Source organism: Hymenobacter cellulosilyticus (genome assembly GCF_022919215.1).
GTDB classification, from domain to species: domain Bacteria; phylum Bacteroidota; class Bacteroidia; order Cytophagales; family Hymenobacteraceae; genus Hymenobacter; species Hymenobacter cellulosilyticus.
This window is the reverse complement of the sequence record NZ_CP095046.1, coordinates 4,558,744-4,614,103: the sequence shown is the minus strand read 5'-3', so window position 1 is coordinate 4,614,103 and position 55,360 is coordinate 4,558,744. Positions and strand designations below refer to the sequence as shown.

The following is a 55,360-nucleotide window of genomic DNA, read 5'->3' as shown; positions in this document are numbered from 1 at the left end:
AAGGTGGCGGAGCCCGTGAAGTAAGTGGCGACATACAGGTTGCCATTGGCATCCACTACGCCTTGTCGTACCCGGTCATCGTTGGGGCCGCCAATCTGCTGCACCCATTCGAAAGCGCCCTGGGCGTTATACTTGGCCACCAGCACGTCGTTGCTGCCGCGGCTAGTGAGGGTAGTAGAGCCCACGATGGGGCCCAGGGTAAACATATTCAACAGGTAGGCCTCGCCCGTAGCGCTTACTTCCACGCGGGGTTGGAATAGTTAATAGAGCCCGTGGTGGGGTAGTAAAAGCCCGGCACCAGCGACTGTACTGCGCCAGTGGCCGCCGAGAAACGGGCCAGGTAGGTGCCGTAGCCCGATACGCTGCCCGGCGTCGTAATCGTATTTGCTCCGTAGGTGACGCTTCCCGCGAAAAAGCCGGTGGCATACAAGTTACCAGCCGCGTCTAAATCCAGCCCGCTGGCCGTGACTTGCGGGGAAGAGGAAGGGCTGGACTGCTGAGCCCACAGGGGCACTCCCGCCGAGGAGTAGCGCACGATAAAGCCTTTCTGGTTTTGGGTGGGGCCGGTGCTGCCTTGCAGGGTGATAGTGCTGCTCAGCGTAATGGGGCCGTCGAAGGTGCCCGAAATGTACACATCACCGGCGGCATCCACGGCCACGTCCATGACCTGGTCGAGGCCGGGGGAACCAAGGTGGCGCACCCAGGCCAGCGTGCCGCTGGGGGTGTACTTGGCCAGATACGCATCGATGAAGCCGGCGCTGGTCAGGGTGGTGCCACCTACTACGGCCGCGTCCATGAAGTTGCTGACCTCATAGGTATTGCCGCTGGCATCCACGGCAAAGCCCCGGTTGTCGTTGGTGAAGTTGCCCACTTCGTGGGCGCTGGTCCAGGCCGGAGCCGTTTGGGCCTGGGCTCCCAGGGCTAAGCCGGCGCAGGCCAGCACCGTCGCTGCCCGGCGACCTGGTAGAAAAGCAGTAAATGACATACTCGGTAAGTAAAAGTTACTAGTGGATTGCATGCTGATGGATGGCAGAAAAAGTTGATAAACTCAGAAGGAAAAAGCAGGGTAGTAGGCCAGTAGATAAGATACTGGTTGCCCGGAAGGCGTTTCATTTACTTCCGCCCGGAGCCGGTAAAGTGCTGCGTGCCGCTGCCGATAACCGTGGTCTTAACCTGGACAGCAGCCGGAGTTAGAAGTACAAAGAGGCGGATGTTTACGACTAGGGCCGCTAGTTACAACTGAATCCGGCTATAGCCATGCACAAGGGTTGGCAAAGAACTGCGCGGCCTTTCAGGTTGGGGAGCTCTACCTAGGCTGCTGCCAACCCGGGGGCACACTTCGCGACGGTGGCCGATACACTACTGAGACAAGCTATTCGGGCTAAAGGATAATAGTAGGATGTAAAGGAATCTGCCCCACAACGCTATGGCCCAGCTTTGTTATATGGATAATCGTATATTTTTATTTGATCTACCAGCGCTTCGCAGGCCGCCGGCGCTCAGCGGCGCGGCTCTTAGCACCAGGGCAGGCTCAGCGGGCGGAGTACCTGCTGCGTACGGTGCGCACCGGGAAAGCAGCTGCACAGCCCATTCAGATAAAGCATCGACCCGGCTTCACCCAGCACAAAAAAGGTCCTGCCAGCCGGCAGGACCTGTGGTATTAACGGTTCTAAGGCTACTGACGCGCTTATACCGCTACGCTGTCGATGCCCTTTTGCAGGGCGGTAGCCTGGAACTCGGGCAGCTTGACGCCTTCGGCCCGGGCTACGGTGATGTCGGTCAGGCCCAGGAAGCTCAGCATCCAGCGCAGGTAGGGCACGGCAAAATCGTAGGGCTGCTGCGGGCCCTCGGAGTAAATACCGCCACTGGCTACGGCCAGGTATACTTTCTTGCCGGTTATCAGCCCCTCGGGGCCGGTGGCGGTGTAGCGAAACGTGATGCCCGCCCGGGTGAGGTGGTCGAGCCAAGCCTTGAGCGAGGAAGCAATGGTGAAGTTGTAGAACGGCACCCCAATGACGAGCACATCGGCTGCCATGACTTGGGCAATGGCTTCGTCGGAATGCCGCACGGCCTGCTGCTGCTCGGGTGAGCGGCCTTCGGCGGGCGTGAAGTAAGCTTGCAGGTGGGCTTCCTCGAGGTGGGGAAACGGCTGGGTAGCCACGTTGCGCACCACAACGGTGCTGCCTGGCTGGGCCGCCAGCAGCTTGTCGATAATGCCCTGGCCGAGGCGGGTGCTGAAGGACTCTGCGCCGCGGGCGCTGGAAATGATGTGCAGAATCTGCATAAAAGGAAGGGGTAAAGGAGGTGATACACTGCGGGTAGTCATGCCGGACCCCTGGCCCGGAAGCTGCCCGCCCACGCAAGTAGCCAAGTCGGTCGTTTGGCACTCTGGTTACCTCAAGTAATCAGCTGGTTCTTTGTTTGTACCTTGCCGCCACTTCAGATTACGCTGTGGTAGCCTGATTACCAGCAGGTAATCAGGCTGATTTGCTCCCCAATTGCCTTCCCTTTGTTGCCATGACGAACCACGAACTTGCCCAATGCGCCCAAACGATGCAGGGCCTGCGCCATGCCCTGCTGGTGCTCAGTGGGAAGTGGAAGCTCCAGATTATTGTGGCCTTGCAGACCGGCACCCGCCACTTTCGCGGGTTGGAGCGCAGCGTACCGGGCATTTCCACCAAGGTGCTGGCCAAGGAGCTGAAGGACCTGGAAGCCCATCACTTCATTGCCCGCACGGTTCACCCTGGCCCGCCCGTACTCGTGGAATACCACGTGCTGCCCTATGCCCGCACCCTCGACCCCGTGATTGAGGTCTTAAAAGCGTGGGGCATTCAGCATCAGCAGCGCCTCGAAGCCGGAGAGGCGGTGCTGGTGCCCGCAAAACTGTCATCTGAGGCGCAGTAGCCCGGGCGGGAGACCCTGCGCTTAGCTGGCACAGAGGCCATTCCAGGCTCAGTGTCTCACCTTCAGCCCGCTAGCCGAAACGCTGCTTGCCTGTCTTCAGGCGGGGCTGGTCGTGGGTACCAATCCAGTAGTATATAGCGCTTATTCTATTAGCTTTGAAAGCTGCCCGCTGCGTCGGGCGGCTGCTTATCCCACTACCAGCTTTCATGATTATTTACGGAACGAACGGGTCGCACGTGCGCACCGAGCCCCGGCCCGGTCTGGCTTGTCCGGCCTGCACCACCCCCGATGCGCTGCACCTGAGTGTGTTTAGCCGCTATGCCCACATATACTGGATTCCGGTGGTACCTTATACCAAGCCCGCCGTGGCCCAGTGCCTGCACTGCCAAAGCGCCTGGGCGCTGGCCGAGTTGCCCGCCGAGGCCGGAGAAGTGAAACAGGCTCTACGCACGTTCAGGAAAGAAACCCGGGCCCCGTGGTGGCAGTGGTCGGGGCTGGCCGCGCTGGTCGTGCTGGCCGTCTGGGGCTTCATTATGAGCCAGCAGAACACGCGCGACAACGCCGCCTATATTGCCGCCCCGCGGGTGGGCGACATCTACACCGTGCGAGCCAACGACAGCACCGGCAAGGCCCAGTATTCGCTGCTGAAAGTGGTCAGTGCCCAGGGCAACACGGTGGAACTGGTCGGTAACGACTACGTCAGCGACAACGCCGAGCCGCTCGGGCTGCTCAACGACCCGGAGAAATACAGCAAGCAGACGTTTCCCCTGACTTTCCTGGATCTGCAGGTGATGATGAACAAGGGCGAAATAACCGACGTGGACCGGCTGGAGGAATAAGCAAGGGCCGCCCCGGATTCCGAAGCGGCCCTTGCTTATAAGAACAAGTAGGGGACAAGCCGTTACTCCACCACCACTTTACCCGTCAACTGCTGGCCTTTCGCATCGGTAGCGCGCAGGGTGTAGAGGCCAGGGGTAAGGCCCTGCACCGAAACCTGAGCCGCCGCCGATACGCTGGTAGCCCGGGCGACTCGGCCCAGCCCGTCGATGAGCTGCACGCGCGTGCCGGCCGGTAGGGCGGGCAGGTGCAGCTGGTCGGTAGCCGGGTTGGGGTAGAAGCCCAAGGCCCGGGAGCGGGCTGCCGAGGTAGCCAGCGGGGCATTGCCCAGACGGGCCAGGAAGGTTTCGGAAGGCGGGCTGGCGGCAGTGGTCAGGGACAGAGCTCCGAAGGCTGCGGTGCCGGAGAAAATCCCGTTAACGTACACGTTGCCCTGACCATCCAGGGCGAGGTGGCGGGCCGAATCCGTGCTGGGCCCGCCTGCCTGCTGCACCCAGCGTACCTGCCCGGTGGGCGAATACGCCACCACGGCAATGTCGAGGTTGCCCGCGCTGGTCAGGGTAGCCGAGCCAAACCGGGCGGTACCGGCAAAATTGCCCGCCACGTATGGGTTGCCGGCCGCGTCTAGGCCCAGGCCGTTCCACTGGTCGAAGCCCGTGCCGCCGCCGGTCTGTACCCACTGCAGGGCGCCCAGCGACGAGTATTTAGCCAGGTAGCCGTCCCAGTTGCCGGCCCCGGTTACAGTGGTAGCGTCCCCGAACGTGGCCGAGCCTTCCAGGTAGCCCGTCACGTACAGATTCCCGGCCGCGTCGACGGCGGCATCGTGGGTGCGGTCTTCGCCGGTGCCCCCGATTTGCTGCGCCCACGCAAACGCACCGTCCGGGCCGTATTTGGTAATAAGAGCGTCGGTGCTGCCCCGGCTGGTAAGGGTGGTCGAATTGGCCAGTACCACGCCCTGGTTAAAGAAATTGAGCAGATAAGCCTCTCCGCCGGCCCCTACCGCAACCTGCGGACTGTAAGCCCCCGAGGTATTGTTGGCCGCGTAGAAAAACACCGGCGTCAGGGACTGTACCGCGCCGGTGGCGCCGGCGAAGCGGGCCAGAAACGTACCCAGCTCCCGAGTCGAAGCTGGTGGCGTGATGGAAAGAGTACCAATGGCTACCGACAGATTCAGTACGCCAGCCACGTGCACGGTGCCCTGCGCGTCGATGCCGATGCTGGTGCCGCTGGAGTAAATACCGTTGGAAAACGTGCTCATGGTCACGACTTTGGCCTGCTGGGTCCACTCCGGAGTGCCCTGGGGCGAGTAGCGCACCACAAACAGTCGGTCTTGAGCCGGAGTACCGGCCGGTGCCCCGCTAAGGCTCAGGTTGTTGCCCAGAGTAATGGAGTTGCCGAAGTAACCGGTTACGTAGGCGTTGCCGGCCGCATCGACGGCCACTGCAGCCGCCTGCTCGCGGCCCGTGGAGCCAATCTGCCGCACCCAGGCCAGGGTGCCGTTGGGCAGGTACTTGGCCAGGTAGCCGTCGGTTTCGCCCGTGCTGGTAAGCTGGGTCGTGCCGATGGTCAGCGAGTTGGTGAAGCTGCCCACCTCGTAGGTGTTGCCGGCCGCGTCGACGGCTATGGAGTTCTGGGCCTCGGGCCCCGGCCCAGAGCGGTAGCGTTAGTCCACGCGGGGGCGTTTGGGCCTGAGCGCACAGGCTGCCGGTGATACAGGCCGCCGACAGGAATAGTAAGCGGGTTAAGCGGGTAGAAACAGGCATAGATGTAGAATGTGGGGAAACGGACAGAGCGTAAGAAGTTAAATGCCGGATAGGCCCGCAGTAGCCTTCGTGAAGGCCGCTGGCAGCTTCACTGTGCAGTAGAGCTGCCGCGCTAGCCGCGGGGGCAGGACTCGCACAGCTATTACCCGGTTGGCAATTTGCTGACTGTGCACTTCGGTGGCCGACTGGATGGAACTGGCTGCCAGCGAGCTTTCTATTGGGCGTTGGAAGATACAGGAATTCCTATTTATACAGTTCGGTTTCTGACAGCCGCCGTTCGGCGGCTTTATCTTCTATTTCCTTATCAAGAGGGCCAGGCCCGCAGCTGGCGGCCTGCGCAACTACTACAGGAGTTAGGCCGCATAGTCGAACCCTCGGTAGTTCTTGGCTTCGGTAAGCATTCGGTCAGGAATCCATATTCCTGACCCGATATCCTGCGTAAGGGTTGCATGGCGGCCGACGGTGGAAAAATCAATTGCCCTTACCTTCGCCGCCCCAACCCACTTTTCCTGATGAAGAAAGTTCTCTGCACCCTCGCAATCCTGTGGGGCCTGAGCTCCCCCTCAGCCCGCGCCCAGACGCCCGGTACCTGGGGCAACTGGTTTATCGGCACGGTGGTGATGCCCGGCAGCGTGGAAAAGAAATGGGGCGGCTACCTGGAAGTACAGGCCCGCACCAACCGCCTGTTCAACCAGTACTTCTACAACGAGCTGAAGGGCGGGCTGAGCTACGACCTGGACAAGAACTTCACCATGCTGCTGGGTGCCGGCCGCTACAGCACCTTCGACGACCCAGGCCCGGTGAGCCTGGAGCGCCGCCTGTGGCAGCAGCTGGTGCTCAACCAGTTTATGGACCGCCTCAAGCTGGAGCACCGCTACCGCGTGGAGCAGCGCTGGATAACCTACCGGGCCGAAGACAGCACCGCGTTTCGCCAGCGCCTGCGCTACCGCCTCAACGCCTTTCTGCCCCTAAATCATCATACCATTACCGACAAAACGGTGTTCCTGTCGGTGTACGACGAGATATTCCTCAATCCTCGAGGGCCCGTGCTGGAGCGCAACCGCGTCTATGGCGGGCTGGGCTACCAGTTCAATGCTCACGTGAGCATGCAGCTGGGCTGGCTTCGGCAGGCCAACTACAGCCAGCCCCGCCTGCAGCAGGGCCAGCTGCTACCCCTGAGCGTATCGCCCAAAAACAACGTGGTATTCAGCGTCATATACCGCCTGGCCCACCGCGCTACCACGCCCCGGTCCGAGTCGGTACCCTCGCAGCCCGACTAAGCCCCCGGGCATGGGCAGAGTGACGCCAAAGCGTGGCTGGGAAGTCGAGAGTAGGTCAACTTGCCGCTTCCGCCTATCTTGTAGCTCGGCTGTGGACCTGGTTCGCCGCTGGTGCTCGTTTCTCCACTTTTGCCCCACCCCGCTATGTTACCCCTGCTCTCTGCTCAGGAACTTCGCCAACGCCTTGCCACCGAATCGCTCGTGCTGCTCGATGCCCGCTCGGGGCCCGAGGCCCGGGCCCGGTACCAGGCGGCGCATTTGCCCGGAGCCCTGTTCGTAGACCTGGAGCACGACCTGGCTCGGCCCACCGACAACGCCGCCCAGGGTGGGCGTCACCCGCTGCCGCCGGTCCGGGATTTTGCGCATTTGCTGGGTTGTCTGGGTATTAGTCCCGAAACGCCGGTGGTGGTGTACGACGATAAAAACGGGGCCAATGCCGCGGCCCGGGTGTGGTGGATGCTGCGCAGCGCGGGCCACGCGGCCGTGCAGGTGCTCGACGGCGGCCTCGACGCGGCCCTGGCCGCCGGCCTGACTACCACCGATGCCGTGGAGCAGGCCCACCCCGTGGCGCCCTATTCCCTGACCGGCTGGCAGCTGCCGTTGGCTTCTACCGACAAAGTGCGGGAGGCCTCCGAAACCGGCTCGGCCCTGATTATCGACGTGCGGGAAGCCCCGCGCTACCGAGGCGAAACCGAGCCCATCGACCTGGTGGCCGGGCATATTCCCGGGGCCCGTAACGTGCCCTTTGCCGGCAACCTGACCGCCGCGGGGCAGTATTTGCCGGCCCCGAGCTGCGCCAGAAATATGAAGCCGTGCTGGATGGCCGCCCCGCCGAGCAGGTTATCGTGCACTGCGGCTCGGGCGTCACGGCCTGCCACACGCTGCTGGCTTTCGAGCAGGCCGGGCTGGGCTTGCCCCGCCTCTACGTGGGCTCCTGGAGTGAATGGTCGCGCAATGACTTTCCCCAAGCAACGGGCGAAGAGTAAAGCTGAGCGGCCGCGGTAGCGCCAAGCAGGAGGCTTTTATTTTCTTAGGCCGTTGAGCAGCAGCGTCAGCGTGTAGGTTATTTTTTCCTGTACCGGGGCGTAGTCTACCTCGTGGGCAAAGCGGGTGCGGGAGCGTTGCACGGCCTCGTGCTTGATGCCGTCGGCCACGGTCAGCAGGGCGTCGGCGGCCCGCTCGGGCTGCAGCTTTAGAAACTCCCGGTCCGTGACGCCCTCCTGCAGCAGCTGACTCAGAAACGCCAGCTCCTGCTCCCGCACGGCCTGGTATACGTCGTCGAACATGGGTTCCAGGCGCTGCAGGCTTTCCACGCTCAGCTGGTGCAGGTTCAGCACCAGGCGGTAGTAGTCGAGGCGGCCGGTGAGGTAGGCCAGGATTTTATCGGTGGCCCGGGTCAGGGGCAGCACCTGTTCCTGCAGGGCGCTGAGGTAGCGCTCGGCCTCGCGCAGCACCACCTGAATGAAGAGGTCTTCCTTGTTTTTGTAGTAGTAGTACAGCGAAGCCTTATTAAGCCGGGCCGCGTCGCCGATGTCCTGCAGCGTGGTCTTGTCGTAGCCAAAGCGGCTGAAGCACTGGGCTGCGGCCTCTAGAATACTTGCCCGCCGGTCGTCTCGTTTGCCTGCCATAAAGCCACAACGCTAAGCTGACTATTTATGTTTTCGAACAAAAAAGAAGATTGTTTGAAAATTCGAATTAAGGTTAGCGCTTCATTGACTCATGGTTGTTACCCGAGGATCAATGTGCTTATAATCAGTTGTTTATTCCGGGGCTGCCTGCGCTTCGGCGGGCAGCAGCCGTACGGCGTCGCCCACGCGCAGCAGGCCGCCCTGAATGATGCGGGCCGTCAGGCCCCCGTGCCCGCGCATGGCGTTGTAGCCGCCGGGCCCCAGTTCTTCTTCCATGCGGGAGCAGGGGTGGCACTCCCCGGTAACCTCCAGAATCACTTCTTCGCCCAGCTGCACGCGGCGGTTTTTGAGTGCCAGCAGGTTCAGGCCGCTGACCACTAGGTTGCGCCGCAGCCGGCCGGGGTCTACGGGTTCTTCCCGGCCCAGAAAGCCAGCCACGGCCTGCAGGTGCTCGTGCTGAATGAGCGTCACTTGCCGCTTGCCGCCGGCTTTTACGCGGGCATGGTCGCCGTGCAGGCGGGCATCGGTGAGGACTTCCACTTCGGGCAGACTCACCAGCGGCTCGCGCCGCACCGGCCGGATGCCAATCCACTCCACGCGGCCCTGCTGGGGCAGGGTAGCCAGCATCTGCGCTATTTTCGATTTGTCGTCGCCGAAGAAGGGGAAAGCCATGGGAGGGAAGCTAAGAAAAAGACTACTGCCGGTACGGATTCGGCCCGGTCCAGGTGCCGCCTAGCAGCGTATGAGCCGGGCTATTGCGGGAGTTTTGAATAAAATACAGCAGCTATATTAAAGCCAATGAGCTTTTGCTTAACTATGTAGCGTTTGTTTTACTTCCTCACTCTTACGGCAAGATACATGACGAAACCTTTACTTATCATGCGGGGCCTGCTGGTGCTGCTCGGCTTATTGGCCGCGTCCGGCGCCCAGGCTTCGCACATTCAGGCCAGCGAAATTTCCTACGTCTCGTTAGGCAACAACCGCTACAAGGTGTCCTTTCGGGTATACCGGGACTGCGGCGGGGCTCTCTTCAACTCAATCAACCCGGACCTGAAGTATCGGACAACCGCGTGCAGCGTGCTTTCGACCCCGGGAGTGCCCATGACCCTGGTCAGCGGCTCCTATCATATTGGGAAAGACTATTGCGCCACAGTAGGGGAGCCCTGCGGTTCGGGCTTGCCCACCAACTACGAAACCGGCCTGTTTGAAGCCACGGTGACGCTGCCCGCCGGGCAGTGGACCCTAAGCGTAACGCTCAATGCCCGTCCTACGCTCGGCAACGTGAATATTGGCAGTGGGGACCTGTATACCGAAGCAACCCTCGATAATACCAATGGGGTTGTCAATTCCTCGCCGGTGTTTAGCACCACGGCTCAGGTCGTGTCTTTCGTGGGCTGGAACCTGCCTACGACCTTTAGTGAGCAAGCCGTGGACCCCGATGGCGACTCCCTGACGTATGAGCTGGTAGCCCCGCTGATGAGCTGCTCCGAGCCGCTGACCTACAAGTCGTATGGCTCCTCATCGACGCCGGACCCGGTGGACCCCACCTGCATTACGAGCCTACCCGCCGCGACATATTCCCCAACTTTTCCCCTGCCGTCCTTTAATCTGACGGGCACCTGCCCGCAGCGGCAATTGCAGCCGTACTTTGAGTTCGACCGTCAGAACGGCTCAATTTCTATGCGCCCCACACTGTATAATGCGGCCGTAAACAGTTCCGACAACAAGCACGTGGTGGCAGTAAAGGTGTCGGAATATCGGCGTAGCATCAATTCGCAGGGGCGGCGGGTGGCTACGTTGGTGGGCACCGTGCGGCGGGACATGATGTTTACCGTCGTCGACTGCGGCGACAACCGAAACCCGGTTCTGGCTCCTATAACGGTTAACAACAGCCCCGTTACCCAGCCCGTAACGGAGGTGATTCCTGTGGTGGCCGGACGGCTGGTTACCGTGCGGCTGCGGGCCACGGACGTCAATGCCGGGCAGGTGCTGACCATGACCAGCAACGTGGAGCAGGTGCTGCCCAACTCCGAATTTACGGCCGCCCCGCCCAGCGTGAGCCCCACGGTCCAGATTGACTGGATTCCACCGGTCAACCTGAGCCCTGGCCTCTATTACTGCACCGTTACCACCACCGACAGCAACTGTCCCTACAAAGGCATCCAAACCCAGACGTTGACTTTCCGCGTGAGCAGCCCCGCCCTGGCGACGCAAGCCGCTAAGTCCACTACCACCCTGACGGCCGTACCCACGCCCTTCCAGACCCAGGTGAGCTTTACCCTGGCCCGGCCCGGGGTGCAGCAGGTGCTGGTATTCGACCAGTTGGGCCGGCAAGTCACTACGCTGCTGAGCCTGCCCTCGGGCCAGGTGCAGTGGAGCCCCGCGGCCAGCGTTCCGGCCGGCCTGTATCTGGCCCGCACCGCCGACGGCCGCCAGGTAGCCCGCCTGCTCCGCACCGACGCTGAGTAATACGCACTCCCGCACTAAAAAAGCCGGGCCCCACAAAGGCCCGGCTTTTTTGGTTACACTACCGGCTTACTCACTGATGAGCCGGGCCACAAAGAAGGCGGCTCCGGCGGCCAGGGCCCCGATGCCGGCCATTTTCAGGGCACCTGCCACGGGTGGCTGCCCGGTGAGCCGGCTTTTCAGGTAGCCAAAGATGAGCAGGCAGACCAGGGTAATAAGGGCCGACCACAGCAGGCCCTGGGAGGGCGTGGCCGTGAAAAAGTAGGCGCTCAGCGGAATCAGGCCGCCCGCGGCGTAGGCCAGGCTAATCGTGGCGGCGCTCTTGGGAGCCTGGCGCGGGTCGGGCTTTTCCAGGCCTAGCTCGTACTTCATCATAAACTTGACCCACTGCTCCGGGTCGGCGGTAAGCTCCTGCACAGCCAGCTCCCGGGTAGCTTCCGACAAGCCGATTTCGGCTAGCAGGTCGCGCACTTCGGCCCGCTCCACATCGGGCACTTCCCGCACCTCGCGGTACTCACGGGCCAGCTCGGCCTCGTAGTGCTCTACCTCGGTGCGCCCGGCCAGGTAGCCACCCAGCCCCATGGCAATGGAGCCGGCCACAATTTCGGCCAGGCCCGCCGTAATGACCAGCGCCGACGACTGCACCGCCCCGCTCAGGCCGGCAGCCAGGGCAAACGGCACCGTCAGGCCGTCGGAAAGGCCAATGACAATGTCCTGCAGCATAGCCGAGCTGGTCAGGTGGTCTTCCGGATGCGGGTGCGGATGGGGCAGCGCCATAGAAACAAAAAGCTAGAACAGAAAGATGTCGGGCCTGAAGGTAAGCCTGGAACCGGGTCCAGACCTACGGTTGAGCCTGCTGGTCGCGCTAAAACCCCGAACCTAGCGCCGTATCCCGCGTAAAGCTTTCCAGTGGCGGCTCCGGCTGTCTATCCTTTTTTCGCTACTCTCTACCAATGGCTACCAAAGACATCACCACCAAAAAGCCTGCTGCCAAAGCCGCAGCTTCTCCCAAAGCTTCTCCGACTGCCTCAACGGGTGCTGCCGCCAGCAATGGCCAGTCGGTACCTAGTGTACAGCCCGTACTCAATCAGCAGTTTAACGCCCCGGCTCCGCTCCAGAAGTATGGTACCGTGTCGCAACGCCTGCCCATCGGTCTCGATGAGAAGACCCGCCAGGAAAGCGTGAACAACCTCAACCAGATGCTGGCCGACACCATTACGCTGCGCGACCTCTACAAAAAGCACCACTGGCAGGTAGTAGGCCCGACCTTCTACCAGCTGCACCTGCTCTACGACAAGCACTATGAGGAGCAAAGCGTGCTGGTCGATACCATTGCCGAGCGCATTCAGATTCTGGGGGGCGTGGCCGTAGCCATGGCCCACGACGTGGCCGAGCTGGCCAGCATCCCACGCCCGCCCCGCGACCGGGAAGAGGCCCCTATTCAGGTATCGCGCCTGCTGGAAGCCCACCAGATCATCCTCAAGAACTGCCACGATTTTGCCAAGCAAGCCGATGATAGCGGCGATGATGGCACCAACGACCTGCTGGTAAGCGAAGTACTGCGCGCCAACGAAATGCAGGTATGGTTTATCTCCGAGCACGTAGTTGACACGCCTCTGGCCCGTGCCGAGTAAGCAGCAACTGCTCCTATGAAAAGGGCGGCACCTCTCCGGTGCCGCCCTTTTTGCTGCTGGTTCAGGCAAGTAGTATGCTACGCCCAGCAGGCCTTCCTTTCCCCAAGTTTTTAGGCCGCTTTCAGATTGGTTTTGCCGGCGCATTGTTCTACGTATTGGCTGAGCCAGCCTGCCAGAGTAGGTCAAAATACGGATTTGGCGGATGTTGCCGAGTCTGAATGAGCGAAAGAGACGAAAAAAAATCAGCAGCTTTATGCTTGATTATAAGCGGATCAGCCACACAGGTCGGGCGTTAAACCGTCTTTTTTGCAGAAAAAACGCCTTCTAGCTTGCACCGTTTGGCCCAACCACCTACTTTTGTCCCCACTTCGCCGCCTCAGCGAAGTCAGTGGCCCGGGTCTGCTGGAAGTGAGTACCGCTTTTTTCCTCTGCGCACGTGGTGAAACTGGTAGACACGCCATCTTGAGGGGGTGGTGCCTTCGGGTGTGGGAGTTCGAATCTCCCGCGCGCACACAACGCCAACCGGCCGGTTCCTTTCTCAGGAGCCGGCCGGTTTTGCATTTACGGTTTGTCTGGTTAGCCTGCTCGCTCAAACGGGTTGGCGGGCACTACCAGCACCACCCGTTCCCGCTCCACTACCACCTGGCCGGCCACGGCGCCCTTACGCTTGCGCACAAATTTTTTGGGCGTCACGGTCACAGGGCAGAGCGAGTCGTTTTTGCGGCGGGAATACCAGGCTGCCAGCTGGGCGGCCCGCTCCACTACCGGCTCGGGTATCGTCTGCCCGGCTTTCTGCTTGATAACCACGTGGGAGCCGGTCACGTCCTTGGCGTGCAGCCAGAGGTCGTCTTTGTGAGCATAGCGCTGGGTGAGCAGGTCGTTGTTCTGAGCATTGCGGCCCACCAGAATGGTATAGCCACCATCGGTAAACACTTTGAAGGGCAGCTCCGCGGCTTCTTTGGCCTTGGTTTCGGGCAGTAAATCATGGGTTTTGCGCCAGGTACGCAGGGCGCGTAGCTCAGTGATGCCTACTAGTTCCTCTAGACGCTCCAGGCACCACAGAGCCTCGGTTTCGCGCCGCTCGATGCGCTCCTGCAGCTGCTGGGTTTCAATCTTCTGGTTTTTGGCCTTACGGTACAGGTTCTGGGCCGTGCGCTGGGGCGTTTCGGTAGCCTTGAGCTTGATGGTGCGCAGCTGGTTATCCTGGTAAAAGTCCACGACTTCCACCTGCGCGGCTCCGGCCGGAATCTGGGTCAGGTTGGCCATAATCAGGTCAGCCGTCTGCCGGTAGCCAGCGGTATGCTCCAGGGCGTGCAGGCGGGTGCGGGCCTGACTGGCGCTGATGGTGGCTTCCTCGGCCCGCTTTTCCAGGTCTTGCCGCACCTGCCGTAGCTCGGTTTCATAAGCCCGGCGGCCCAGCGTGAGCGGCACAAACAGGCGCAGGGCCGCCACGGGGTCGGGGGCCAGAATTTGCTCTACTTCGCCCGCCGGCAGCAGTGTCAGCCGGGTCTTGCCCTCAATGGCCGTCAGGTAGAAGTGGGCTGGATTTTCGAGCAGGGCTACAACTTCCTCGACCATCCGAAGCCGTTCGGTGGCGTCGGCCGTGTCGTAGCCGCGGGCACGCAGGTAGCGCGGGGGCACGTCGCCCAGGGCCGGGTAGCTGCGCAGTGGGTTCAGCGGGTCGGGGAGGGCTCGGGGCCGGGGTGAGGTCAGCGTCGGCCAGGTAGCGCTGATGAAACAGCTCGGCTGCCGCCCGGGTGCCGGGCGAAATACGGCGTTGGGCCGCGGCCCGTAGAGCTTGAATTGGAGCGTGGCTTTAGTCTGGAAGTTAAGCTGTAGCACCCGGTCGTGGGGAAATACGCTGACGCTGGCAACTTCCAGGCCCAGCAGGCCCGGTAGCAGGTCCACGGAGTTGGTGCGGGCCCGGTGAAAGGTTTCGGGCAAAGCCAAGGCCGTAAAGCCGGCCGAAAGCTGGGCTTTGAACCAGAACTCCGCCGCGCCGTTGGTCAGGCCGATGACAAGCTCATCTTTTTCCTGCGAAAAGCACGTGGCCACGGTAAAGCCCGCTAGCTGCTGAGTGAGGGCCGGAGCCAGCTGGCGCAGGAAGTAATAGTTATTATGCATTAGAAAGCAAAAAGGGGCAGGGTAGCAGGCGCCAGGTGAGTAGCAACCAGTTGGGGCTGGCCCCGCCGGCTCGAATACAACAGCAGTAGCCGATGCAACTATTGTTCCCCTCAACGGGCTCTCCCTGACGAGAGCTCCCGTAATTCGGGCAATAAGGGTGAAATTACTTATTCGACCTACAATGAAATCAACTCTACTAATCCTCGCGGCCACCCTGAGTCTGGCAGGCTGCCAAAAAACAATGGTTGATCCGAAAACGGAGGCGGAACGATCGGCCGCTGACTTTGCCATCGGCTTCGAGCAGGACTTTGCCCTGCATCACCAACAGCAGGCCTTTCTGCCGGCCACAACTAGCCCGGAGCTAACCGTGCGGCTCGATGAGGCCTACACAACCTATTGTCCCGAGGGGCTACAGTGCATCGTGGGCCCTTCGGCCTGGCCTAAGCTAGCCATTACCGATGCTCAGGGGCAAACTCAGGAAGTACGTTTGCCTAAAAACCGACCCAGTTCCAACCGCGTCACGTGGCTGGATACAACCAACATCAAAGCGAATGGCCGGCGCTACTTGCTGACCTACACCCGGTGGGAAATTGAGCAAACCCCGGAGAAGGGCAAGATGCCGGCTAAACAGGCTTGGGCGTTGTGGTTTCGGGTAGCCAAGGTCAATCCGTAGCACCCTGCTGCCTAACCGCATTCATAAGCAACTGCCCAAGCGAAGGTATTCCGTGCTTCATACCGGGCGCTCCAGCGGCAGCTACTGCGCTTACAGCTCCACCTGCAGTCCGTCGTAGGCCAGGCGGATAAAGCTGGGCAGGGTGGCTTCCACTTCGCGGTGCTTGCCCAATTGGTGCCCGATATGAGTCAAATAACCTACTCGCGGGGCTAGATCGGTCAGGATATCTACGGCTTCCTGCAGGGAGAAGTGGGAAATATGCGGCTCGTGGCGCAGGGCGTTGAGCACGATGACCTCTGAGCCCCGCACCCGTTCCAACGACTCTTCCGAGAGGTAGTTGGCGTCGGTGATGTAAGTGAAGTTGCCGATGCGGTAACCCAGCACGGGCAGCTTATAGTGCATGGCCCGTATGGGATGCACTTCCACGCCTTCCACCAGAAAACTCTCCGTGTCGCTCACAATCGGCATGGTCTGCACCTTGGGCACACCGGGATACTTGTGCTCGGCAAAAATGTAGGCGTACTCGCGCTTGAGCTGCTCCAGCACCCGCGGCTCGGCGTACACGGGCATGTCCTGTTGCTGCTTGAAGTTGTAGGCCCGGATGTCATCCATGCCGGCCGTGTGGTCCTTGTGCTCGTGGGTAAACACCAGCGCGTCCAGGTGGTCGATGCGGGCCCGGAGCACCTGCTGCCGGAAGTCGGGCCCGGAGTCGATAATCAGGCTCTTGCCCTGGGTTTGCACGTGCACTGATACGCGCAGGCGCTTGTCGCGGTAGTCCACGGAGGTACACACCGGGCAGTGGCACCCAATCATGGGCACCCCCTGCGACGTGCCCGTGCCGAGAAAAGTAACTTGCACTGTGTCTGAAGTATAAATGCTGAATTACGAATGGTGAATGACCTGTTGGCCAAAGGCTAAGTAGCGGTTCTCAATTCATAATTCAGCATTTATACGACAAAGTTGCTTACCCGATATACTGCTTTACGACCCGCACCAGGGCGTCGAAGTCCAGGGGCTTGGGCAGGTAATCCGTAACGCCGGCCTCGCGGAACTGCTCCATGGAGTAGTTGTTGGCGTTGCCGGTAATGGCAATAATCGGAATCTGGGCAATGCGCGGATCGGCGTTGCGGCGAATCTCGCGGGTGCATTCCATACCGTCTTTTACCGGAATGTTGATGTCCATCAGCACGCAGTCGATAGGCTGGGCCTCTACTTGTTTGATAACTTCCCCGCCGTTTTTGGCCGATACAATTCGGTATTTCTGGAGCTCCAGGATTTTTTTGGTCAGGTTCAAAATAACAGAGCTGTCCTCTGCTATTAGGATGGTTTTAGCATCAGCCATGGGAAAGAATGTTTAAGGTCGGAGAAGATGGGAAGGTCAGTCAAATGGTTCTACGGGAATTATGAGCCCTGGGTAACAGCCGGGTATGTCCGGGTAAAGGCCGTAAAGTGCCGCATAATAGTGCGAAAATCTCGTTCTACGTGGTCAAGTTGGCCCTTTTTTAGGTCATGTTCCAAGCTTTTCACGCATTCGGCCAGTTCATTGATGCCCAAAGTAAAGCCCGTGCCCTTGAGTTGGTGCAAGTGAGGCAGGATCTGCTCGTACTGCTTTTGATCCACTAATTCCTGGGCTTCAGTCAATAACTCGCCGGCTTCCTGCTCAAAATCACTGTAAAGCTGGGCCGCAAACTCGGCCCCGCCCAGCTGCCGCAGCTGCTCCAGCACTTCGGGGTCAATAAAGGTGGTGTCAGCAGTTTCTTCGGCCTCACCGGCCGCGGTGTAGGCCACCGTGGGCTCGGTTACTTCGGGGGCGGCAGGCGTTTCGGGAGCGGCCGACAGGTGCAGGGCGGCCATGCGCTCGGCCGCGCCGGTCCAGCGCAGCAGCACGGTGTAAAGGTCCTGCGACTTCACCGGCTTGGAGATGTAGTCGTCCATGCCCTGCTGCACAAACCGCTCGGCGTCTTCCTTCATCGAGTAGGCCGTCATGGCCACAATGGGCGGACAGCTGCGGCCCAGGCGCTGGCGAATTTCGTGCATGGCCGTGATGCCGTCCATTTCGGGCATCTGAATGTCCATGAAGATCATCTCATAATCTCCCGTTGGCGCGGTGGCTTTGCTGATGGCCTCAAACCCGTCGTTGGCCACGTCGATCTGGCAGCCTAGCTTGTCGAGCAGGCGCACGGCCACTTTCTGGTTGATGGGGTTGTCATCGACCAGCAGCACCCGCGGGGCCGTTTCCAGGCGCATGATTTCGTGGCTTCGGTCGCGGGAGGCCACGCGCTCCTGCACGATTTCCTCCTCGTTGTAGGCCACCCGGCAGCGCATCGTAAACCAGAAGGTCGAGCCGTCGTCGGTGTTGGAAATCATGCCGATTTCGCCGCCTAGCAGCTCGGCCAGCTGCTTGCTGATGGCCAGGCCCAGCCCTGTACCGCCAAAGGCCTTGGTAGGCGTGGTGTCGAGCTGGGTGAAGTTGGTGAAGAGCAGCTTGGCATTGGCCGGGGAAATCCCGATGCCGGAGTCCTGCACGGCAAAGCGCAGCGTGTGCTCTACCCCGTCCGTGGATACCGACGAGACAATGATGCTCACCGTGCCCGCCGCAGTAAACTTGATGGCGTTGGAAGTCAGGTTCGAGAGAATCTGCAGCACCCGGGTTTCGTCGGTGATGATGAAGCGCGGGGTGTGGGAGGTAATAAAGTAGGTGAACTTGAGCTTCTTCTGGTTGGCCCGGTTGGCAAACAGGGAATGAATCTTGTCCAAAGTGTAGTGCAGGTCGATGCCCGACTCGTTGAGCTGCAGCTTGCCGGCCTGAATCTTCGAAAGGTCTAGGATGTCGTTCAGAATGGCCAGCAGCGCGTCCGAGGATTTGCGCAGGGTATCCACGTACTCTTCCTGCTCCTCGGAGGCCACGGTCTGGTGCAGCAAGTCAATCATGCCGATGATGCCGTTCATGGGCGTGCGCAGTTCGTGGCTCATGTTGGCCAAAAACTGTGTTTTGGCCTCCAGCGCGGTTTCGGCTTCTTCCTTGGCCCGCCGCAAGTCGTCCTGCATCTGCTTGAACTCGGTGATGTCGCGCCCGATGCCTTCGGTGCCCGCTGGACCATCGTTGACCTGCCGGGCATTCACCAGTACGCTTACCGCGTGCCCGTCCTTGTGGCGCATGTCGATTTCAATGTTGCGCGCCTCGCCAAACTGCTGGATGTTGCTCAGCAGCTCATCGCGCTGCTCGGGCCGCACGTAGTAGTCCATGATGGGTGAGCCGATCACCTCCTCGGGCTTGTAGCCCAGCATGTCCGATACCGAGGGGCTCACCAGCGTAAGCACGCCCTTGCCATCGGTGCGGTAGTACACGTCCTGGAACGACTCGAAGATGGCCCGGAACTTCTCTTCCTGAGCCGCCAGCTCCAGCTGGGAGCGTTTTTTCTCGGTGATGTCGTGGGCCATGCCCGAAATTTCCTCGAAGGTGCCATCATCGAGGTAAATCGGGTTGAGGTAGATTTCCCGCCACGTATCCTGCCCGCGGGAGTCGCGCAGGCGTACCTCGAAGCGCTGGGGCTGGCCCTGAAACGCGCGGCGGTAATTTTCAATAAAGGCCTCGCGGGCGTCTTCCTCCATCATGCCCAGATCGGCCTGCCAGAGGTTCACATTCAGGGACGGGTATACGCCGTTGCGGCGCAGGAAGTAAGCCGAGTAGTTGCGGTTAAACGAGGTCAGGCGCGAGTGCATGTCTACCGACCACATCAGGTGGGAGCCGCTCTCGAAAATGGCGTTCAGGCGGGCGTTCTGCTTGTTGATCTGCACCTCATTGCGCTTGCGCTCAATGGCCAGGGCCACCTGGTTGGAGATGAAGTGCAGAATCTCAATGTCGGCCGCGGCGTAGGCGTCGGCCTTGTGGTAATCCTGCACGGCAATCACGCCGATAATTCGCTCCCCGATGCTCAGGGGTGAGCAGAGCATCACTTCCGGCATCAGCCCAAAGGCCGTAATGGTGCCGTTGGCAATAAGCTCCTGCAACTCGGCCCGCAGCAGGTACTGGGGCCGCCCGGTGCGGATAATATACTCCGACACGCCCGACGAAAACGGCCGCGACACCAAACCCTGCTCACCCTGAATATTCTGGTCTACAAAGTAGCTGAACTGCAGCTGGGTGCGCGCGTCGTCGCAGAGGGCAATGTAGAAGTTATTGGTTTCAATGATTTTGCTCAGCTCCCGGTGAATGGCCCCGTAGAGCGACTGTAAATCCTTGGAGCTGATGGCCAGGTTGGCAATGCTGTAGTACACCTTCTGCAGCCGCTCGGCCTTGATGCGGTCGGTGATGTCGTGCAGAATGGCGCGGGTGCTCACGGGCTCATCATCCTGCCAGGAGCAGGAAATCGAGCCAATCAGGTGGATCGGCTTGCCGGTCTTGGTCAGGAAGACGGTTTCGAGCTTGTTGACTTTCTCGCCCTTGTAGAGGTTGCGCAGCTGGTAAAGCAGCTTGGCCTTGTAATAGGGGTGCACCACGTCGCCCAGGGTCATCTGCGAGAGGTCCTCGTCGCTGAAGCCTAGCTTTTCCTTCCAGGCCTTGTTCACGAACAGGAAGCGGTTGTCGATGCTCAGGTTCTGAATCAGGTCGTGGGCATTGTCCAGAAAGTCCTGCAGGCGGTGGCGGTTGTCGGTCAGGGCCCGGGCGGCCACGTGGCGGTCGGTATAGTCGCGGCCCACCACAAATATGCCGGTCACCTGGCCCTTCAGGTCGCGGGAAAACTCGGCGTGCCAGTACACCATCCGGGTCTGGCCCGATTTGGTCATGATGGCACGCTCGTAGAAATCCAGCAGCTGTTCGGTTTCAATACAGGTCAGGTAGGCCTGTTGCATCCGGGCCCGGTCGGCCGGCGGGGAGAAGGTTTCGTGAAAGCTCCGCCCCAGCACTTCTTCCCGGGTGTACTCGGTGTAGTGCAGAAAAAAGTCGTTGACATCTTCAATGATGCCGGCACGGTTGGCGCGCACGTAGCTCAGGTTGGTGCGGCTGAGCAGGTCGCGCAGGTGGTCCTGCGACAAGTCCAGGGCCTGCTGCCGGGTGATGGTGTCGTCGGTTGCCGGGGCTGCCGTTTCCACCACGTCGCGCAAGGTCAGCTGCACCCGCACGGCGCCGTTGGGAGCAGGCACGCGGTGCAGCGTTGCCACCGAGTCCAGGGCCGTTGCATCAGCCCGTTGGCCCGTCCAGCGTTTGACGTAGCGGGTGCCGGTGCGGGCCGCGTCTCGAACGGCCGCGCGCAGCTCATCGTCCGATTGCCAGTAGTTGGGGCCGGCGGCCGGCGTGGCCAGGGTCATCAGGCCCGCCGTCAGCAGGGTGGTGCGGGTGGTGCCTAGCAGGCGCAGAGCAGTCTGGTTGCAATCGACCAATCCGCCCTGCTCATCGAAGAGCAGGATGGCGTCGTAGGCTTCCTCGAACAGGACGCGGTAGAAATCAGCGGGCGGGACTGGGAGAGCCCGTGGCGCTGCAGCGTCAGCCGGTGGTACAGGATTAGTCGACATCGGGTAGAAAAGGCGGTTCGCGGGGGAGCATCATCTACCCCTGCTAACCAGTACGCGAGTTTTAACTCCTTAAATTTGTCAAAAATATCCCAGATAGCGCGGTTTTGCGGCAGATTCCTGCGCACCGGCCGCCGCTGTTTCCTTGTATGCGCACCCTTATCTTCACCGTTACCACCGATTTAAACTACGACCAGCGCATGCAGCGAATTTGCGGCAGCCTGGCCCGGCACGGCTACGACGTGCTGCTGGTGGGGCGGGAGTGGCCCGCGTCCCGTCCGCTAACTGAGCAGGCTTACCGCCAACACCGGTTACGTTGCTGGCAGAATAAGGGTAAGCTGTTCTACGTAGAATTCAACCTGCGGCTGTTTTTTTACCTGCTGCGCCAGCGCGCCGCGGCCTGGTGCGCCATTGATCTGGACACGGCCTTGCCGGTGTGGCTGCGGGCTTGGCTGGGTAGGCAGCCCTTTATTTACGACGCCCACGAGCTGTTTACAGAAGTGCCCGAAGTGGTGGCCCGCCCGGCCGTGCAGAAGCTCTGGCGGGCTGTGGAGCGGTTTATTGTGCCCCGGGCCACGCTGGCTTACACGGTGGGCCCGGCCCTGGCGCGGGTGTTTGAGCAGCGCTATGCCAAGCCCTTCAACGTGGTGCGCAATATCAGCCGCCTTACGCCCGCCGAGCTGCCACCCGCACCAGCTGCCGCTCCGGCCGACGGCTATATTCTCTACCAGGGGGCCCTCAATGCCGGCCGCGGCCTGGAAGCCCTGCTCGACGCCATGCCCCAGGTGGCGGGGCGGCTGGTAATTTGCGGGGAAGGCGACTTGTCGCAGGCGCTGCGGGAGCGGGCCGCCGTCCTGGGCCTGCTCGATTCCGGAAAGGTTGACTTCCGGGGCTTCGTGCTGCCGGCCGAGCTGCGCGAGGTCACCAATGGGGCTACGGTGGGTATTATGCTGCTCGAAAACCAGGGCCTGAGCTATTACTATTCCCTGGCCAATAAATTTTTCGACTACCTGCACGCCGGCATTCCGCAGCTCATCGTGGACTTTCCTGAGTATCGCCACCTCAACGCGCAGTACGAAGTGGCTGAAGTAGTGGAGCTGACTCCAGCATCCATTGCGGCGGCTCTGAATGGGTTGCTGCACCTGAATCCCGCCCGCTACCATGAGCTGGCCCAGAACTGCCGACAGGCCCGCCGGGAGTTTAACTGGCAGCGCGAGGAGCAACATCTGCTAGCTTTGTACGAAGCCCTGTGGGCGCCCCAACCTATTCCTGCATGAATCTGCTTCCCGGCCTGGCGCCGCCTAAACCTACTTTGCTGGTCATTACGGGCCCCACGGCCGTGGGCAAAACGGCCCTGTGCGTACAGCTGGCCCAGCATTACCAGACCGACGTAATTTCGGCCGACTCGCGCCAGTTTTTCCGGGAGCTGAGCATCGGTACGGCCAAGCCCACGGCGGCCGAAATGCAGGGCGTAACCCACCATTTTATCGACTCGCACAGCATCACCGAGGAGTATAATGCCGGCCGCTTTGAAGTCGACTGCCTGGGCTTGCTCGACCAGCTGTTTCAGCAGCATCAAGTCGTGATTCTGACCGGGGGCTCGGGACTCTACCTGCAAGCCGTTACCGAAGGCTTGGACGAAATGCCCCTGGCCGACCTCACGGTGCGCGCCGCCCTGCAGCAGGAGCTGGCCGAGCACGGTCTGGCCCCGCTGGTGGCCGAGCTGGAGCGCCTCGACCCCGTCACCTACGCCCGCATCGACCGGCAAAACCACCAGCGCGTGGTGCGGGCCCTGGAAGTGACGCGCAGCACCGGGCAGCCGTTTTCCAGCTTCCACACCCCGAAAGTTGCGAAGGAGCGGTCGTTCCAAACAATCAAAATTGCCCTCAGCCGGGACCGGGAAGAACTCTACCAGCGCATCGACCAGCGGGTAGACCACATGCTGGAAGCCGGTCTTTTGGCCGAGGCCACCGCGTTGCTGCCGTACCGCCACCACAACGCCCTGCAAACCGTGGGCTACCAGGAAATTTTCGACTTCCTCGACGGCCTCTACGACTGGCCCGAAGCCGTGCGCCTGCTCAAGCGCAACACCCGCCACTATGCCAAGCGCCAGCTCACCTGGCTCCGCCGCGACCCGCAGTACCAGTGGGTGCACCCTGGGGAGGTGAAGTGGTGAAATTGTGAAATGGTGAGTTGTCGTTCTAGCGGCGTCAACGGCGCGTGTCATTGCGAGGAGGCACGACGAAGCAATCCGTCCTCTGAAAGGTATGGCGTTTTCCAAAATGAAAAGCCCTTTACTACCGCGGTAGTAAAGGGCTTTCTGGTAAAAGAACGAGTCGTATTCGGTAGAGGACGGATTGCTTCGCGTTGCTCGCAATGACACGGAAACCAGCGTTAGAGCGGTAAGAACGAAAAACTCACCATCTCACCACTTCACTAGTTCACCTTATTAGTTCGCCGCTTATACCGAGAGAATCTCGACCATGCGCATGAAGGTCTGGTTGATGAGCTTTTTCTTGTGAATCGTGTCAGAGAAGGGGGTGTAGACGAGCTTGCGGTCCACGATGCCGGCCATCACGTTGCGCATGCCGTTCATCAGGCCTTCCACGGCGGCAATGCCGATTTGGGAGCCCAGCAGGCGGTCGGCGGCGGTGGGGGAGCCCCCGCGCTGCACGTGCCCGATAATCGTTACGCGGGTGTCGAGTTCTGGAATAGCTTCCTTTACTTGCTTGGCCACGGCGTGGGAGTTGCCTTCCTCATCGCCTTCGGCTACCACCACGATAAAGGACGTTTTAGAGCGTTTCCAGCCCGCCTGCAGGGTTTCAATCACCGCCTCCGTCGACATCTGCGTTTCGGGAATCATCACGATTTCGGCCCCGCCCCGATGGCGCAGGGAATGGCAATATAGCCCGAGTCGCGGCCCATTACTTCGATAAAGAAGCAGCGGTCGTGGGAGTCGGCCGTGTCGCGGATTTTATCAATGGCTTCCAGCGCCGTATTCACCGCCGTGTCGTAGCCGATGGTGTAGTCGGTACCGTAGAGGTCGTTGTCGATGGTGCCGGGGGCGCCTACGGTCGGGATGCCGAACTCCTGCTCGAAGATGGTGGCGCCGGTAAACGTGCCGTTGCCGCCGATGGCTACCAGGCCGTCGATGCCGTTGTTGACCAACTGGTCGAAGGCCTGCTGCCGGCCTTCCTTGGTCATAAATTTCTGGCTGCGGGCCGATTTAAGGATGGTGCCGCCCTTCTGCACGGTGTTGGCCACGGAAGCCGAGTCGAGCTTAACGAATTCGCCTTTGATCATGCCGCTGTAGCCACGCATGATGCCATAGACCTCAATGCCGTGATACACGGCCGTGCGCACCACGGCCCGGATGCAGGCGTTCATACCCGGCGAGTCGCCGCCGCTGGTGAAAACTGCAATACGTTTCATCATAATTCAGGTAATCGGAACTGCCCAGTGCGGGCGGGGCAAAGGTGATAAATCCAAATTGAAAACAAAGCCTTTGGCGAAAGGAAAGGCAAAAAACAGCGCAGATTATAACGCCGGTTTGGCTGTTTTTTTTGAAGCTGCGTATTGCAAGAAAGCCCCTTGCCGAGTATCTTAACCGCCCCGCTGCCGTATTTGAGCGGCCTCGTCGGCCAGTTCTTTTCCTTCACCGTTACTTAAGCAACGCCGTATATGTTTGGCTTTTTTGAAAACGAGCAAACCAAGAAAGTGAAGAGTCACCTCATGAATCTGGCGGCGCTGGCGAAGGCCGACGGCCACATTGATGAGCGGGAAATGAGCTTCATCGTGGCGGTGGGAAAGAAAAACGGCATGCGGGCCGATGACGTGCGTTCCATCGTAGCTAACTCGGGGTCGGTGAACCTGGTGCTGCCCGACAACGACTCGGAGCGGTTCGACCAGATTTTTGACCTGGTGGACATGATGCTGGCCGACGGCATCGTGGACGACCACGAAATGGACTTCTGTATTGGCATGGCCGAAAAGCTGGGCTTCCGCAAAGCCATTGTGGGCGTGCTAGTGCGCAAAATCTCTATCGGCGTGAAGGACGGCCTGCCCCGGGAGCAAATCAAAACTGAGTCGGAGTCCTTCCTCAACTACAACGGCACCCATCCCAAAGGCAGCGGCCTGTAGGAGGTTTAGACCTTAGATCTTAGAGCTCAGAACTTAGACTTTTCGATAAAAGAACATTCTGAGTTCTGAGGTCTTACCTCTATGCTCTAAACCACAGCTTCTATAGCCCGCAGCAGGGCCGCGCAGCCTTCCTCGATTTCGGCTTCCGAAATGGTGAGAGGCGGGGCAATGCGCAGGGAGTTGTCGCAGAACAGAAACCAGTCGGTCAGAATTCCTTCGTGCGCTAGGGCATGGTCGATAATGGGTTTGAGCACGGCGAAGGAGTCGAATTCCACGGCCATCAACAGGCCGTGACCCCGCACCTGCCGGATGGCCGGATGCTGCAGAAGCCGCCGAAACAGGGCGGCTTTTTCGTGCACGCCCGCCAGCAGGTTTTCCTCCTGAATCACGCGCAGCGTAGCTAGCGAAGCGGCGCACGACACCGGGTGGCCGCCAAATGTGGTGCAGTGGCCCAGAATCGGGTTGGTCTTGAAGCCGGCCATGATTTCCGTAGACGAAATAAAGGCCCCGATGGGCATGCCGCCGCCCATGCCCTTGGCGCACACCAGAATATCGGGCTGCACGCCGAACTGCTCGAAGGCCCAGAACGAACCGGTGCGCCCGAAGCCGCACTGAATTTCGTCAAGAATGAGCAAAGCGCCTACCTGCCGGCACCGCTCCCGCAGCGCGGGCAGATACCCGGGCAGCGGCACCCGCACGCCGGCTTCGCCCTGCACCGTTTCGACGACCACGGCGGCCGTGCGCTCGGTAATCAGTTCCAGGTCGGCTAGCTCGTTGAAGTGGATGTGGCGCACGTCGGGCAGCAGGGGCCGGTAGCTGTTCTTGAAGCCCTCGGAGCCGGTGATGGACAGCGCCCCGTGAGTGGAGCCGTGGTAGGCATTGTGGCAGGAAATCAGCTCAGTACGACCGGTATGGCGCTTAGCCAGCTTCAGGGCTCCCTCAATGGCCTCGGCCCCGGAATTGGTGAAATACACGCTGTCCAGATACTCGGGCAACGTCTGGTGCAGGGCGTAGGCCAGCTCGGCCGGTGGAGCCTGCACCAGTTCGCCGTACACCATCAGGTGCAGATACTTATCGAGCTGGTTTTGAATGGCCTGAATGACGCGCGGGTGGCGGTGGCCCACGTTGCTCACCCCAATGCCCGAAATCAAATCCAGGATGCGGCGGCCACTGGTATCGTACATGTACACCCCCTCAGCCCGCTCGATTTCAAGCAACAAGGGAAAGTCGGATGTTTGGGCCTGGTGGCGCAAAAACAGCTGGCGCGGAGTAAGCATAGCAAGGAGGTATTGGGCCTGCAAAGATAGTAGAGGCTTGTTGCCTGCACCCGTCCGAGCGGTCCAGGAAGGTCTGGCTACCAAACAGCCGAAAACCAAAACAGGCTGCCGAAGCAGCCTGTCTGATGCAATAAGGAGTGCGGAAAAGCTATTTTTCTTCCGGCGGACCAGCATACGCCCCCCCACCGGGAGCCCCGCCCCCGCGCCGGTCGGCCACGCGTTTAAGAACTTCCTTGGTGAAGTCGCGCTCGGCAATGAAGAGCTTGCCCACCTGGCGGATGGTCAGCACCTTCTGGAACTTGTCGAAGTATTCCTTTTCCAGGTTGACCTCATTCTGGCGCAGCGTCAGGGCCTGGGTCAGGTTGTCCTTGATTTGCTGGTCACTCAGGCCGTCGGGGTTTTCGTTGCGCAGCTGCCGCATGCGGCGGGCCACGTCGCGGCGCTTATCCGAAAACTCGTTGTAGAGGGGCCAAAAGCGCTGAGCCTGGTCCTGGGTCAGGGAAATCTTGTCGGTGAGGTAGGCAATTTTGGCGTTTTCCAGCTGGTTGAGCCGGCCGCCCTGGCCCTGGTGCCGGCCACCCTGAGCCAGGCTCGAAGTGTGCAGGGCAACCAGCAGAAACACGGCCAGTACGCCGCGAAGAAGATATTTCATGGGAGAGAAGTGCAAAAGGAGCGGCAAAATAAGGATTACAGGTAGGTGTCGTCGGCGGGCTGGGCATCCAAGGCATCCTGCAGCTCATCGGGGGAGGCTTGCAGGAAACTCTCGGTAAGCGCCGGGTCGGCGGCGGGCAGCTCGGCCAGGTCGGAGAGCGTTACCCGCGAGTCGCTGGCTAGCAGATACTGGACCATTTCGGTGTGCGACACGGTTTCCAACGACGCTACCGGCGCCGACGCAGCGGTTTCGGCGGGCTGGCTCAGGAAAAAGCTCGTGGCAAAGCTGCCCAGCACCAGGGCCGAGGCCAGGGCCGTGCGCAGCGGCAGGGGAAGGGCCGCCAGCCAGCCAAGCACGGCACTTTCCCGGCCCGGGGCGGGCTGTACCCGGGCCATTACCTGGCGGGGCAGCTGCTCGAAGTAGTCGGCTGGCGGCGGGGCCAGCGGCTGGGGCCGCCGCTTGTGGTCATCCAGACGAAAAGGAGTGTTCATAGGACTTAGATACGGCTCAGGCCGAGAGGTTTAATCGTGGTGGGACTCTTCGTTGACGTATTGCTCGATTTTCTTGACGGCGTGGTGGTAGGAAGCCTTCAGCGCCCCTACGCTGGTGCCCGTAATGTCGGCCATCTGCTCGTAGGTTATTTCGTCGTAGTACTTCATATTGAACACCAGCCGCTGCTTGTCGGGCAGGCGCAGAATGGCTTTTTGCAGGCGCCGCTCAATTTCGTCGCCGGCCAGGCCGGGGTCGGCCTCCACTTTCTGGGTCAGCTCGGCGGCCACGTCGTGCAGGGGCAGGAAAAACTTGCGCCGCTTTGCCGACAAAAAGTTCAGGCACTCATTGGTAGCAATGCGGTAAATCCAGGTGTAGAGGGAGGCATCCTGGCGGAAATTGCCCAGGTGCTTCCACACCTTTACAAACACGTCCTGGGTCAGGTCGTCGGCATCGTCGTGGTCGATAACCATCTTGCGCACGTGCCAATAGATCTTCGACTGGTACTTGCGCACCAGCTGATTAAAGGCCACGTTACGGGCAGCAGGGTCGGCGAACTTGGCGAGGATTTCCTGGTCTTCCAAGCAGGGGAGCGGGTTAGGAGCGGCGGGGCTGTGCCGGGTTAGAGCAGAATCCCTAGGTTTGGTTTACTTATACCCGAAAAAAAGTTGGCCGGGTAAAGTCCGACTGGGCACTGCATAGAGCCGCCCACCGGGCATTCCGGCTTTCTACCAGACAAAATTACTTGCCTTTATGTCCCTAAAGCCCGTCCGTCGCCGCATTGTGGCCGAACCGCTCGAGCAGGAATACCTGACAACCTACCAGCCCCTGCCCAGCCGCTTTGCCGAGCAGCTCGACCCATTCTTGCTCTTGCACCACACCGGCCCCGAAGCGCTGGAGCCCGCTGGCCGAGGCCTGCCGTTTGCGCCCCACCCGCACCGGGGCTTCGAAACCGTGACCTTCGTCTTCGCCGGCGACGTGCGCCACCACGATTCGCGGGGCAACAGTGGCGTCGTGGGGGCCGGCGGGGTGCAGTGGATGACGGCCGGCCTGGGCATTGTGCACAGCGAGAATATTTCCCGGGAGCTGCGCGAGGCGGGCGGCACCATCGAGTACGTGCAGCTCTGGATAAACCTGCCGGCTCGCCTCAAGCGCACCCAGCCCCGCTACCAGGGCGTGACGACCGAGCAGGTTCCGGAAGTGGAACTGGCCGACGGCCGGAGCCGGGTGCGGGTGGTAGCCGGCAGCCTGTTGGGCACCACGGGCCCCGTGGACTCCCTTACCGGCATTCAGGCAGTCGTGCTGGAGCTGGCGGCTGAGGGACAGTTCCAGACCACGGTAGAGCCCGGGCGCACCGTGCTGCTGTATGTGCTCCGCGGCAACCTGACGGTGAATGGCCGCGGCGTCGGGAGCCGGACGCTGGTGGAGTTTGAGCCTGAGGGCACCGCTATTGACCTGCAGGCCACCGAGGCGGCCACGGTACTGTATTGCACCGGCCAGCCCTACCACGAGCCTCTGGTGTGGCAGGGGCCCTACGTCATGAACACCCAGACCGAAATCATGGAAGCCATGCGCGACTACCAGATGGGCCGGATGGGAATGCTGTTTGATGAGTAAGTTGCGGCCGGAAAAGCCCGGGCTGCGGCTTCTTTCCACCTTTCTTCCTCTCTAACTCTGTCTGTCCCGTGTCTTTCCTGTTTCGTCCTGCCATTTGGGGCACCGTGTTGAGTTTGAGCGTGCTGGCCGCCTGCTCGTCTAAGAAGAACAACGACCAGGCGGCCACTGCGCCGGAAAAGCCCCTGACCGTGGCCGCCGATACTGCCCCGGCCCCGCCGCCGGCCCCCGACTCGGCCGCTTCCGGAGCTACGGCCCCGACCGACTCCACGGGCTTGTCGCCGGAGTTTGTGAAGGCGCTGCGGGACGTGACCGGCAAACAAGAGTATCAGGTGAAGGGCAAGACGCTGGTGATGGAGGGATTTGGCACCGCCGACTTTCCTACCGACCTGCCCGCCGGCAAGCCCGTGACCTACAGCGGCCGGCAAGGCGCCCAAACGGTTACCCTGACCGTAACGCGCCTGAACTATACCAGCATTCGGTTTGCGGCCGAGGTACTGGGCGGCAAAAGCGGCCCGCTGCACGAGGAAGGCGTGGCTACCCTAAATCCGGGCTTCCTGCTGGCGGCCGAAGTGCCCGAGGACACCGAAAGCCAGGTTTCCTACGGGGCCACCGAATACCTGGGCGAAACGCCCACGCGCAACTTCTCGATTCTGGTCGGCCTCGGCTCCGACGCCGATAAGGCCGAACTGAGTCTGTTTGATGCCACCGGCAAGCCCCTGGCGCAATGGCAGGGCGTGCCCACCCTGCGGCGGCTGGCCCTCTAAGCCAAAAAGGCCGTGCGCTATTTTTACTTGGTGCTGAAAGTCACGCCTACCGTCACGTTGGTGTTGTCGGTGGGCTTGCCTTCGAGTACCCGGCTTTCGAAGGTGTAGGTGTAGGTGCCCGTAAGAGCGAAACGGGGGCTGAAACGCAACGCCAGGGTGGTGAGCTGGGTGGCGCGGTAGTCGGTGAAGTTGGCCAGATTGGGCTGGTAGAGCGTGGTGGAGTTGAGGGCAAACACCCGGTAGGAATACACCACTTTCAGCCGCGTGGAGCTGCGCGACACCAGCCGCTCTGTGCCGCCCTCGAAGTAGGTAGCTTCCCGGATCAGCAAATTACTTACCGCCACTTCCCGGCCCAGGGAGTCGGAGTAAAACGCCCAGCCCGGCCCGGCGCCCAGCTGGTAGCGGTTGTTGATGCCCCGCAGGTTGCTGCGTTCATAGCCCCCGATGCCGTAGAGGCGGAACCGTCCTTTCCAGTAGTAGGGCGTAGCGTTGAAGAGCCATTCCCGCTCCTTGAGCCGCTTGTCCTGCTTGCCAAACAAAAAGCTGCCCGTCACGGGGGCGCCGAAGTGCAGGCCCCGCAGCAGCGTGGCCGAGTGACTGGTCGAGAACAGGGTGCGGTTGACGCCCCCGGCCGAGTATTGCCCCGCCAGCTGCCCGCTGTAGCGGATGATGGTGGTATCGGCCTTCTGGGCGCAGACCGGCAGCAGAAAACCCAGCAGAAAGACCAAGCAAAGCAGGTAGCGAAACGTCATGAATAGCCCAGCCGGGTGGCTGTGGTGAGCAGCAAAGGTAGGAGGGACCGGGCAAAGCTGCCGGGTTTATCAGGCGTTAGCAGGAGCGCAATGTTTCTGGCTTCCGGGTCGTCAGAAGCATTGCTTACCCCGCCCCGGCAGATAATTCGGAAAAGATTAAGTGGATAATGAAGTCTTCCGGGCTAGGAAGAATGTTGTTGAGAGCTGTACTTATGCCGCTATGAAACTACACATTGTCGGAGCTTCCGGCTCCGGTGTCACCACCTTAGGCAAGGCACTTGGTGAGGCGCTTGGCGTCCGCTATTTTGATAGTGACGAGTATTTTTGGGTGGTATCCGAGCCTCCCTTTACCAAGCGGCGTCCCGCGTATGCGCGCAATGCCGCCCTTAGCCAAGAGTTGAGCCAGCAGCCCCGTTGGATTCTGGGCGGCTCTTTGGTCGGGTGGGGCGACCAGTGGCTAACGGCCTTTGATCTGGTTATCTTTCTCTGGCTCCCCCCGGCCCTGCGCCTAAGCCGTTTGCAACAGCGGGAGCAGGAGCGCTACGGTAGCAAGATAGCCACAGAACCAGCCCGCGCCGCCCAGTACCATGCATTTCTGGCGTGGGCGGCAGGATATGACGATAATTCCAGCGGCGGGCATCGTACGCTAGCAAATCATAACAGCTGGCTTACCCAGGTTACTTGTCCCGTACTGGAACTACGGGGCGACCTATCCGTGGAGCAGCGCCTGCAGCTTGTAGGGCACAAGCTAATCGAATTAGGGTGGCACTGATCTTTCTGCGCCTATAAGACTCCTGTCTGGTCAATTCCAACGATTCCTGTTTCTGACTTTTGTAGGCCCTTTGGGAAAAAAGCAGAAGTAGTTGCCGGCGCTTTAAGCCAGCACTTTGCCATTGCGCCTAAATCCGCTCATCGACTTTGATAACGCACGCAAATCCCGCGTCCTTTCGGCAATTTCAATACCTTCCGCCAGTGCTTCCGGGGCCGGCTTGCCGATGCACTGCGGCCAGTCATTCTGTGCTATTCTTATGCTGCGTATTGGTGGTAGTCTGGGCCTGGTGCTCGGGAGCCTGCTGGGCTTTTCTGAAGTCATTTCCCCGCCTTATTTTCCCACCGTGCCCCGGGGGCACGATGAGGACTGCCCCCGTGGGGCCGCCGAGCCCGTAGTGCGCCGGAAAATCTTTTCCCGCACCACCTTCCGCCTGCTGCCCGATAAGCATTCGGGCCTGGAAACAGTGGTGCTGCCCTCCGGCGACCAGCTGACCATCCGGCATGAGGGCTGCGAGTATTACGTGCTGCGTTTCCGTTTCACGACCACCCGGTTCCGGCAAAGTCCGGCGGCCCTGGAAGCCTGGTTTCGGAACGCTGCCCAACTGCTGGCCGAAGCCCAGCCGGGAATTAACGCTCCCATGAATATTGCCGCCGCCATCAAAGCTTTGCGGACGTATACCAGTCGGCACGCCAAAAGTGCGGCCGAGCCGCTCACGCTCAACGCGGAAATTGAGTTTGGCGACGAGAATATGCGCCGCTTCCTAACCATCGACCAGGTCAGAAAACTGACCGGAAATAAGGTTGCCGTGGAAGTTTCCCTGGCCGTGGGACCCTTATAAAGCAGGCCCGACAACCGCAGTCTACCCCGAACGACGCCGATATATCCCGTATTGGCTATTTTACGCCGCCAATTCTTGCCAAAAAACTGCCCCTGACTACTTCCTCCCTATGCATACACGCTTGCTGACTTACTCACTGCGGCTGGCTCCAGTGCTCCTTTTCGCCTGCCAGTCGTCGCCGGCCTCCGCACCCGTGGCCGAGGCTCCCGTGGTAGAAGTGCAACAGGCAGTGGCTTCGCCTAAACCGGTCGTGCCCTCCGTGGCCCCGGTAGAGGAGGAGCCCGAAGGTATTTCGGCCGACAGCGCCAACGCCGGCTACGCCACCTACTTCGTGGTCGTGGCCGATACTAGCCGCTCGTACCCGGCACTGCGGAGCCGGATGCTGGGACTGAGCCAGCAGCTCACCCTGAGCATTGATACGATGGGCCGGTATTTCAACGTCGAGAAAAACCGCATTATCGTGCCCGAAAACGATGAGGACGAGATGTACGCCGGCGAGTATTACCCCCGCCGCTTTCCGTCCCATTCCCTGAGCCTGGAGTATCTGAGCCAGTATAAGGACCAGGCCGGCCCGCACACCCTGGCCCTGGTCACCGGCATCTACGAGCAGGAAGCCACCGCCGACAGCGCCCTGGCCGCGCTGGGCAAAGCCCCGGGCAAGCCGTTTAAAATAAAATCCAACATCTACGTGGGCTGCATGCACTAGCCGCCCTGCCCGGCCCGGCTGCCCCGACTACTTCCGCATTTTCGGACCAGAACTGCTGTGCCGCAGAAGGGACAGCAGACCTAGTCCTTGCCACCCTAAACTCGGGTACTGATTCGTTTGTATGAGGCGTTTACTTAGTCTTTGGACGCTGCTTTTCCTTTTGCAAAGCTGTGGTATTCTTAACATACGACGCCCGAAAATCTGTGATTGTTGTGCCCAGACATACAGAACTATTGAGAGTGCCCAGCACTGCTTGGAGCAATACCCAAAATCCAAGAGCACTTCTGATAACCGATTGATTCTGCTTGCCTTTGTACCTAATAACCTGGAAGAAAACCAGGAATTGGGATGGGGTATTATAAAAAGCCAGAAAATTGTAGCGGAAGCAAAAAGGGAATATCTGCTGGTGACATTGCCTGTGAATGCCAGGCTGATGTATCAAGGTCGAAAGGCAGCTGAGCTTCAGGAAATTGTTGCCAGCTTCAAAGGCCAGGCTTTCTTTGTCATTGTCAATTCGGCTCTATATCCTATTGCCAGCTGGGGCGCTACGGCAGATGATGAGTTTATCATCAGCCGGTTAAATAACGGTGACGGACCGTAAGCTGAAAATCAACGTTTGCCCCGCGTCTGAATAAGCAGCGCCTAACCCAAACGGCCCCGGCTGCTTTGCGCAACCGGGGCCGTTTCTGTTTCTCAGACCTGGCTAACCTGCCTTAGACAGTAGGCTTGGGGCTGGCCTCCTTTGCTGTAGTGGCCTTGTGCTGGTTGAAGTACTTCTTGTCGAAATCCGATGCGGCTTCCTCGGGCTGCTCCTCAAAGGCCAGACTCAGGGTGCGGGCGTTGCGCGCGAGCTGGCGCGTGAGCAGAGCCCGCTCGGCCACGCTGCCTAGCTTGGCGTCGGTAACCTGCTTTTTCTGCCCGCTCTGGGTAGCTAGGGCCGAAAGCAGCGCCTGCCGGTGCTGACTATAGGTGGCCTTCACGTCGGGGTCGAAGGCGCCGCCCAGGTCGGTGAAGGCCGTATCGAGGCGCTCGAGCAGGCCGGGCCAGGTGGCGCGGCTGGCCTGGTGGTATTCCGAGTTGCCGCCGGGAAAGAAGCGCAGGCGGTCAGCTTCTTTTTTGAGCTTATAATAAATAGCATCCTACCCAAACTAGGGAATTACAAGGCAGGTGACACAAATTGTATACTGTTGACCAAGTAAAGACAATAAGACTAATGACTTATTGGTTAATTTGCTGCAGCTTATATAAACATAAAGAATGCTCAGTTCGCAATTTATGAAGATACATGTACTAATACTATCTCTTGGTATTTGGTTCTTGAGTTCCTGCCTGCAAAATAGGGAGGCAGGTAAAGTGCTTGACAATAATTATACGTTTGATACAAGTTTAATAAAAGGAGTAGAAGATAGCCTTTCAATAAAACAAAGCACAATGCAAGGCATGTATAAAAGATGCATTCGTGATGCAGATGGGTTTTGTAAAATATACAATGATACAATTATGCTATTTAGCAGTAGTGGTATTATGACAACTAAGAAATTAGTAATTAAGATGAATAAAGGCAAATTTTACCTAAGGCTAAACGAGTTTGGATGTACTTATAACCGTAGTTATACCCCAATAGATCAACGGATGGTATTGAATAAAAGACATTATAATGTTGGTGATACAATTATTGGTAAACTATACTTTAAAAGTGTAGCTGTTCTAGACTCAATTCAGCATTTGACGGATACAATTACTGTAACTGGTAAGTTTAAGTTTAAAGTACGTGATAAGAGTTATACTTTTGATATTTTGCATCAGGAACGGTCTTATGATAATTTCTTGAAACTCGCTAGAAGCAGGCCGGATACGGTAGTGAGTATTAGTTTAATAGATTGTGGTCTTAAAAAACTTCCTGATCAATTGAGGTTATTCAGTAATATAAAATCATTGTACTTGGATGATAATGATTTAAGCAATGCGGATTTATCAATGATAAGTAGATTTAAGCATCTTAAATATATCAGCATAAGAGGGTGTGGGCTTAAAGTTGTGCCTAATTCGGTGCTTGGTCTTACCGGCTTAGAAGAAATAAACGTCTGGAATAACGACATTCGACACCTGCCAATAGGTTTATTTTCCTTGCCTAATTTGAGATACTTACAACTAGGTAATAATTCTTTGACTCAGCTACCAAATGAGATATTGAACACTAAGAAGCTTGAGGTATTGGAAATATCTGGGAATACTATCAGAAAATTGCCAAAGCACTTCTTTGAAAGATTGGCAAAATTAAAAGAATTCTACCCTCCCGAGGTGATGGATGCCTATGAGTATAAGGAGTTTAAAATCAATACACCTGATACGTAAGTCTAGCAAACTCTTTAGTTACCTAACAAGCCCGAGGTTTTCAGGAAAGATAAAGTCTTTCCAGATAGCGGAAAATAAGGTCAGCTGGAGCGAGTTTTCAAGACTGGCTCTCGGCTGCGTTGTAAACGCCAATCCGCCCTTCCCGTAAGGACCATGATGTGCTTGCGGGAGCTGAGGAGATGCAGGAAGTACAATCTCGGCCCGTACTACTGCCTGGCAAGGATTCAGAGCCCATGAAACGACCCAAGAAGAAGTTTGCAAAATGCCCCTGCTGCTCTACCGAGCGGCACCGGACGGAAATGCGGGTGTGCCTGGGTATACTTGAAACGATAGAGAGGCGTGAGTACAAGCACTACAAGGAACTCGGAATTGACACCTACGCCAGCTTTATCGACAGCAGCTTCGAATGGGCTTGTGACGCTTGCTTGAACGACAAGAAGGCCATCCTCGCCGTGCCTAGCTTACAGCTACATACCCAAACTCCCAACCTGGCCTACCACGATACTCGTCTGGGTGCCAGCTGTGTAAAACCGACTTTTCCTTCACGAAAGAGGAAAAGCAGCTGTGGTATGAGAAGCTGCAGTTTCGGCCTGAATCGAGGCCGGTACACTGCCTGCCGTGCCGAAAGAAGCTCCGGGAAGCCAAACTGGAGAGTAAAACGATATCCGCCATCCTGGAAAAGGACGAGCCAACCATTTCCGAATTAACAACGGTGGCCGACATTTACCGCAAGTGGGGCAAACCCGAAAAGGCCAAGTTCTACGAGGCGGCCATCCGCAAAAAACGTCCATTACCTTCGCCGAATAACTAAGTACCCTCCGCCATTCGCCTTCCCCTTGGTCATGACCGACAGCAACAGTGAGAAAATACAAGCCTTCGTGGCCGACAACCAGCTCGATAAAGCCATTGCCCTTGCCGAGCGGGTCATTACCAAAAACCGGATTACCGATTTCGCGCCGGCCGTGGGCAAGAGCCTTCTGCCCCTGACCGACAGCCTGGTTTCGTACTTGGATGCTTTCTTTGCCAAGGCCGCTCAAGAGCTGGACGTAAAGGCCCTGTACGCGGAAATGAACGGCTTTACCATCAACTACGACCGGTGGTTTGTCGACGTGTTTGCCTTCGACCGAGACGAAGGCCTGGAAGACCCGGACTGGCTGGCTGACTACAATTACGCCAATCACTCGGTGCCGGAAGAAGGGTTTACCATCACCGGGCTGGAGGAAATTCAGGCCGTGTACGAAGACTATACCGACAACGAGAAATGGGAAAACGCCCGCGCGGAAACTGCCGCCGAGGATGCGGCCGTTTTGATTGTGTTACGGCTGCAGGAGCTTTTCAAGGCCGCCAAAGAAACGGCCCACGCCCGCCAACTCGCCTGGGCTGCTATGCCGCTCTACGTAACAGCCCACGACCATTATCTGGGTGCCATCTATGTGGCAGCGTAAGCAGTGGGAAAGGGTTGGCCTGATAGGCTGCCTCATCGGTAGCAGTACCCTGACTGCTGCCGGGCAGCAAATAGTGCAGGGAGACTCAGTTTACCGGAGTCTGCAAACCAATAAATCCAGCCTGGCGGATATTAAGCGGGTGATGGGGTGGCCCAGCTCCAAGAAGAAAGTGGTAAACATCAAGTACGGCCATTTTTTGGCAGGAAGGAGCTTTACCAGTAAAAGTCTGGTGGGCTATACCTTCCGCTATAAAAGGCAGGATGTAGCTTTTACCATTTACGAAGAAACTCACACGCTAAGTCTCATTTCCTTTGGCCCTACCGCCAATGTCGTCACGGCCAAAGGAATCCGGCCGGGAAAGAGCACGTTTGCCGATGTCATTGCGGCATACGGTTCCATTGAGGTAAAAAAGGAACGTGAAGGAATATATCAGCGGCCATCGACCGACATACCAAAAAGGAAAGATGGGTTACGGTTTTGCGGTACCAGAACATTCAGTTTGTCAGCTATGGTAAGTTGGATAGAGCGGTGGATTACACCCCGCGGCGAGTGGATGAAATATGGCTGACTAAACCCTACTAGCATCAACACGAAACCGGCCCCGGTTGCGCCATGCAACCGGGGCCGTTTTCGTGTACAGATTTGGGAGTTACTTCACCTTCCGGCCCAGTATTCAGCGGCTGGCTATACTAGCGTTTGCTGATGCGGAAGCTACTTTTCAGCTCGGGGCCGGTTTGCACGAGGTATAGGCCCTGCGGAAGAGTAGCCACGGGAATGGACGCGCCTTCGCCTTGCAGCAGTACCCGGCCTAGCAGGTCGCAGACCTGGAACCGGGCGGCCACCCGCAGGTACAGCACCTCACTGACCGGATTAGGATAGGCGGCAGCTAGCTGCGCGGCGGGTTCCGGGGTACTCAGTACCTGGCAGCCCTGCTGCACGGCCGCATTGGTAGCGCACCCGGGAGCATTCTGGGCGAAGTAGGCTAGTCCGCCCCGGCCTAAGTAGCTGCAAACCCAGGGCATGGAGCAAATAGCCAGGGCCGTGTTGCCCTCCACGCGCAAGGTGGAAAGCAGGGTGTAGTCGGCATAGGCAAAGGCTTTGGTAATGGAAACCAGCCGGGGTTGCTATTTACGGTAATAAAGCTCGGGGCTTTGGCTCCGCCAAAGCCACTAATTTTTTGCAGCCGGGCATTGTTATCGAGCTGCACCGTACGGGTAAACTGCGCGTTGCGAAAACCCGGCACCGAATCCAGGGCCGGGTTGCCGCTGATACTCATCGTCAGGCCTTTGCTGTCGGCAAAGCCGGGGATTTGCGTTAGTCCGTTGTTGGTGTGAATGGAGAGGTTCTGCACGTCCAGGCCCCGAAAGCCTGAGATAGAGGTAAGCCGGGCGTTGGTATTGATGTTGACAATGCCCGCTTCGCTGAGCACCAGGCTGCCGTTGAAACCCGAAATGGTGGTCATAGCGGGATTATCGCCGATGTACAGGCTTGTCAGCGACTTGAGATTGTTAAAGCCCGCCAGCTCCTTAAGTGCCGGATTCTTATAAATCGTCATGCTTCCCGAAGTTGCCAACGAAGCCAGTCCGGTGATTTCCTCCAGCAGCGGGTTATCCGTTATGCTTACTACAGGGGCCGGCAGCGGAGTGGGCGGTATGGTCGGCGCTATTCGTACGGTCGCCAGGTTATTTAGGCCGCTGATAGAGCGTAGGCGCGCACATTGACTGATGTAGAGGGCGCCCGTGGCACTGAGAGCATTCAGGCCAGTGATGTTGCCCAGGCCCGAGTTGAGGGTAATCGTCACCGACTTGGCGCTGCGCAGCTGCGCGAAGCCTGCTATGTTGGTCAGCGAAGTATTGCCGGTTATAATCAAGTCCTCGCCAACCGTTTCCAGGCTGCTGAAGTCCCCAAGAGAAATATCGCTGAGGCCAGTGGCGCTTTGAATGTAGAGGCCGCCCCCAATCTGCCTGATATTGGCCAGGGCCTGAATGTTGGTTATACCATTGAGGGAAAGTGATACCGTGCCTTGTACGGCCGTAATAAAGGACAAAGGGCTCAGATCGTAGATGCCGTCGGTGGTAACGCCAGGAATGCCGCCCGATATCGATAGGTTTTCTACCGTCGTGCAGCCCGACTGCCTCACGGCATCCACTTGGGTTTGGGTTCTGAGGTCAAGGTTGCAAGCCTGGGCCCGGGCTTGCTGGGCAAAAACCAGGAGGCCAAGAATAAGTAAGAGTTGCTTCATTAGGAGTGCAGAAAAAAGGTGGAATAAAAGCCTGGGAGCTTACTCAGGCAGGGGATGGGCTTTGGCAATGGGTTATCGCATCGGCGTAGCCGCGGAACATTTGGCTCTGCACCACTGGCCCGACGCTAGAAATGCCGTCACAAAAGTACTGCCTCCCAGGCGGCGGCGGCATACCCACTTCTGAGTATTTTGGCCGGATACGGCTGGCATTGCCGCTTGTTAGACCACTTATAGGGGTACTTCACATAAGCAAAAACGGCCCCGGCTGCATCGCGCAACCGGGGCCGTTTCTGTTACTGATTAACCGAAAGAATCTACTTCGCCTTACGAGCCAGTACTTTCTCCACGGCTTTCACAATGTCGTTTTCCATCAGGCCGTATTTCTCCATGAGCTGGTCGGGAGTGCCCGACTCGCCGAAGGAGTCGTTCACGGCTACCATTTCCAGGGGCAGGGGCTCCTCGCGGGCCAGCAGCTGGGCGATACTGTCGCCGAGGCCGCCGTTCATCTGGTGCTCTTCGGCCGACACGGCGCAGCGCGTCTTGCGCACCGACTCCAGGATGGCCTGGGCGTCGAGGGGCTTGATGGTGTGGATGTTGATGATTTCCGCGTCGATGCCTTTCTCGGCCAGGATGTGGCCAGCCAGGATGGCCTTCCACACCAGGTGGCCGGTGGCGAAGATGCTCACGTCGGCGCCTTCGTTCAGCATCACGGCCTTACCGATTTCGAACTTCTGGTCGGCGGGGGTGAAGTTGGGCACTACCGGGCGGCCGAAGCGCAGGTACACGGGGCCTTCGTGCTCGGCAATGGCAATGGTAGCGGCCTTGGTCTGGTTGAAGTCGCAGGGGTTGATGACCGTCATGTGGGGCAGCATTTTCATCATGCCCAGGTCTTCCAGAATCTGGTGGGTAGCTCCGTCTTCGCCCAGCGTCACGCCGGCGTGCGAGGCGCAGATCTTCACGTTCTTATCCGAGTAGGCAATGCTCTGACGGATCTGGTCGTAGACGCGGCCGGTGCTGAAGTTGGCAAACGTGCCGGTGAAGGGGATTTTGCCGCCGATGGTGAGGCCGGCCGCAATGCCCATCATGTTGGCTTCGGCAATGCCCACCTGGAAGAAACGCTCGGGGAAGTCCTTCTTAAAGGCGTCCATTTTGAGCGAGCCGGTCAGGTCGGCCGTCAGCGCTACCACGTTGGGGTTGCTTTTGCCCAGCTCGTGCAAACCCACGCCAAAGCCGGAGCGGGTGTCTTTTGATTCGGTGTAAGGGAAATCTTTCATGTTGGGAATTTATGGACTAGAAAGTCCGGCTTGACGATTTATTTATTCATACCGCGCTAAGCGCTTCTGACGTTCGTGCTGCGTTACAGCAGCCGCAGCGGCCTTATCCTGAGGATGGGCCAATTGATGAAGCATTTTTTCGACCAGCACCGGGTCGTCCTGGTGAAACTGGCGCACCAGCGTCTCTGGTGTTACGTAGAGCATGCTGGCACCCAGAACGGCGGTGAGCAACGCCCGCTGGCTGAGGCGCTGTTGCAGAGCCTGCAGCAAGATGACCAGGACCACAGTACCGGTTCCGGCGAGCAGCATATACGTGCCCCCGTCCCAGGCCTTGGCCTTAAACTCGATGCCAACAAACACTAGAGCGCTGCTGATACCAAGGATTTTGGGCGACATAACCTCCTGCCAGAAGGTTGGCTCCGGCGAGGTAGAAATACCGGTGTATTCCGCTACACCGTCGCCTACGGGCTCGTCCGGCAGAAAGGCCCGAACCAAGTACACCAGACTCAAATTCGTGAGCCCCAGTAGCAACAGACCGTCGGCACCATCCAGCAGATTCCATTTTCCAATGAAACCAAACAGGGCAAACGGCCAGGCAACCTTTTCCAGCACGACCAATACCTTTTCCAGCGTAGACTCACCCATGGTTCATTTGTTAAACATGCTAACCGAGCTAGTCTGGCCCGGGCGGATGGTGAAGTTGCGCACATCGGTAAACTTGCTGCCGGTGGCCGTGGCCGTGCGAAACACCAGGCGGTAAGCACCCGGCTGCATGGGCAAGTTGACTTTGCTGCTGCCTTCGGGCAAGTTATACACCCAGGTCTGCGACTCGTCGTTATTGAGGCGGTAGATGCTGCCGTAGCCTTTCAGGTCCGTCACGATGTTGAGCGTGCCGGGTGCGTCGTAGGTTACGGTCGTTTCCTGACCTTGCCGGATGCTGATGCGGCGCACGATGCGGGGCAGGGTCAGCAGCTCCACTTCGTAGTTGCCGGCCAGCAGCTTTTGCTTCGTGCCAACGTTCAGCGCTACCACCGTGGCCGGGTTGCCCTGGGCTCGTACCACCGCCTGCACCTTGCCGTAGGGGTTCGGCGAGATATTCGGCGACTGCAACGCCAGGGTGCCCTGGGGTGTTTTGTAGGTCAGCACGTTGGCCTTGCCGGGCCGGATTGGTAGATTCTGCTGCCGCACCGGAGGCACCGTATTGATGACCAAGTCGTAGCTCTGCAGCGCGTCGATGTCGAGCACGTCGGGCTTGCCCTGCGCGTCGCGGTAGTGCACGTAGTTGTACTCGGGCGTTTCCGTGACGTTGTTCACAAAGGTCATGTTCACGTTGCTTTCCACCGGCTTGCCGGCCTCGTCGGTCAGGTTGATGCTGACCGTGGTTTTGGTCAGCGTCTGGGAAATGACGTTGTCGAGGATGCTGCGGAAGGTCTTCACGTCGGCCGCATTGTAGTACTGACCCAGGCATTCGAGCTGCTTGCCAAAGTCCCGCTCGGCGCCGAGCCCGATAATAAACGGCCGCAGAAATACGTGCTTGCGCTGCAACGCTACCGAGGTAGCGCACGGGTCGCCTTTGCACGATTCCAGCCCGTCGGTTATCAGAATCAGCACGTTGCGGGAGCTGCGGTCCGTCGGGAAGTCACTGGCCGATTGCAGGATGGAGTAGGTAATCGGGGTGTTGCCCTGAGCTTTCAGCGTCGCGAGGCGGGCTTTGATGGCCTTGGCGTTTTTGGGCGCAAAGGGCACTTCCAGCTTCGAGTCCTCGCAGTTGTTTTCCGAGTTGGGGTGCTGATGCCCGTAGGCCCGCAAGGCCAGCTCCAGGTTAGGGTAGGCGTTGAGCGAGTCTACCATCTTCGAGAGAAGATTGCGGGCCACGTCCCAGCGCGGTTTGCCTTCCCAGGGCGCCATCATTGAGCCCGACGCATCCAGCACGAACAGGATGCGCGTCACCTTCGGCTTTTCCGGCGCCACGTTCTGGGCACGCAGAGCCGAAACCGGCCAGAGGGCCAGTAACAGAACCCAGCGCAGAAGAACGGATAAGCGGCGCATACGTGGAGCCTCACCCCCGGCCCCTCTCCGAAAAAGGAGAGAGGAGCCTGACGATTTTCCTTGGAAAACTTAGTACGTTGGCTTGTACAACCCGATTTACATCAGCCTGTCAACAGCGGAACCGTGGCTTAGTAGTCGCCGGCTTCTTCTACCAGCAGCTGCTGCAGGGCTTTTTCCAGTTGCTCGTCGTTCGGGGCGGTGCCGTGCCACTTGTGGGTGCCCATCATGTAATCCACGCCGTAGCCCATCTGGGTATCCATCAGAATCATCGTGGGCTGACCCTGGCCGCTGAGCTTGCCGGCTTCTTCCAGGGTTGGCACCAGCTTTTCCAGGTCGTTGCCGTCGGTTTCGAGCACGCGCCAGCCAAAGGCTTCAAATTTCGCGCGCAGGTTGCCCAGGTCCATGATTTCTTCGGTCGAGCCGTCAATCTGCTGGCCGTTGCGGTCTACGATGGCAATCAGGTTGTCAACTTTGTGGTGGGGGGCATACATAGCTGCTTCCCATACCTGGCCTTCTTCCAGCTCGCCGTCGCCCATAAGCACGTACACGAGGCGGTTGTCGCCGTTGAGCTTCTTGGCCTGAGCCGCGCCGATGGCCACGCTCATGCCCTGGCCCAAGGAGCCCGAAGCAATGCGGATGCCGGGCAGGTGCTCGTGGGTGGCGGGGTGGCCCTGCAAGCGCGAATTCAGCTTGCGGAAGGTCGCCAACTCGCTCACGGGGAAGTAGCCCGAGCGGGCCAGCACCGAGTAGAATACGGGCGAAATGTGGCCGTTCGACAGGAAAAACAGGTCTTCGCCTTCGCCTTTCATGCTGAAGCTGGGGTTGTGCTTCATAATGCGGAAGTACAAGGCAACCAGCAAGTCGGCGCAGCCGAGGGAGCCGCCGGGATGGCCCGAGTTGACGGCGTGCACCATGCGCACGATGTCGCGGCGCACCTGGGCCGCAATCTGCTTGAGCTCTGCCACGCTTTTCTGGTCGGTGGCGGTAAGGGTGTTTTCCTGGGACATGGAATTGGGAAGAGGGTTTACGCTGGCAAAGGTAACGGTCTTGGCGAAGGCACCCAGCCCAAAACGCAAGGCTTCTTACCGGAACCGTTCACGATAGGTAGGTTTGGTAAAAGATAATCTTTTCCGGACTAGATGAAATAAGCAGCTCACATGCAGAGTGGCGTTACCGGCCTCTGTCCTTGCGAGGACGAAGGACGAAGCAATCCGTCCTCTGAAATGCGCTGAGTATTCTAAAATGAAAAGCCCTTTACTATTGCGGTAGTAAAGGGCTTTCTGGTAAAAGAGTGTGACTACCTTCGCAGAGGACGGATTGCCACGCTTCGCTCGCAATGACACACTGTGTTAGCGGGCCAGGTGGCGTTTAGCTACACCAGCTGCGCGGCGTGGTTCTTGGTGTCAACTTTCTCGATGACCTTTTCGATGATGCCTTCTTCATTGATGAGGAAGGTGTGGCGCATGGTGCCCATGTACTTGCGGCCGTACATCGATTTTTCCTGCCACACGCCGTAGGCTTCCACGATTTTCTTGTCGGTATCGACCAGCAGGGGAAGGGCAGCTCGTACTTCATGACAAACTTCTGGTGCGACTTGGCGCTATCCACGCTCACGCCGATAACCTGCACGTTCTTGGCGGTCAGTTCTTCCTGGTGGTCGCGCAGGTTGCAGGCCTGGGCCGTGCAGCCGGGCGTGTCGTCTTTGGGGTAGAAGTAGAGGGCTACTTTTTTGCCGCGCAAGTCTTGGAGGCGGATGAGGTTGCCATCCTGGTCGAGGGCTTCGAAATCGGGAGCAGGGGTGCCGGGAGTAAGGGCCATAAGGCGAAATATGAGGGCGGTTACGGTTTGTCAGCCATGGGCTGGGGCGTAAAAATCAGGTTTTCCGTCGGAAAACCCAGGGAATGGGCCAGGCCCACGAGCCGGTCGCGGATGGGGCGCTCCAGGTGGGGCGTCCGGCACAGCAGCCACAGGTTTTTCCGGCTGGGCTCGCCCACCAGGGCGTAGCGGTATTCGGGGTCGTGCTCCAGAATCCAGTAGTCGCCCTCGAAGGGCCAGAAAAAGCTGACCCGCAGCTTGGCGTTGGTTGTGGTATCCACGATGCGGGCGGTGCCTTTGGCCGTTTCCACCGGGCCGTTCACGTCTTCCTTGTGGCAGGTGTTGAGCACGCTCACTTTGCCGTTGGGCAGCAGCTTGTACTGGGCTGTCACATGCTCGCAGCCTTTCTCGAAGCGGGTGGGCAGGCGGGCAATTTCGTACCAGAGGCCCATGTAGCGCTTCACATCCACATGGGGCGACACGGGCAGCGGAGTATGCAGCTTGCGGCGGATGTAGGAGTAGGCAGCTACGCCCGTGGCAATTGTTGCCACGGCGGCTCCGAGGATAACAGGCTGGAGGCGTTTGGGAAGTTTGGCCATCATTGTAGGTTAGAAGAAAAGTAGCGCGAACTGTGGCTAAAGCTCTACGGGCAGAGGTGCGGCAGGGATATTCAACAAAAAAGGCGGACCCTGTGGCCCGCCTTTCTCTACAGCGTAAAACTCAGTACTTTTTCATTGCCGGCCTGGTCGGTGATACGCAGCGTGGCCGGACCGCGCAGCGGTGGCCCTACCGTGTCGTAAGGCTCGGTAAACAGGGTGGAATTCTTGTACTCGTAGCGCAGCAGCCGGAACCGGCCGCCTACCTGAAGGGTGTAGCTGGCCAAGCCCGAAAGGTCGTCGCCTACTTGAAAAGCCACGCCGCCGGCTCCTTTGCGCACCAGGCGGGCCGAGGGGCATTGTTGTCGGCGAAGATGCGGAACTGGCCGAATACCTTGGCCGGAAAGGAAATCTGGTTGCCTTCCCACTTGCCGCCCACGTAGCTGCGGCCCCCGCGGGCATTGACCAGGTACACGGCCGAATGCTCCTTGTCGGCTACTTCGGCTTGAGGCTTGAGCGTGATGCGCAGGGGCAAATACAACGACTGCCGGGGATTATGCACGGTCCAGGCGCCGTCCTTATAGCTGGTTTGCAGGTAGAGCGTGTCAAACAACGTCTGGGCCCCGAAGCTCAGGTTCAGGAAGTTGTCGGCGAAGCCCTGCTCGGTGCCGGCCGGAATCCGGGCCTGCCGGTCGAAGCGCTTGGTGATGCTGCCGAACCGGATGGAGTCGGGCAGGCCGGCGCGCAGGTCGTAGAGGTACACGTTCTGGCTCTGGGTGGTGTAGCTGGGCTTGAGCTCCAGGCGGCGGGAGTCGCGCAGCAGCACGGCGTTGGCACCCTGGCGGGCCGTGTCGGGGTCAGCAGCAATAACCTTGAGGATGTTGCGGGTGATTTCCCAGCGTAGGGCGGGCTTTTTTACCGCCGCGCTGCGGGTTTTGGTGTACTCCGGCTTTTGCCCGCGCAACACAAACGACAAGGGCGTGGTGTTGCCATACGAGTCGCTCATGAGCACTTCCACTGCGTAGAGCTTGCCGTCTTCCACCCGCAGCTTGCCCTTGCCGGGGCCGGTGGTGTACATGGTCAGCTCGTTGCCGTCGTCCACGAAGAGCTTCTGCAAAGTGCGGCCCTGGGTCATCATCCACTCGTAGTCTACGTGCTGGTTGACGGTGCGCGTGCCGCTGGGAAACGGCACGTTGTCGACCACGTGCGAATACAGCGGCTGCCCGTTGACCTTGACTTCCACCTTCTGCAGCCCGTTTTTGTTCCAGGCGTTGTCGTACCGGTCGAAGGCCTGGAGCAGCACGCCCACGGTGCCGTAGGCGTTGATGGTGTCGGGCCAGGTGGTGGCTACGCCGGCGGCCGGGGCTACTTTGGGCACGTACACGGCCTTGTCGAAGCGGCCCTGCACCCGGGCGTCAATGGTGAGGGGCTCCACGGCAAAGGCCTGCAGGGTAGGGGCAATATGGTCCTGGATTTCGGTGAAACCGCCCCACTGCAAGGGGTTCAGCTGGTTGTCCTGGGCGTCGCGCACTTCCCAGTGTAGGTGGGGCCAGCCGAGCCGCCGGTATTACCCGACAAGGCCACCACTTCGCCCCGCTTCACCGGAAACTGGTCCTTGGTAAAGAACAGCTCGAGTTCGTAGGTCTGCTTTTCGTACTGCTTCTCGCGCAGAAACGCGCCGGCCGGACCCATAAAGCGGTTCAGGTGTCCGTACACCGTTACCAGCCCGTTGGGGTGGGTGATGTAGAGTACGTTGCCGTAGCCGAAGGCCGACTGCTTTACCCGGGAAATGTAGCCGTCGGCCGAGGCGTAGACCGGTAAGTCGGTGCGGCCGTCGGTTTTGATGTCGAGGCCGCCGTGGAAGTGGTTGGGCCGCAACTCGCCCATGCTGGCCGCCAGAAAGTTGGGCTGCCCGGGCTTGATGGGAAATAGAAAATAGCCCGGCGCCACCGCGGGGCGGGGCGTGGGGTCGTTGGTTGCCTGCTTGGGCTTGGTCAGCGAATCGGGTTCCTGCCCGGCCATGGGGCGGGGCGCAGGCCCATGGTGGTGAGCAGCGTAAGCAGTAAGATGGGGCCTTCCCCGGAAAGGTGTGTGCAGCACTCGACTCTATTTTACCGCCAGTTCCAACAACTTCTCATCCTCAATATAGCCCGCGAGCTGGTCGCCAATCTGGACCGGGCCCACGCCGCTGGGGTGCCGGTAAATATTAAGTCCCCCATTTTCAGGGTGATAAAGCGGGAAATGTAGGCAATCTGGGCCGCGAAGTTGTGCAGCATCATGCCCGAGTTGCCGCGCTGCTTTACCTCGCCGTTTACCTCCAGGTGGAAGTTGATGTTGGCCAGATCGGCAAAGTCCGTTACCGGCTTAAACGTGGGCGACAACGGGGCCGAGCCGTCGAAGCCTTTGGCCAGGTCCCAGGGCAGCCCCTTGCTTTTGGCCTTGCTCTGCAGGTCGCGGGCCGTAAAGTCGATGCCTAGGCCGATGGCGTCGAAGTAGGTGTGGGCAAACTTGGGGTCGATGTTCTTGCCGTTCTTGCTCACGCGCAGCACCAGCTCGATTTCGTGGTGAATGTCGGTCGAGAAATCGGGGTAGAAGAAGGGCATGCCGCGCTGCAGCAGGGCCGTTTCGGGCTTGGTAAAGATGACGGGCTCGTCGGGCGTTTCGTTGTTGAGTTCGGCAATATGTTCGGCGTAGTTGCGGCCTATGCAGAGTATTTTCATGGAAGAGGAAGTCGAAGGGAAAAGGTATTTGGCCAAAAATAGCGCTAATTCGCGGCCCGGAAAATCAAAATGCCGCCTACGTAACGCCTGCGCCTCTCGTTGGACTATCCGGGCCTAAACATTTTACCCGCCGCTGTTCGTATAGCAGCACAGTAGGCCGCGGCGGCAAGCCTGCGTTCCGTAGTGCCGCGCTTCATTTCTCTCTAACTCTGAAGCTACCATGATTAAGAAGCTTATGCTGGCCAGCTGCCTGCTGGCCGCCACGGCCTGCTCCACCGTCCCAATTACGGGCCGGCGCCAGCTCAGCCTGGTTTCCGACGCTGAAATCAACGCCCTGGCCGTGCAGCAATACCAGGAAGTGCTGAGAACCAGTAAACTCTCGACCAACTCGACCCAGGTAGCCCTGGTGCGGCGCGTGGGTCAGCGCATTCAGCAGGCCGTCGAAACCTACTTCCGCAGCCAGAACCAGCAGGACGCGCTGGCTGGCTACGCCTGGGAGTTCAACGTTATTGAGGACAAGCAGGAAAACGCCTGGTGCATGCCCGGCGGCAAGGTAGCTGTGTACACCGGCATTCTACCCATCACCCAGGACGAAAACGGCCTGGCGGTAGTTATGGCCCACGAAATTGCCCACGCCGTGGCCAAGCACGGCTCGGAGCGCATGAGCCAGGGCCTGCTGCAGAGCTACGGCGGCCAGGCCTTGTCGGCAGCCCTGGCTTCCAAGCCGGAAGGCACCCAGCAGCTGGCCTTGCAGGCCTTCGGCGTGGGCTCGTCGGTGGGCTTGCTCAAGTACGGGCGTAATCAGGAGTCGGAGGCCGACCACCTGGGCCTGATCTTCATGGCCATGGCCGGCTACAACCCCGACGGTGCAATTGCGTTCTGGCAGCGCATGGACGCCCGCGAAAACCAGGCGGCTCCGCCGGAGTTCCTCTCGACTCACCCCTCCAACGGTACACGCATCGCCGATATTCAGCGGGAACTGCCTGAGGCCCGTAAGTACTACACTGCCCGCTAATTTTTGGGCTGCGGCCCCTGTTCAATGAAATTATACCCCCGTACCGCGCTGCATCTGGCCCTGCTGATTTTACCCCTGCTTGGGATGTTATCGGCCTGCGAAACCTCCAAGCGCGGCTTTCCCGAAGTGAGTTCTCCCACTACTGACCCGGAGGAGGAAGCCAACCGCCGCAAGCGCGAGGGCGTCAGCACGCAACTGGCCCGCCTCAACGAAGGCAAAATCGAGTACATCATGCCCCGGGCTCAGCTGGCCACGGCCTTTATTCGGGAGTTCAACGACGGCACGGTGGTCGACAAAACCATGATCCGTAAGGTGCAGGAAAGCGCCAAGGACAAGCCCATCTACTACCTGGTAGGTATGGGCCTGCGCGACGGAATGTTCCGCTCCATGGCCATTCCGCTCATTACCTCCACCGACCAGAGCCTATACCTCAGCTCCCACGCCGAGCGCTACGTCATTACCAGCGTGGGCTGCTCGTTCTGCTATTTTTCCTTCGAGAAAAACCAGATTACCGGCACCACCTGCGGCGACAATAGCGGCGGCAGCCGCTGCGACCTGGTCGTGGAAAACAGCAACAACCTGTTTCGCCGCCGATGAACCGCAAGTGGCTCCTGCGCCTGGGGCTGACGGCCCTGGCCCTGCTGGTCACCACCGACCGGCGGCGTCCTAAGTCCGTGCCCCAGCCCCCGACCCCCCGCTACCGCCCGATGAGCCCAAAGAAAAAGGCCCGCTCGTTTCGTAGCGGGCCTTTTTCGTGTAGATTGTACTCTGTCCCAGTCAGTTCCGAGTTCTATGAATTACCGACTATTAGCCCTGAGCGGAATCTACGGCGTGATGCTGCACGCACTGCTATGCCTGCTGGCCGTGCCGTTTCTGGCACTCTGGGGAGCCCAGCCCACCTGGTGGCAGCAGGCGCTGATGTTCGTGCTTACGTATCCGCTTCCGGTCAGCCTGCTGCCCGACAGCTGGACGCTGCCCGTAATTCTGCTCAATGGCGCGTACTGGGGTATTATTCTGTACTCCGTGGGCCGTCTGCTGGTGCGCGTGTGGCGCGGCCTTAAGCCGCACTGGCAGTAAAGCGGCGGATGCGCTCCACCAGCTCGTCCGGATTTACGCGTTCCAGCGGGTGGGGCGTATTCATCAGGATTTCAAACGTGGCTTCCGGCAAATAGGAGGCATAAAGCGAGGAGCCATCCACGCCGGCCGTTTTATCTAGTTCCCCCACCAGAATCTGCACTGGCAGAGCGAGTTTGGTAAGCAGGGCCGGCGTCAGGGGCGGATCCTGGCCCAGCTCCAGCATCATCTGCCGGGTGGCATCGAGCACGGCGGTCCACTCCGTAGGGGCGTGGGTCTGGCTGAGCTGCTCGGCAAACTGCGGTACTTTCTCCTGGATTTTAGCCGCGTCCAGCATCTTCGTTTCAGCTTGAGCGGCTTCCGGCGACCAGTCGAACTTGGTGCCCAGCGTCGTTATCGACTTGATAAGTCCCGGGGCCTGCGCGGCGGCCAGCAAGGCTGCGTAGCCGCCCATGCTATAGCCAAATACGTGCGCCGCCGGCAGCTTTTTCTCCTGGATATACCCCACAACTTCCCCGGCAAACGCCCGCATGCTGAATGCGGCCGGCTCCAAACTCCGCCCGCCGTGCCCGCTGAAGGAAAACATATGCACCTGGTAGAACTGCGACAAGTCGCGGGCCAGGCCGCGCAGTTGCTTATCTGAGCCCAAAGCACCGTGCAGGAGCAGGAGGTTTTCTTTCATGGGATGAGAGAGGGTAGGTAGAGGTAGTGAAAAACAGAACGTCATGTCGACCAGCGGGAGACATCCCGCCTGCCAAAGTAATCAGATTACTCTAGCACGCGAGAAGCTACTCTAGGCTCGACATGACGTTCGAAGGAGAGCGGAGGGCTTACTTCGTGATTTCGGTTGCCAGCTGGGTCAGATCCAGCCCGTCGAAGGTGCCCGAGCTCATCATCAGCAGGTTGGCGTCCTGCCAGTTTTGCTGGTGCAGAAACTCGGCCAGGGCCTTGCTGTCGGTGAAAACCTTTAAATCGGGGCGCTGGAAGGCCTTTTGCACGGCCTCGGGTGGCAAGGCGGGCAGGCGCTTGTGTTCCAGCACATGGGGGTTGAAGTAGACCACGGCCACGTCGGGCGCGTCGAAGGTGTGGGCGTACTGGGGTAGGAAAGCAGGGTTCAGCGAGCTAAAGGTGTGCAGCTCCAGGCAGGCCACCAGGAGGCGCTTGGGGAATTGCTTTTTGAAGGCCGTAGCCGTGGCCTTGAGCTTGGAAGGCGCGTGGGCAAAGTCCTTGTAGACCACCGCCGTGTCGCCTTCCCGCACCAGCTCCAGGCGGCGGGCCGCGCCTTTAAACGTGGCCAGGGCCTCGTAAAAGTCCTTGCCCTTGATGCCCAGCTGCTTGCAGACCTCCTTGGCGGCCGAGATGTTGCGCAGGTTATGCTCGCCAAACACCTGAATCGGCACTTCTTCGTCCTTTTTGGTCAAGAGCACGGTTTTGCCCTGACGTACCTTGTTCTCGTGCGGACCGTAGCCGATGTACTTCACGTCGGTGCTGGTGGGCACGGTCACGAGCTGCACCTGCTCGTCGTCGCGGTCGTAAATCAGCACCCCGGCCTTGGGCGTCATCTCGGCGAAGATGCGGAACTGCTCCCGGTAGTCTTCCTCGGTCGGAAACACGTTGATGTGGTCCCAGCTGATGCCCGAAATGACCCCGATATGGTGCTGGTAGAGGTGAAACTTGGGCCGCCGGTCGATGGGCGAAGACAGGTACTCGTCGCCCTCGATGATGATAATGGGCGCGTCTTCCGACAGCTGCACCATGAGGTCAAAGCCTTCGAGCTGGGCGCCCACGGCGTAGTCGAACTTGCGGCCGTGGAAGCGCAGCACGTGCAGAATCAGCGAGGTAATGCTGGTTTTGCCGTGGGAGCCGCCAATAACGATGCGCTGCTTGTCCTTGGAAGCTTCATAGATAAACTCGGGAAGGAGTAGATGCGCAGCCCCAGCTCCTGGGCCCGGAGCAGCTCGGGGTTGTCGGTCCGGGCGTGCATGCCCACAATGACGGCGTCGAGCTCCGGCGTTACTTTTTCCGGAAACCAGCCTTCCGCGGCGGGCAGCAGGCCGGCGGCAGCCAGGCGACTTTTGGCGGGCTCAAAGATTTCGTCGTCGGAGCCAGTGACCTGAGCACCACGGCGGTGCAGGGCCAGAGCCAGGTTGTGCATGATGCTGCCACCGGTGGCAATCAGGTGCAGACGCTGGAGAGAAGTGGGCGTAGATGCCATTCAGTAAAACTAAATCAGGGCGGATGGGCTTTAAAGAGCCGGGCGGCAAAGGTAATAAACCGGGGCCGTTGTACCGGGTCCTGATTGCGGAGCGCCACCGCAGAGGCCGGGGAATATACCGAAAAGAAAGGATGGGGGCCATCAGATAATGTGCGTTTCAGCCCGTAGCTTTGTGCCCCTTTTGCGTTAGATTTGCTGAGTACCGATGAACGACCGGATGGATGACCGCCTAAAACAATCTGCCTCGCGGGCCAAAGCCGCCTGGAACAGCCGCCCCCGCAGCTGTCCATGGGCACGCCCTCGGGTAAGCTCCCGCCCCAGGCGCGCGAGCTGGAAGCCGCTGTTTTGGGTGCCCTGATGCTGGAAAAGGATGCCCTGACTACGGTTATCGACATTCTGAAGCCCGAGAGCTTCTACGACGAGAAGCACCGCCGCATTTTTAAGGCCATCCTCAATCTGTTCGACAAGTCCGAGCCGATTGACATCCTGACCGTGACCCACGAGCTGCGGGAAATGGGGGAACTCGAAGCCGGCGGTGGGGCCCACTTCGTGGCCAACCTGACCTTCAAGGTGAACTCGGCGGCTAACATTGAGTACCACGCCCGTATCATCACCGAAAACGCCATCAAGCGGGAGCTGATCAACATTGCCAGCACCATTCACCGCGACGCTTTCGAGGACACCACCGACGTTTTCAACCTGCTCGACAGCACCGAGCAGGCTTTGTTCGAAGTTTCGGAATCCAACATCCGCAAGAACTTCGACGACATGCGCAGCCTGATGGGCAAGGCCATCAAGGAGCTCGAAGAAAAGAAAAACCAGAAGGACGGTCTTACCGGCGTACCCTCGGGCTTCTCGGCCCTGGACCGTGTTACCTCGGGCTGGCAACCGTCTGACCTGGTGATTATTGCGGCTCGCCCGGGTATGGGTAAAACCGCCTTTGTAGTATCGGCCATGCGCAACGCGGCCGTCGACCACAAGAAGGCGGTGGCCATCTTCTCGCTGGAAATGTCCTCGATTCAGCTCGTGAATCGTCTGATTTCGGCCGAGGCCGAGCTGGACTCCGAGAAAATTAAGAAGGGCAACCTGGCCGACTACGAGTGGGCCCAGCTCAACCACAAGATTGCGGGTTTGTCGTCGGCCCCGATTTACATCGACGACACCCCGGGCCTGAGCATCCGGGAGCTGCGCACCAAGTGCCGCCGCCTCAAGGCCCACCACGACATCCAGATGATTATCATCGACTACCTGCAGCTAATGACGGGTAACTCGGATGGGGGCAAGGGTGCCGGCAACCGCGAACAGGAAATTGCCTCGATTTCGCGGGCGCTCAAGGGTATTGCCAAGGAACTGAACGTGCCGGTGCTGGCTTTGTCCCAGCTTTCCCGCTCGGTGGAAACCCGGGGCGGCGACAAAAAGCCCCAGCTCAGCGACCTTCGTGAATCAGGTTCTATCGAGCAGGACGCCGACATGGTGGTGTTCCTCTACCGCCCCGAATACTACAAGATTACGGAGGACGAAATGGGCAACCCGACCCAGGGCACGGGCGAGGTGATTATTGCCAAGCACCGGAACGGCTCCCTGGAAACGGTGCAGCTTAAGTTTATCGGCAAGTTCACCAAGTTTGCCGACCTCGACGGGGGTGGCGCTTTCGGGATGGATGCCGACTACAACACCGGCGCCTTCCCGGCCAGCACCTTCGACGACGAGCCCGGCTTTGCGCCCAATACCATCCGGCTGGGCAGCAAGATCAATGAGGGCGGCCCGGGGCCGGTACCCTTCCCGAAAAGCAACTTCGGCAACGACGACCCGCCATTTTAAGGCTGGGTTTAGCCAAACAAAAAAGCCTCCTTGTACTGCAGGAGGCTTTTTTGTGGGCCGTAACCAGCGTTTCGGACACTCTAAGTACCGTCTCGGACGCTCCTGAAGAGGCTTCGGACACCCTTGAAACGGCTTCAGACGGCTTTGAACTGATTTCGGACGCCCTCGAAACGGTTTTGGACGCCTTTGGAATGGCTTCGGACACTCCAGAAAGTATTTCGGACGAGTTAAGAGGCGTTGATGAGGCTCTTTACTGCTTCGTCCCGGAAGTCGGCGGCGAAGTGTAGGATGTTGGGCAGGTGGGTGAATTCCTCTCCCTGGTGCGTCGTGGTCAGAATCACGGCTTTCATTCCCGCGTTCAGGGCTGCTTCGGCTCCCTTGGGCACATCCTCAAAGACAATACAATCCGCTGGCGTAACTCCTAGCTGAGCGGCGGCTTTAAGAAACGTCTCCGGGTGGGGCTTGCTTAGCGTCACGTCGTCGGCGCTGACAATGGCCTGGAAATAGTGCCGGATGTGCAGATTGTCGAGCACAAAGTCAATGTTGAACGGAATGGCCGCCGAGCCAATAGCCATGGGAATTCCCTGCTGGTAGGCGCGTTCCAAAAACTCTGGCAAGCCGGGCAGCAACGCCAGGTGGGCCGGAACTCCTCCTGGTAGCGTTGCTCCTTGCGCCGGGCCAGCGCGTCCATTTCGGCTTCGGTAAACCGGTCGGGGCCAAACATGCGCACCAGTACTTCCTGGTTTTTGCCGTACATCTGGGGCTTCACTTCGTCCCAGCTGAAGTGGCCGCCCAGCTCGTGGTTGAAAATATACTGCCAGGCTTTGGTATGATAGTCCATGTCGTGGATCATCGTCCCGTTCAGGTCGAAAAGGAAGGCTTTCATAGGGGAGGGGTAAGCAAAAAGCTGGGGCCAACCTTGCGGCCTGCCCCAGCTTTTAGCAGCAAATCGTACGTCAAATTCGGCTGGCTACTGCAGCGCGTCCAGGGCCTCTTGCAGGCGGGGCAGGGCAGCTTCCATGCTTTCCAGCGAAGCCCCACCCACCGACATGCGGAACCAGGTTGAGGTTTCGTCGGTACCGAACGCGCCGAAGGGCACCACGGCCAGGCGGGCCCGGGAAATCAGGTAGAAGGTAATGTCCTTGTTGGTAGCCAGCAGCTTGCCCTCGGGCGTGGTCTTGCCGATGGCGTTAATCTGGGCGGTGAGGTAGATGGCACCCTGGGGCACCACGGCGTCTACGGGGTAGCCCTGCTTTTTGAGGTCCTGCAGGCCGTTGTAGAGCGTGTCGAGGCTGCGCTGCACTTTCACCTTGAAGCTGGTCAGGAACTCATTCACGGCCTCGCCCTGCTGCAGGTACTTGGCGGTGGCCACCTGCTCGGCCTTGGGCGCCCAGGCTCCCACGTGACCCAGAATCGACTTCATCTTGTCGATGACGTTGCTGGGGCCAAAAGCATAGCCCACGCGCACGCCGGTGGCGGCAAAGCACTTGGAAATACCGTCGATGTAGATGACGTAGTCGCGCAGCTCGGGGCGCAGGTTTACCGGGTCGTAGTGCTGGGTTTCACCGAAGGTTAGCATCCAGTAAATCTGGTCGTACATGATGTACAAGGGCTTTTCGCCCTCGGCGCGCGTCTTGTTTTCGGCAATAACCAGGTCGCAGATGTCCTCCAGGTCCTGCTTGGAAAACACGGTGCCCGTCGGGTTCAGCGGGGAGCAGAGAGCCAGCAGGGTGGCGCCTTTCAGGTGGGGCGCTACTTCGGCCGCGGTGGGCATGAAGTTGTTTTTCACCGTGGTTTCGACCATGATGGGCTCGGCGCCGGAGAGGTGGCAGTAGTGGTTGTTGTTCCAGCTCGGCACCGGAAACACGACTTTGTCGCCGGCGTCAATCAGGGCCAGATAAGTGGCGTAGAT

General features: G+C 59.4%; 52 protein-coding genes, 1 tRNA gene and 6 pseudogenes (2 of these 59 running past the window's edge). 25 read left to right on the top strand and 34 right to left on the bottom strand.

Annotated elements, in window-relative coordinates:
• From MUN79_RS22755 to MUN79_RS22745, 3 genes are all read right to left on the bottom strand, one after another.
• Window positions 1-245 carry the beginning of a T9SS type A sorting domain-containing protein gene (locus tag MUN79_RS22755; protein WP_244674821.1) on the bottom strand. Its footprint begins 691 nt before the window's first position, so 245 of the gene's 936 nt are visible here — the first part of the coding sequence; the start codon lies at window positions 243-245; the stop codon falls past the left edge of the window.
• Window positions 236-985, bottom strand: a complete 750-nt coding sequence (locus MUN79_RS22750) for an NHL repeat-containing protein (RefSeq protein WP_244674820.1) — start codon at window positions 983-985, stop codon at window positions 236-238. The genes MUN79_RS22755 and MUN79_RS22750 overlap by 10 nt, the downstream gene beginning before the upstream one ends.
• A gap of 702 nt (window positions 986-1,687) precedes the next feature.
• The gene (locus tag MUN79_RS22745; RefSeq protein WP_244674819.1) at window positions 1,688-2,284 is read right to left on the bottom strand and encodes an FMN-dependent NADH-azoreductase; all 597 of its coding nucleotides are present in this window, start codon (window positions 2,282-2,284) and stop codon (window positions 1,688-1,690) included.
• Between the two features lie 233 nt (window positions 2,285-2,517).
• Between MUN79_RS22745 and MUN79_RS22740 the strand changes: the two genes are divergently transcribed.
• Together MUN79_RS22740 and MUN79_RS22735 are read left to right on the top strand one after the other, a co-directional pair.
• Window positions 2,518-2,904 (top strand): winged helix-turn-helix transcriptional regulator, encoded by a 387-nt coding sequence (locus MUN79_RS22740; RefSeq protein WP_244674818.1) that lies wholly within the window; start codon window positions 2,518-2,520, stop codon window positions 2,902-2,904.
• A 206-nt stretch (window positions 2,905-3,110) separates the two neighbouring features.
• A complete protein-coding gene (locus tag MUN79_RS22735; RefSeq protein ID WP_244674817.1) occupies window positions 3,111-3,743 on the top strand; it encodes a hypothetical protein in 633 nt (210 codons plus the stop codon).
• Window positions 3,744-3,805: 62 nt separating this feature from the next.
• Here the strand turns inward: MUN79_RS22735 and MUN79_RS22730 are convergent, their stop codons facing one another.
• Entirely contained in the window at window positions 3,806-5,332 is a 1,527-nt protein-coding gene (locus MUN79_RS22730; RefSeq protein WP_244674816.1) for an SBBP repeat-containing protein, read from the bottom strand.
• A 684-nt stretch (window positions 5,333-6,016) separates the two neighbouring features.
• Between MUN79_RS22730 and MUN79_RS22725 the strand changes: the two genes are divergently transcribed.
• Together MUN79_RS22725 and MUN79_RS32300 are read left to right on the top strand one after the other, a co-directional pair.
• On the top strand, window positions 6,017-6,784 hold the full coding sequence (locus MUN79_RS22725) for a DUF2490 domain-containing protein (RefSeq protein ID WP_244674815.1): 768 nt from the start codon (window positions 6,017-6,019) through the stop codon (window positions 6,782-6,784).
• A 144-nt stretch (window positions 6,785-6,928) separates the two neighbouring features.
• The gene (locus tag MUN79_RS32300) at window positions 6,929-7,789 is read left to right on the top strand and encodes a sulfurtransferase (protein WP_244674814.1); all 861 of its coding nucleotides are present in this window, start codon (window positions 6,929-6,931) and stop codon (window positions 7,787-7,789) included.
• A 17-nt stretch (window positions 7,790-7,806) separates the two neighbouring features.
• Here MUN79_RS32300 and MUN79_RS22715 read toward each other — a convergent pair whose 3' ends face one another.
• On the bottom strand, window positions 7,807-8,412 hold the full coding sequence (locus MUN79_RS22715; protein ID WP_244674813.1) for a TetR/AcrR family transcriptional regulator: 606 nt from the start codon (window positions 8,410-8,412) through the stop codon (window positions 7,807-7,809).
• Window positions 8,413-8,544: 132 nt separating this feature from the next.
• Window positions 8,545-9,084 carry an MOSC domain-containing protein gene (locus MUN79_RS22710; RefSeq protein ID WP_244674812.1) on the bottom strand — a complete coding sequence of 180 codons (540 nt, stop codon included), beginning with the start codon at window positions 9,082-9,084 and terminating at the stop codon, window positions 8,545-8,547.
• 186 nt (window positions 9,085-9,270) lie between these two features.
• Here MUN79_RS22710 and MUN79_RS22705 point away from each other — a divergent pair, with 186 nt between their 5' ends.
• Window positions 9,271-10,881: a hypothetical protein gene (locus MUN79_RS22705; protein ID WP_244674811.1), complete on the top strand. Its 1,611-nt coding sequence runs from the start codon at window positions 9,271-9,273 to the stop codon at window positions 10,879-10,881.
• A gap of 66 nt (window positions 10,882-10,947) precedes the next feature.
• Here MUN79_RS22705 and MUN79_RS22700 read toward each other — a convergent pair whose 3' ends face one another.
• The gene (locus MUN79_RS22700) at window positions 10,948-11,655 is read right to left on the bottom strand and encodes a VIT1/CCC1 transporter family protein (RefSeq protein ID WP_244674810.1); all 708 of its coding nucleotides are present in this window, start codon (window positions 11,653-11,655) and stop codon (window positions 10,948-10,950) included.
• Window positions 11,656-11,831: 176 nt separating this feature from the next.
• Between MUN79_RS22700 and MUN79_RS22695 the strand changes: the two genes are divergently transcribed.
• Both MUN79_RS22695 and MUN79_RS22690 read left to right on the top strand, forming a co-directional pair.
• Window positions 11,832-12,512: a Dps family protein gene (locus tag MUN79_RS22695; RefSeq protein WP_244674809.1), complete on the top strand. Its 681-nt coding sequence runs from the start codon at window positions 11,832-11,834 to the stop codon at window positions 12,510-12,512.
• Window positions 12,513-12,942: 430 nt separating this feature from the next.
• Window positions 12,943-13,023 (top strand) — tRNA-Leu (locus MUN79_RS22690).
• 65 nt (window positions 13,024-13,088) lie between these two features.
• Here the strand turns inward: MUN79_RS22690 and MUN79_RS22685 are convergent.
• A complete protein-coding gene (locus MUN79_RS22685) occupies window positions 13,089-14,636 on the bottom strand; it encodes an NFACT RNA binding domain-containing protein (protein ID WP_244674808.1) in 1,548 nt (515 codons plus the stop codon).
• Window positions 14,637-14,877: 241 nt separating this feature from the next.
• On the opposite strand from MUN79_RS22685, the gene MUN79_RS22680 reads away from it, so the two are divergent.
• Entirely contained in the window at window positions 14,878-15,309 is a 432-nt protein-coding gene (locus MUN79_RS22680; RefSeq protein WP_244674807.1) for a hypothetical protein, read from the top strand.
• Window positions 15,310-15,399: 90 nt separating this feature from the next.
• On the opposite strand, the gene MUN79_RS22675 is transcribed toward MUN79_RS22680, so the two are convergent.
• The 3 genes from MUN79_RS22675 to MUN79_RS22665 form a co-directional block, all read right to left on the bottom strand.
• A complete protein-coding gene (locus tag MUN79_RS22675) occupies window positions 15,400-16,167 on the bottom strand; it encodes an MBL fold metallo-hydrolase (protein WP_244674806.1) in 768 nt (255 codons plus the stop codon).
• Window positions 16,168-16,273: 106 nt separating this feature from the next.
• On the bottom strand, window positions 16,274-16,651 hold the full coding sequence (locus MUN79_RS22670) for a response regulator (protein WP_244674805.1): 378 nt from the start codon (window positions 16,649-16,651) through the stop codon (window positions 16,274-16,276).
• Window positions 16,652-16,710: 59 nt separating this feature from the next.
• On the bottom strand, window positions 16,711-20,823 hold the full coding sequence (locus tag MUN79_RS22665) for a PAS domain S-box protein (protein WP_244674804.1): 4,113 nt from the start codon (window positions 20,821-20,823) through the stop codon (window positions 16,711-16,713).
• A 146-nt stretch (window positions 20,824-20,969) separates the two neighbouring features.
• Here MUN79_RS22665 and MUN79_RS22660 point away from each other — a divergent pair, with 146 nt between their 5' ends.
• Together MUN79_RS22660 and miaA are read left to right on the top strand one after the other, a co-directional pair.
• The gene (locus MUN79_RS22660) at window positions 20,970-22,097 is read left to right on the top strand and encodes a glycosyltransferase (protein ID WP_244674803.1); all 1,128 of its coding nucleotides are present in this window, start codon (window positions 20,970-20,972) and stop codon (window positions 22,095-22,097) included.
• A complete protein-coding gene (gene miaA, locus MUN79_RS22655) occupies window positions 22,094-22,996 on the top strand; it encodes a tRNA (adenosine(37)-N6)-dimethylallyltransferase MiaA (protein WP_244674802.1) in 903 nt (300 codons plus the stop codon). The genes MUN79_RS22660 and miaA overlap by 4 nt, the downstream gene beginning before the upstream one ends.
• Before the next feature lie 285 nt (window positions 22,997-23,281).
• On the opposite strand, the pseudogene pfkA reads toward miaA, so the two are convergent.
• A pseudogene (gene pfkA / locus MUN79_RS22650) lies at window positions 23,282-24,252 on the bottom strand (6-phosphofructokinase).
• Window positions 24,253-24,501: 249 nt separating this feature from the next.
• Here pfkA and MUN79_RS22645 point away from each other — a divergent pair.
• Window positions 24,502-24,960, top strand: coding sequence for a tellurite resistance TerB family protein (locus MUN79_RS22645; RefSeq protein ID WP_244674801.1), 459 nt, complete (start codon window positions 24,502-24,504; stop codon window positions 24,958-24,960).
• A gap of 86 nt (window positions 24,961-25,046) precedes the next feature.
• On the opposite strand, the gene MUN79_RS22640 is transcribed toward MUN79_RS22645, so the two are convergent.
• The 4 genes from MUN79_RS22640 to MUN79_RS22625 form a co-directional block, all read right to left on the bottom strand.
• Window positions 25,047-26,237 carry an aspartate aminotransferase family protein gene (locus tag MUN79_RS22640; protein ID WP_244674800.1) on the bottom strand — a complete coding sequence of 397 codons (1,191 nt, stop codon included), beginning with the start codon at window positions 26,235-26,237 and terminating at the stop codon, window positions 25,047-25,049.
• A gap of 148 nt (window positions 26,238-26,385) precedes the next feature.
• The gene (locus MUN79_RS22635) at window positions 26,386-26,889 is read right to left on the bottom strand and encodes a hypothetical protein (protein ID WP_244674799.1); all 504 of its coding nucleotides are present in this window, start codon (window positions 26,887-26,889) and stop codon (window positions 26,386-26,388) included.
• Between the two features lie 35 nt (window positions 26,890-26,924).
• The gene (locus tag MUN79_RS22630; protein WP_244674798.1) at window positions 26,925-27,380 is read right to left on the bottom strand and encodes a hypothetical protein; all 456 of its coding nucleotides are present in this window, start codon (window positions 27,378-27,380) and stop codon (window positions 26,925-26,927) included.
• A gap of 30 nt (window positions 27,381-27,410) precedes the next feature.
• Window positions 27,411-27,962 (bottom strand): RNA polymerase sigma factor, encoded by a 552-nt coding sequence (locus MUN79_RS22625; RefSeq protein WP_244674797.1) that lies wholly within the window; start codon window positions 27,960-27,962, stop codon window positions 27,411-27,413.
• Between the two features lie 169 nt (window positions 27,963-28,131).
• Here MUN79_RS22625 and MUN79_RS22620 point away from each other — a divergent pair, with 169 nt between their 5' ends.
• Both MUN79_RS22620 and MUN79_RS22615 read left to right on the top strand, forming a co-directional pair.
• On the top strand, window positions 28,132-28,995 hold the full coding sequence (locus tag MUN79_RS22620) for a pirin family protein (RefSeq protein WP_244674796.1): 864 nt from the start codon (window positions 28,132-28,134) through the stop codon (window positions 28,993-28,995).
• Between the two features lie 68 nt (window positions 28,996-29,063).
• Complete coding sequence (locus MUN79_RS22615; RefSeq protein WP_244674795.1) at window positions 29,064-29,759, top strand: hypothetical protein; 696 nt, start codon at window positions 29,064-29,066, stop codon at window positions 29,757-29,759.
• Between the two features lie 23 nt (window positions 29,760-29,782).
• On the opposite strand, the gene MUN79_RS22610 is transcribed toward MUN79_RS22615, so the two are convergent.
• Window positions 29,783-30,511: a DUF481 domain-containing protein gene (locus tag MUN79_RS22610; RefSeq protein WP_244674794.1), complete on the bottom strand. Its 729-nt coding sequence runs from the start codon at window positions 30,509-30,511 to the stop codon at window positions 29,783-29,785.
• Between the two features lie 220 nt (window positions 30,512-30,731).
• Between MUN79_RS22610 and MUN79_RS22605 the strand changes: the two genes are divergently transcribed.
• From MUN79_RS22605 to MUN79_RS22590, 4 genes are all read left to right on the top strand, one after another.
• On the top strand, window positions 30,732-31,283 hold the full coding sequence (locus MUN79_RS22605) for a P-loop NTPase family protein (protein ID WP_244674793.1): 552 nt from the start codon (window positions 30,732-30,734) through the stop codon (window positions 31,281-31,283).
• Between the two features lie 256 nt (window positions 31,284-31,539).
• Window positions 31,540-32,121 (top strand): hypothetical protein, encoded by a 582-nt coding sequence (locus MUN79_RS22600; RefSeq protein ID WP_244674792.1) that lies wholly within the window; start codon window positions 31,540-31,542, stop codon window positions 32,119-32,121.
• 109 nt (window positions 32,122-32,230) lie between these two features.
• A complete protein-coding gene (locus MUN79_RS22595; protein WP_244674791.1) occupies window positions 32,231-32,827 on the top strand; it encodes a hypothetical protein in 597 nt (198 codons plus the stop codon).
• A 295-nt stretch (window positions 32,828-33,122) separates the two neighbouring features.
• On the top strand, window positions 33,123-33,428 hold the full coding sequence (locus MUN79_RS22590; protein WP_244674790.1) for a hypothetical protein: 306 nt from the start codon (window positions 33,123-33,125) through the stop codon (window positions 33,426-33,428).
• A gap of 112 nt (window positions 33,429-33,540) precedes the next feature.
• On the opposite strand, the gene MUN79_RS22585 is transcribed toward MUN79_RS22590, so the two are convergent.
• Window positions 33,541-33,807 (bottom strand): hypothetical protein, encoded by a 267-nt coding sequence (locus MUN79_RS22585; protein ID WP_244674789.1) that lies wholly within the window; start codon window positions 33,805-33,807, stop codon window positions 33,541-33,543.
• Window positions 33,808-34,144: 337 nt separating this feature from the next.
• Here MUN79_RS22585 and MUN79_RS22580 point away from each other — a divergent pair, with 337 nt between their 5' ends.
• The 4 genes and pseudogenes from MUN79_RS22580 (at window position 34,145) to MUN79_RS22570 (ending at window position 37,195) form a co-directional block, all read left to right on the top strand.
• Window positions 34,145-35,182, top strand: coding sequence for a leucine-rich repeat domain-containing protein (locus tag MUN79_RS22580; RefSeq protein ID WP_244674788.1), 1,038 nt, complete (start codon window positions 34,145-34,147; stop codon window positions 35,180-35,182).
• A 520-nt stretch (window positions 35,183-35,702) separates the two neighbouring features.
• Window positions 35,703-35,813, top strand: a pseudogene (locus tag MUN79_RS32045) (zinc-ribbon domain containing protein); the annotation flags it as partial.
• 211 nt (window positions 35,814-36,024) lie between these two features.
• Window positions 36,025-36,627 (top strand): hypothetical protein, encoded by a 603-nt coding sequence (locus MUN79_RS22575; protein WP_244674787.1) that lies wholly within the window; start codon window positions 36,025-36,027, stop codon window positions 36,625-36,627.
• The gene (locus MUN79_RS22570; protein WP_244674786.1) at window positions 36,614-37,195 is read left to right on the top strand and encodes a hypothetical protein; all 582 of its coding nucleotides are present in this window, start codon (window positions 36,614-36,616) and stop codon (window positions 37,193-37,195) included. The genes MUN79_RS22575 and MUN79_RS22570 overlap by 14 nt, the downstream gene beginning before the upstream one ends.
• Before the next feature lie 121 nt (window positions 37,196-37,316).
• Here the strand turns inward: MUN79_RS22570 and MUN79_RS22565 are convergent, their stop codons facing one another.
• The 12 genes and pseudogenes from MUN79_RS22565 to MUN79_RS22510 all read right to left on the bottom strand — a co-directional run bounded on the left by MUN79_RS22565 (window position 37,317) and on the right by MUN79_RS22510 (window position 47,323).
• Entirely contained in the window at window positions 37,317-37,682 is a 366-nt protein-coding gene (locus MUN79_RS22565; RefSeq protein ID WP_244674785.1) for a T9SS type A sorting domain-containing protein, read from the bottom strand.
• Window positions 37,625-38,869 carry a hypothetical protein gene (locus tag MUN79_RS22560; RefSeq protein WP_244674784.1) on the bottom strand — a complete coding sequence of 415 codons (1,245 nt, stop codon included), beginning with the start codon at window positions 38,867-38,869 and terminating at the stop codon, window positions 37,625-37,627. The genes MUN79_RS22565 and MUN79_RS22560 overlap by 58 nt, the downstream gene beginning before the upstream one ends.
• A 314-nt stretch (window positions 38,870-39,183) precedes the next feature.
• Window positions 39,184-40,143 carry a transketolase family protein gene (locus MUN79_RS22555; protein ID WP_244674783.1) on the bottom strand — a complete coding sequence of 320 codons (960 nt, stop codon included), beginning with the start codon at window positions 40,141-40,143 and terminating at the stop codon, window positions 39,184-39,186.
• 42 nt (window positions 40,144-40,185) lie between these two features.
• On the bottom strand, window positions 40,186-40,788 hold the full coding sequence (locus MUN79_RS22550; RefSeq protein WP_244674782.1) for a hypothetical protein: 603 nt from the start codon (window positions 40,786-40,788) through the stop codon (window positions 40,186-40,188).
• A 3-nt stretch (window positions 40,789-40,791) separates the two neighbouring features.
• Window positions 40,792-42,192: a vWA domain-containing protein gene (locus MUN79_RS22545; RefSeq protein ID WP_244674781.1), complete on the bottom strand. Its 1,401-nt coding sequence runs from the start codon at window positions 42,190-42,192 to the stop codon at window positions 40,792-40,794.
• A 128-nt stretch (window positions 42,193-42,320) separates the two neighbouring features.
• Window positions 42,321-43,199: a transketolase gene (locus tag MUN79_RS22540; protein ID WP_244674780.1), complete on the bottom strand. Its 879-nt coding sequence runs from the start codon at window positions 43,197-43,199 to the stop codon at window positions 42,321-42,323.
• A gap of 365 nt (window positions 43,200-43,564) precedes the next feature.
• Window positions 43,565-44,010, bottom strand: a pseudogene (bcp, locus tag MUN79_RS22535) (thioredoxin-dependent thiol peroxidase).
• A 20-nt stretch (window positions 44,011-44,030) separates the two neighbouring features.
• Complete coding sequence (locus tag MUN79_RS22530) at window positions 44,031-44,609, bottom strand: lipocalin family protein (protein WP_244674779.1); 579 nt, start codon at window positions 44,607-44,609, stop codon at window positions 44,031-44,033.
• 104 nt (window positions 44,610-44,713) lie between these two features.
• Window positions 44,714-44,923, bottom strand: a complete 210-nt coding sequence (locus MUN79_RS22525; protein WP_244674778.1) for a hypothetical protein — start codon at window positions 44,921-44,923, stop codon at window positions 44,714-44,716.
• Complete coding sequence (locus MUN79_RS22520; RefSeq protein WP_244674777.1) at window positions 44,908-46,134, bottom strand: hypothetical protein; 1,227 nt, start codon at window positions 46,132-46,134, stop codon at window positions 44,908-44,910. The genes MUN79_RS22525 and MUN79_RS22520 overlap by 16 nt, the downstream gene beginning before the upstream one ends.
• A complete protein-coding gene (locus MUN79_RS22515; RefSeq protein WP_244674776.1) occupies window positions 46,107-46,625 on the bottom strand; it encodes a M23 family metallopeptidase in 519 nt (172 codons plus the stop codon). Before MUN79_RS22515 ends, MUN79_RS22520 begins: the two co-directional genes overlap by 28 nt.
• 84 nt (window positions 46,626-46,709) lie before the next feature.
• Window positions 46,710-47,323 (bottom strand): annotated as a pseudogene (locus MUN79_RS22510) (fumarylacetoacetate hydrolase family protein).
• Between the two features lie 220 nt (window positions 47,324-47,543).
• Here MUN79_RS22510 and MUN79_RS22505 point away from each other — a divergent pair.
• The 3 genes from MUN79_RS22505 to MUN79_RS22495 all read left to right on the top strand — a co-directional run bounded on the left by MUN79_RS22505 (window position 47,544) and on the right by MUN79_RS22495 (window position 49,415).
• Window positions 47,544-48,338 (top strand): M48 family metallopeptidase, encoded by a 795-nt coding sequence (locus MUN79_RS22505; protein WP_244674775.1) that lies wholly within the window; start codon window positions 47,544-47,546, stop codon window positions 48,336-48,338.
• A 24-nt stretch (window positions 48,339-48,362) separates the two neighbouring features.
• Complete coding sequence (locus MUN79_RS22500) at window positions 48,363-48,935, top strand: hypothetical protein (protein WP_244674774.1); 573 nt, start codon at window positions 48,363-48,365, stop codon at window positions 48,933-48,935.
• A gap of 195 nt (window positions 48,936-49,130) precedes the next feature.
• Window positions 49,131-49,415, top strand: a complete 285-nt coding sequence (locus MUN79_RS22495; RefSeq protein ID WP_244674773.1) for a hypothetical protein — start codon at window positions 49,131-49,133, stop codon at window positions 49,413-49,415.
• Here MUN79_RS22495 and MUN79_RS22490 read toward each other — a convergent pair.
• Together MUN79_RS22490 and MUN79_RS22485 are read right to left on the bottom strand one after the other, a co-directional pair.
• Window positions 49,396-50,094 carry an alpha/beta fold hydrolase gene (locus MUN79_RS22490; RefSeq protein WP_244674772.1) on the bottom strand — a complete coding sequence of 233 codons (699 nt, stop codon included), beginning with the start codon at window positions 50,092-50,094 and terminating at the stop codon, window positions 49,396-49,398. The genes MUN79_RS22495 and MUN79_RS22490 overlap by 20 nt on opposite strands.
• Before the next feature lie 148 nt (window positions 50,095-50,242).
• Window positions 50,243-51,627: pseudogene (locus MUN79_RS22485) on the bottom strand (UDP-N-acetylmuramate--L-alanine ligase).
• 288 nt (window positions 51,628-51,915) lie between these two features.
• Here MUN79_RS22485 and dnaB point away from each other — a divergent pair.
• Complete coding sequence (gene dnaB, locus MUN79_RS22480; RefSeq protein ID WP_226184689.1) at window positions 51,916-53,448, top strand: replicative DNA helicase; 1,533 nt, start codon at window positions 51,916-51,918, stop codon at window positions 53,446-53,448.
• A gap of 227 nt (window positions 53,449-53,675) precedes the next feature.
• On the opposite strand, the pseudogene MUN79_RS30320 reads toward dnaB, so the two are convergent.
• Both MUN79_RS30320 and MUN79_RS22465 read right to left on the bottom strand, forming a co-directional pair.
• Window positions 53,676-54,334 (bottom strand): annotated as a pseudogene (locus MUN79_RS30320) (HAD family hydrolase).
• A gap of 84 nt (window positions 54,335-54,418) precedes the next feature.
• A protein-coding gene (locus MUN79_RS22465; protein WP_244674771.1) for a pyridoxal phosphate-dependent aminotransferase crosses the window boundary here: on the bottom strand, window positions 54,419-55,360 show its 3' portion. Its footprint extends 315 nt past the window's final position; 942 of the gene's 1,257 nt are visible here — the last part of the coding sequence; its start codon lies beyond the right edge, outside the window — the gene reads right to left on this strand; it ends in the stop codon at window positions 54,419-54,421.

Excerpts from the sequence above, each read along its gene's own strand:
- MUN79_RS22570 (WP_244674786.1), top strand. The coding sequence starts at position 36,614 with ATGTGGCAGCGTAAGCAGTGGGAAAGGGTTGGCCTGATAGGCTGCCTC.
- MUN79_RS22505 (WP_244674775.1), top strand. The coding sequence starts at position 47,544 with ATGATTAAGAAGCTTATGCTGGCCAGCTGCCTGCTGGCCGCCACGGCC.
- MUN79_RS32300 (WP_244674814.1), top strand. The coding sequence starts at position 6,929 with ATGTTACCCCTGCTCTCTGCTCAGGAACTTCGCCAACGCCTTGCCACC.
- MUN79_RS22710 (WP_244674812.1), bottom strand. The coding sequence starts at position 9,084 with ATGGCTTTCCCCTTCTTCGGCGACGACAAATCGAAAATAGCGCAGATG.
- MUN79_RS22550 (WP_244674782.1), bottom strand. The coding sequence starts at position 40,788 with ATGGGTGAGTCTACGCTGGAAAAGGTATTGGTCGTGCTGGAAAAGGTT.
- MUN79_RS22560 (WP_244674784.1), bottom strand. The coding sequence starts at position 38,869 with ATGAAGCAACTCTTACTTATTCTTGGCCTCCTGGTTTTTGCCCAGCAA.
- MUN79_RS22640 (WP_244674800.1), bottom strand. The coding sequence starts at position 26,237 with ATGCTTACTCCGCGCCAGCTGTTTTTGCGCCACCAGGCCCAAACATCC.
- MUN79_RS22700 (WP_244674810.1), bottom strand. The coding sequence starts at position 11,655 with ATGGCGCTGCCCCATCCGCACCCGCATCCGGAAGACCACCTGACCAGC.
- MUN79_RS22685 (WP_244674808.1), bottom strand. The coding sequence starts at position 14,636 with ATGCATAATAACTATTACTTCCTGCGCCAGCTGGCTCCGGCCCTCACT.
- MUN79_RS22735 (WP_244674817.1), top strand. The coding sequence starts at position 3,111 with ATGATTATTTACGGAACGAACGGGTCGCACGTGCGCACCGAGCCCCGG.
- MUN79_RS22575 (WP_244674787.1), top strand. The coding sequence starts at position 36,025 with ATGACCGACAGCAACAGTGAGAAAATACAAGCCTTCGTGGCCGACAAC.
- MUN79_RS22500 (WP_244674774.1), top strand. The coding sequence starts at position 48,363 with ATGAAATTATACCCCCGTACCGCGCTGCATCTGGCCCTGCTGATTTTA.
- MUN79_RS22680 (WP_244674807.1), top strand. The coding sequence starts at position 14,878 with ATGGTTGATCCGAAAACGGAGGCGGAACGATCGGCCGCTGACTTTGCC.
- MUN79_RS22555 (WP_244674783.1), bottom strand. The coding sequence starts at position 40,143 with ATGAAAGATTTCCCTTACACCGAATCAAAAGACACCCGCTCCGGCTTT.
- MUN79_RS22665 (WP_244674804.1), bottom strand. The coding sequence starts at position 20,823 with ATGTCGACTAATCCTGTACCACCGGCTGACGCTGCAGCGCCACGGGCT.
- MUN79_RS22530 (WP_244674779.1), bottom strand. The coding sequence starts at position 44,609 with ATGATGGCCAAACTTCCCAAACGCCTCCAGCCTGTTATCCTCGGAGCC.
- MUN79_RS22540 (WP_244674780.1), bottom strand. The coding sequence starts at position 43,199 with ATGTCCCAGGAAAACACCCTTACCGCCACCGACCAGAAAAGCGTGGCA.
- MUN79_RS22610 (WP_244674794.1), bottom strand. The coding sequence starts at position 30,511 with ATGACGTTTCGCTACCTGCTTTGCTTGGTCTTTCTGCTGGGTTTTCTG.
- miaA (WP_244674802.1), top strand. The coding sequence starts at position 22,094 with ATGAATCTGCTTCCCGGCCTGGCGCCGCCTAAACCTACTTTGCTGGTC.
- MUN79_RS22695 (WP_244674809.1), top strand. The coding sequence starts at position 11,832 with ATGGCTACCAAAGACATCACCACCAAAAAGCCTGCTGCCAAAGCCGCA.
- MUN79_RS22635 (WP_244674799.1), bottom strand. The coding sequence starts at position 26,889 with ATGAAATATCTTCTTCGCGGCGTACTGGCCGTGTTTCTGCTGGTTGCC.
- MUN79_RS22645 (WP_244674801.1), top strand. The coding sequence starts at position 24,502 with ATGTTTGGCTTTTTTGAAAACGAGCAAACCAAGAAAGTGAAGAGTCAC.
- MUN79_RS22740 (WP_244674818.1), top strand. The coding sequence starts at position 2,518 with ATGACGAACCACGAACTTGCCCAATGCGCCCAAACGATGCAGGGCCTG.
- MUN79_RS22620 (WP_244674796.1), top strand. The coding sequence starts at position 28,132 with ATGTCCCTAAAGCCCGTCCGTCGCCGCATTGTGGCCGAACCGCTCGAG.
- MUN79_RS22490 (WP_244674772.1), bottom strand. The coding sequence starts at position 50,094 with ATGAAAGAAAACCTCCTGCTCCTGCACGGTGCTTTGGGCTCAGATAAG.
- MUN79_RS22745 (WP_244674819.1), bottom strand. The coding sequence starts at position 2,284 with ATGCAGATTCTGCACATCATTTCCAGCGCCCGCGGCGCAGAGTCCTTC.
- MUN79_RS22725 (WP_244674815.1), top strand. The coding sequence starts at position 6,017 with ATGAAGAAAGTTCTCTGCACCCTCGCAATCCTGTGGGGCCTGAGCTCC.
- MUN79_RS22605 (WP_244674793.1), top strand. The coding sequence starts at position 30,732 with ATGAAACTACACATTGTCGGAGCTTCCGGCTCCGGTGTCACCACCTTA.
- MUN79_RS22660 (WP_244674803.1), top strand. The coding sequence starts at position 20,970 with ATGCGCACCCTTATCTTCACCGTTACCACCGATTTAAACTACGACCAG.
- MUN79_RS22595 (WP_244674791.1), top strand. The coding sequence starts at position 32,231 with ATGCATACACGCTTGCTGACTTACTCACTGCGGCTGGCTCCAGTGCTC.
- MUN79_RS22515 (WP_244674776.1), bottom strand. The coding sequence starts at position 46,625 with ATGGCCGGGCAGGAACCCGATTCGCTGACCAAGCCCAAGCAGGCAACC.
- MUN79_RS22670 (WP_244674805.1), bottom strand. The coding sequence starts at position 16,651 with ATGGCTGATGCTAAAACCATCCTAATAGCAGAGGACAGCTCTGTTATT.
- MUN79_RS22750 (WP_244674820.1), bottom strand. The coding sequence starts at position 985 with ATGTCATTTACTGCTTTTCTACCAGGTCGCCGGGCAGCGACGGTGCTG.
- MUN79_RS22630 (WP_244674798.1), bottom strand. The coding sequence starts at position 27,380 with ATGAACACTCCTTTTCGTCTGGATGACCACAAGCGGCGGCCCCAGCCG.
- MUN79_RS22715 (WP_244674813.1), bottom strand. The coding sequence starts at position 8,412 with ATGGCAGGCAAACGAGACGACCGGCGGGCAAGTATTCTAGAGGCCGCA.
- dnaB (WP_226184689.1), top strand. The coding sequence starts at position 51,916 with ATGGGCACGCCCTCGGGTAAGCTCCCGCCCCAGGCGCGCGAGCTGGAA.
- MUN79_RS22600 (WP_244674792.1), top strand. The coding sequence starts at position 31,540 with ATGCTGCGTATTGGTGGTAGTCTGGGCCTGGTGCTCGGGAGCCTGCTG.
- MUN79_RS22545 (WP_244674781.1), bottom strand. The coding sequence starts at position 42,192 with ATGCGCCGCTTATCCGTTCTTCTGCGCTGGGTTCTGTTACTGGCCCTC.
- MUN79_RS22495 (WP_244674773.1), top strand. The coding sequence starts at position 49,131 with ATGAATTACCGACTATTAGCCCTGAGCGGAATCTACGGCGTGATGCTG.
- MUN79_RS22705 (WP_244674811.1), top strand. The coding sequence starts at position 9,271 with ATGACGAAACCTTTACTTATCATGCGGGGCCTGCTGGTGCTGCTCGGC.